Origin of the sequence: Streptomyces sp. NPDC017202 (assembly GCF_044331705.1) — a bacterium.
In the GTDB taxonomy this organism is placed as follows: Bacteria; Actinomycetota; Actinomycetes; order Streptomycetales; family Streptomycetaceae; genus Streptomyces.
In genome coordinates this window covers 158,095-215,119 of sequence record NZ_JBIRNP010000002.1, presented here as the reverse complement: position 1 = coordinate 215,119, position 57,025 = coordinate 158,095, and the positions used below count along the sequence as shown (strand labels likewise).

Genomic DNA, 57,025 nt, shown 5'->3' with positions numbered 1-57,025 from the left:
GTGTTCTGGAGTCCGCGCAGAACGCCTGTTGCGGCGAGGACGACCAGCATGGCGGGGATACCCAGTGCGGAGATGCGCAGGTAGGTGATCGCGTACGGGGCGGCCGTCTCCGAGGCGCCGAACAATTCCACGAGGGAGGGTGCGGAGGGGAGGACGAAGGCGATCACGGCTGCGCCGAGCAGCAGCGCCAGCCAGATCCCGTCCATACCCTGGCGGATGGCTGCCGGGAGATCACCAGCGCCCACGCGACGGGCGACGGCCGCCGTGGTGGCGTAGGCGAGGAAGACGAAGATGCTGACGGCTGTGGTCAGCAGGGCGGAGGCCACGCCGAGGCCGGCGAGCTGCGCGGTGCCGAGGTGGCCCACGATGGCGCTGTCGGCCAGGACGAAGAGGGGCTCGGCGACGAGCGCGCCGAAGGCCGGGACGGCCAGTGCGACGATCTCCCGATCGTGCTGTCGCCGGGTGGCCTTGGGGATCGTGGGAGCCGGTGTCATGGCCACCAATCTAATCGTCCACAGGTAAGAGATGCAATTGGCTAACGACCCTTACTTGGTGACTCACTGTGCGTGCTTACCTGCACCCTTCGCTGTGAACGTGATCCGACTGGGGAAGTTTTTCTTCTGCACAGCCAGTGGATGGTAAAGATGCTGGTCAGCGAGGTCGCACGGGACAAGAAGAGGGCTTGTTCACAGGCCTGTCCACCGGGTCGTGCACAGGTTTTGAGCAGTTCTCCACAGCATCGGGGGCGTCGTCCACATGGCCTGTGGATAACCAGATTGGCTGAGGTCGCCGTCGGGCCTACCGTGGTCCGGCGCCCGCTCCGTTCCTCGGCTGTGAAAGTCCCGCAAAACCGACGCGCTCGGACCGGAGTTGGGCCTCTTAGTTGTCAGTGCCGTGCCGTAGAAATGAGGGGCGCGGCGAGGTCCGCTCCGCGGACGGGAGGAGGTGGCTCGGTTGAGCATTTCCGAGCCCTTGGACGATCCGTGGGCCGACAGCGGTCCCAGTGATCGTCTGCCTTCCTCCCGTCGGCGTGACGGAGGCCGCGGACGCGACGAACAGCACGACCGGGGCCGGGACAGCGGCGATTGGGACGGCGGCGGAACGCCTTTCGAGCGGGTGCCACCGCAGGACCTCGACGCCGAGCAGTCCGTGCTCGGTGGCATGCTCCTGTCGAAGGACGCCATCGCCGACGTCGTCGAGATCCTGAAGGGCCACGACTTCTACAAGCCGGCGCACGAGACGATCTACCAGGCCGTCCTCGACGTCTATGCCAAGGGCGAACCGGCCGACCCCATCACGATCGCCGCCGAACTCACCAAGCGCGGCGAGATCAACAAGGTCGGCGGTGCCTCCTATCTGCACACACTCGTCCAGACCGTGCCGACGGCGGCGAACGCCGAGTACTACGCGGAGATCGTGCACGAGCGCGCGGTCCTGCGCCGCCTGGTCGAGGCCGGCACCCGCATCACCCAGATGGGATACGCGGGCGACGACGACGTCGACGAGATCGTCAACCGTGCCCAGGCCGAGATCTACGCCGTCACCGAGCAGCGCACCAGCGAGGACTACCTCCCCCTCGGCGACATCATGGAGGGCGCCCTCGACGAGATCGAGGCGATCGGCTCGCGCAGTGGCGAGATGACCGGTGTGCCCACGGGCTTCACCGACCTCGACTCGCTCACCAACGGGCTGCATCCCGGCCAGATGATCGTCATCGCCGCCCGGCCCGCCATGGGCAAGTCCACGCTCGCTCTCGACTTCGCCCGCGCGGCCTCGATCAAGCACAACCTGCCCAGCGTCATCTTCTCCCTGGAAATGGGGCGCAACGAGATCGCGATGCGCCTGCTGTCCGCCGAGGCCCGCGTCGCCCTGCACCACATGCGCTCCGGCACGATGACGGACGAGGACTGGACCCGTCTGGCCCGCCGGATGCCCGAGGTGTCGTCCGCGCCGCTCTACATCGACGACTCGCCGAACCTGTCGATGATGGAGATCCGCGCGAAGTGCCGACGGCTCAAGCAGCGCAACGACATCAAGCTCGTGATCATCGACTACCTCCAGCTGATGCAGGCCGGCGGCTCCAAACGCTCCGAGAGCCGCCAGCAGGAGGTCTCGGACATGTCCCGTAACCTCAAGCTCCTGGCCAAGGAGCTCGAGGTCCCGGTGATCGCGCTCTCCCAGCTCAACCGTGGTCCCGAGCAGCGCACGGACAAGAAGCCGATGGTGTCCGACCTGCGTGAGTCCGGCTCCATCGAGCAGGACGCCGACATGGTGATCCTGCTGCACCGCGAGGACGCGTACGAGAAGGAGTCGCCGCGCGCGGGCGAGGCGGACATCATCGTGGGCAAGCACCGTAACGGCCCGACGGCCACGATCACGGTGGCCTTCCAGGGCCACTACTCGCGCTTCGTGGACATGGCGCAGACCTGATCACGTGCCGGTGGCGTCCCGGACTCCGTCAGGCTGGAAGAACGCCAGCATTTTCCGGCTGGCATCCGGTGACATCAGGATTTTCTGAATGTGTGCGGACTGCCGGCCGGCGGCGCCGGTGCGTTCGAACATCTCGCGTTCATATTCTTTGACGGCGGTGGCGAAGTCGTCCGGGTGCGCGGCCAGCGCGAGGCCGAGCAGTGCGCCGTCGAGCAGGGCCATGTTGGCGCCCTGGCCCACCGGCGGCATCAGGTGGGCGGCGTCGCCGAGCAGCGTGACGCCTGGTGTCGACTGCCAGGTCAGGCCGACCGGGAGAGTAGTGATCGACCGTGGCAGGATCGTGTCGTCGCAGGCGGCGATCAGTGCGGTGAACCGTGAGTCCCAGCCGGTGAACAGGTCGATCAGCCGCATCCGGGCGGCGGCCGGCTCGTCGAACGGGATCCCGCTGGTTGCGAACCAGTCCTCGGCGGAGTTGTAGAAGCTGAGGTAGACGCGTACGCGGCCGTCACCGTTGCGCTGCGCCGCCAAGGACTGTCCGTCGCCGAGCACCCAGTAGTTGCCGCGCCCGACCATCGTCGCGAGGTCGGGGTGGGTGCGGTCGATGTCGGGAATGCCGAGCTCGACGATGTTTTGACCTATGTGCGTCGGCTGGGCGTCGGTGAGTCGCGCGCGGACGCGGGAGTTTGCACCGTCGGCGCCGACCAGCAGGTCATACGTCGCGCTGCTGCCGTCGGCGAAGTGCAGCAGCCCGTTGTCGGCGGATCGGAACGCGTGCCCCCAATGCATCACGTGTTCGGGGAGAGAGTCCAGCAGCAGGTCACGTAGATCGGCACGGTCGACCTCGGGCCGCTCGAGCGGGGCGTCGTCGGGCGTGTCCTCCTGGAGCAGCAGGGTGCCGTCCGGCTCGAGAAGACGCATGTCCTGCCCTGCGCGACGGGCAATCGCGTGGAACTGGTCGATCAGGCCGGCCTCGCGCAGCGCCCGCTGCCCGGTCCCGGAGTGCAGATCGAGCATGCCGCCCTGACCGCGCGCGTCGCGTGACGGTTCGCGTTCGTACACGACGGCGTCGATACCGTTCGTGTGCAGTACACGCGCGAGAACCAGGCCGCCGAGGCCGGCTCCGACGATGGCGATGGTCATGACTGCCTCCCTTTCGATACACCGTATTGGCCGATACACTGTATCGCCTGATGCGATGTACTGTTGGCGGCATGTTGGTGTGGGAGAGGCCGGAGCCACCGAATCGACCCGTGCCGGCCCCGTTGAGCCGGGAGCGGATCGTGCGGGCGGCGATCCAGCTGGCCGACGCGGGCGGCCTGGACGCGGTGTCGCTGCGCAAGGTCGCCACCGCGCTGGACGTCCGTCCGATGCGGCTGTACGGCTACATCGCCGGCAAGGAGGAATTGCTCGACCTGATGGTCGACGCCGTCCACGCCGAGATCCGGCCGCTCGGAGGCGGCTGGCGGGAGGTGCTCCGGTCTCTCGCCGAAGCCACTCGGAACGCCGCTCACGAGCACGAATGGCTCGCCGATCTACTGGGTGGCCGACCCCAGCTCGGGCCGCACGCGCTGGCCGGTGGGGAGGCCGTGGTGGCCGCACTGGACGGCGTCGACGTGGACGCCGTCATGCCGGTGGTCGCCGCAGTCAACGCGTACGTGATCGGCGCGGTGCGTCGGGAGATCGCCGAGCGGCGTGCCGAGCGGGCCACCGGAATGGACGAGAAGCGTTGGCAGGCCTCACTCGGGCCCTATCTGGAGCGGACCTTCGCCACCGGCCGATTCCCCGCGCTGGCCACGGTGGTGCGCGATGCCGCCCATCTGGACGCCGACCACACCTTCCGGATCGGCCTGGACTTCCTGCTCGACGGCATCGAGGCCCGCATCTCCAGGTGACGTGCGGCGAAGGCCCGGGTCGTTACCGCCCATAGCGCCAGGCCGACGCTGGTGCGTGGAGACGACGCAACCTCACCAAAGCGCGTGAAAACTGAAGAGATGTCACGAGGCTGAGATTCGAGCCGCATCACAGCCCGTGAGACGCCCCAGGGATCCGCTGGTCGGCTGAGAACGACATGTCACGTGATGCGAGGTCCTGCCGTGCTCTCGGCGAAATGGGCTCGACGCGGGCGGCGCCGCCGGGTGGACTGGGCCCATGACGACACCTCTGGAAGAGCTGCTTCCCGGCACCCGGCGGGCGCTGCTGCACCGGATCGCCGTGGCCCAGTCCGAGGGGCGGGCGCCCTCACTCGTCGCCGCGGTGGTGCGGAACGGGCGGGCCGTGTGGCACGGGGCGCGGACCTCGGTCGACGGGCACGCTCCGGATGAGACGGTGCAGTACCGGATCGGCTCGATCACCAAGACCTTCACCGCCGTTCTCGTGCTGCGGCTGCGCGACGAAGGAGTGCTCGACCTCGAGGACCCGGTCGAGAAGTACCTTCCGGGCTCGGGCGCCGGGGAGGCGACCGTCCTCCAGCTTCTCGCGCACACGGGCGGCTTGGCGGCCGAGTCGCCCGGCCCATGGTGGGAGCGAACTCCCGGCTCGCTGCGTCCCCGCCTCTCCGACGTTCTTGGTGACCAGGCAGCCCTGCACCCGCCGGGGCGTCGTTTCCACTACTCCAACCCTGGCTACAGCGTCCTCGGCGCTCTCGTCGAACAACTCCGCGGTGCTCCGTGGGACGAGGTGCTACGGCGAGAAGTGCTCGAACCCTTGGGCCTTGAGCGTACGAGCGTCCGGCCGAACGCTCCCCACGCGGGTGGCTGGGCGGTGCATCCGTGGGCCGACGTGATGCTCCCCGAACCCACCGAGGACTTCGGCCGGATGGCCGCGGCCGGTCAGCTCTGGTCCACGAGCGGTGATCTCGCGCGGTTCGCCGCCTTCCTGGTCCGGGGGGATGACAGGGTGCTGAGCGCGGAGACCCTCAAGGAGATGCGAACGCCCGCGGCGCCGGCCGAAGTCACCGACCCCGCGGACGGTGGCACGTACGGGCTCGGGATGCGGATCGAGAACCTGGGCGGAAGGGTGCTCGTGGGGCACTCGGGGTCGGTGCCAGGGTTCCTGGCCGGTCTCACGATCAGTGTGGCCGACGACGTCGCCGCTGTGGTCCTGGCCAACTGCACGTCGGGCCCGATGGTGACTCAGGTGGCCGCCGACCTCGTACGCATCGTGGCCGAGGCCGAGCCGCGGACCCCCGAGCCCTGGCGGCCGCTGCGGGACATCGATCGGTCCGTTCTGGAGCTGGCGGGCCAGTGGTACTGGGGGACCAGTCCGTTCGCCCTGCGGGTCACCGCTGACGGTCACGTCTCGCTCGGGCCGCTTTCCGGCGGTGGGCGACGCTCGCGGTTCCGTCCGAACGGTGACGGGACGTGGTCGGGCCTGGAGGGGTACTTCGCCGGCGAGACTCTGCGGCCCGTACGGCGACCGGACGACACCGTGGACCATCTCGACCTCGGATCGTTCGTGTTCACCCGCCGACCGTACGACGATGAGGCCGAGGTGCCCGGCGGCGTGGACGCGGAGGGGTGGCGGGGGATCGGCTAGGGCCTCCCGTTCGGATCATGCCGGGCTCGCGCGGTCCGGCCTGATCCGAACGGAAGACCGCAACGCTCTACGGAGGGAGACAAGGTGTCGTGTTTCACGTGAAACACGACACCTTGTCCGTGTGAGATCCGGTCCCTGACCTGCGCCGTTCAGAGCTGGAGCTTGAAACCGACGTGCGAGGCCTCGAAACCCAACCGCTCGTAGAAGCGGTGGGCGTCGGTGCGCGCACTGTCGGAGGTCAGCTGGACCAGCCGGCAGTCCTCCCGCCGGGATTCCTCGATCGCCCACTCGATGAACCGGGTACCAAGGCCGCCGCCGCGCTCGTCGGCGTGGACACGTACGCCCTCGATGATCGACCTGGTCGCCCCGCGCCGGGAGAGACCGGGCACGATCGTCAGTTGGAGGGTGCCCACGACACGTCCCTCGCGCACGGCCACCACCAGGCGCTGGTTCGCATCGGCGCTGATTCGCTCCAGCGCGCTCAGGTAAGGGATGAGGTCGTCCGGCGACTCACGCCGCGCACCCAGAGGGTCGTCCGCGAGCATGTCGACGATCGCGGGAATGTCCTCGGCCACGGCAGTGCGTATTTCAAGATCTCCCATGGCCGCACCCTATGCAGCTGCGGGCGCCTTCAGGGACTCCACGACCCGGACCAGCGGAGCCAGTTCCGGGTTCTTCGCCGCCTCGTCGAGGGCCTTGCGAAGGGCTGCGTCATTGGTGGGGCGGGCCTCGTCCAGCAGCTTCATACCTGCCTCGGTGACGTTCGTGTAGATGCCGCGGCGGTCGGTGGGGCACAGGTACCGCTCGAGCAGGCCACGGTCCTCGAGGCGGGTGACCAGTCGGGTGGTGGCGCTCTGGCTGAGGACGACAGCGTCGGCGACCTGCTTCATCTGCAGGTGTCCCCCGTCGCCGTCGTGCTGGCGGCTGAGCACGTCGAGGAGGGAGTACTCGCGCACGCTCAGGTCGTGCCGGGCCTGGAGAGCGCGCTCGATGTGGGCCTCGATCCTGCCGTGAAGCAGGGAGAGGGCGCACCAGCCCTGAGCGAGAGCGGTGAGTGCGGGGTCCGTCGCAGTCATGGGTGTTCTCCTCCGTCCCGGTGCGGCTGAATCCCAGGATAGAGCAATGCCGCAATAGACTGCGGTTGCGTGTAGCCCGCGTCTGCAACTATTGTTGATGCACGCTAAGAGCTCCCGCAATCGTCTGGAAGGTTTCCCCACCATGCCTCTCGCGCTACTGGCCCTCGCGATCGGGGCCTTCGGCATCGGCACGACCGAGTTCGTGATCATGGGCTTGCTGCCCGAGGTCGCAGGCGACTTCGGTGTCTCCATTCCCACGGCCGGCTTCCTGGTGACCGGTTACGCGCTCGGCGTCGTGCTCGGTGCCCCGCTGATGACCGTCCTCGGCACCAAGGTGTCCCGCAAACGGATGCTGATGCTGCTGATGGGCTTGTTCGTCGTCGGCAACCTCCTGTCGGCCGTCGCCCCGGCTTTCGCCGTCATGCTGATCGGCCGGGTCGTCGCCTCGCTCGCCCACGGCGCGTTCTTCGGCATCGGCTCGGTCGTCGCGGCGGACCTGGTCGCCCCGGACAAGAAGGCCGGCGCCATCGCGATGATGTTCACGGGTCTCACCGTCGCCAACGTCGTCGGCGTACCGTCGGGCACGCTCGTCGGGCAGACCGTCGGCTGGCGCGTGACCTTCGGGATCGTTGCCCTTCTCGGCGTCCTCGGACTGGCGGGCATCGCCAGGCTGGTGCCCGAACTGCCCCGCGCGGAGGGCGTGCGCCTGCGACACGAACTGGCCGCGTTCAGGAACACACAGGTCCTGCTCGCCATGGCGATGACCGTCCTGGGCTTCGGCGGTGTCTTCGCGGCCATCACCTACATCGCGCCGATGATGACCCACGTCGCGGGCTTCGCCGAGGGCTCTGTCACCTGGCTGCTCGTCCTCTTCGGGCTCGGCATGGTCGGCGGCAACCTCGTCGGCGGCAAGTACGCCGACCGCGCTGTGATGCCGATGCTGTACGTCTCCCTCGGCAGCCTGGCGGTCGTCCTGGCCCTCTTCACCCTCACCGCGCACAACAAGGTCCTCGCGGCCGTCACGATCGTCCTGATCGGTGCCCTTGGCTTCGCCACGGTCCCGCCGCTCCAGAAGCGCGTCCTCGACCAGGCGCACGGTGCTCCGACGCTCGCCTCGGCGGTGAACATCGGTGCCTTCAACCTGGGGAACGCCCTCTCCGCCTGGCTCGGCGGCCTTGTCATCGCCGCGGGTCTCGGTTACACCGCCCCGAACTGGGTCGGCGCTGCCCTTGCCGCGGCGGCTCTTGCTCTCGCCCTCGTGTCGGCCGCGCTGGAGCGCCGCGACAGCACCGCCAGTGTCGTCGTCACCGGACGGACCCCGGCCGAACAGCCGACAGCCGTTCGTCACTGAGCCGCTCCACGGTGCGGAGCCAGGGCCGTTCCCACACCTCTCGATTCACCGCCTTCCTGAGAAATGCCCGCGCGGAATGCCCTTCGGGAATTCCGCGGGAGATACACCCCCGAGGAGAAAGTCCCCCATGACCACCAGCACCGCCTTCGCGCCCCTGACCGTCCAGGATGCCGACGTCCTCCTCACGGCCGCCCGCCGCGCGGCTGAAGCCGCCGGGGTCACGGTCAGCGTCACCGTCCTGGACGCGGGTGGTCACCTGCTGGCCTTCCGCCGGGACGACCGCGCGGTGCTGGTCTCCGGCGAGACGAGCACACGCAAGGCCTACACGGCGCTCCAGTTGAACGCCCCCACCGCCGACCTCGTCGACGCGGTCCAGCCCGGCGGTCTGTTCCACACCCTGCCCACCGCGCTCGACAGGCCGCTGCTGTTCATCGCGGGCGGCGTGCCGGTCCACCGCGACGGACGCCTGATCGGGGCTGTGGGTGTAGGTGGTGGTGCGCCGGAGCAAGACCACGGCTTCGCCACCGCGGCCGTGGAGGCGCTGGCCTGACCTCTGCCTCTTCATGAAGGGGGCCTGCGCCCTTCCGGAATGTGGATGCACGCCGGTGTCCGAGGCATCTCGGACACCGGCTTTCGCGTCCCCCCGCCTCAGCCGGCTGCCACCGTGAGTGGAGCGAACCGCCGTCTCCAGTCGCCGGGCAGTTCGTTGAAGCCGCAAGTCATGACGGTGTTGAAGGTGACCGATGACAGGCCCCGCTCCTTGACCCAGGCCAGCAGCTCCTCGTGCCGGACGTCGATGTCGGTGCGCAGCGGCCGGTCGGAATGCTCGGCCAGGGACGCCAGGAGCGCTTTCGCCGTTTCGGTGTCGCGGGCGATCAGCGGTCCCACGACATGGGTGTCCATGTTGGGCCAGGCAGCCGCGTAGCCGACGATCCGGCCGCCGTCCTCGGCGACCCGTACCTGGTCGGCGAAGGCGGGCAGCCGGGCGATCACGGGGGTGCGGTCGGCGCCGAACACCTCCTCGTCCAGGCGGAGGATCGTGGTGAGGTCCTCCGCCGTGGCCGCACGCGTCATGACGCCGGGTCCCGGCCCGCCGGGCGTGAAGCGGCCGGCCACCATCTCGGCGTGGCCCGTGGCCTTGAACCCCAGCTCCTCGTACAGCGGACGGCCGTTCGGCGTCGCGTGCAGCGTCAGCGGCGTCGTGCCCATCACGGAGGCGATGTGCCGCATGAGCCGGCGACCGACACCTTGCCGGGCATACCGTTCAGCGACCAGCACCATGCCGACGGCACCGAAGGCCGGTTGGCCATGAGGGCCGTACTCGGTGACCACGCAGGCGCTGACGAGGCCCCCGTCCGGGTCGTCGATTCCATAACCCTTTCCGGCGGTGAGGAGGAAGCCCCACTTGTGTTCCTCGCGGGGCCACCCCCTGTCCTCGGACAAGTCGGCGCAGGCGATGAGGTCACGGTGCGTCAGACGGCGGATGGGGAGAGCGGCGAGGGAAGGAGTCGGCACGCAGGTCAGGCTGTCCGACCGGCACCTCTGACGTCCACCTGTTTCCCGCAGTCGTATGCGCTTTTGGCCAACCCGTGGCCCACTGCACAACGTGTGGACAGCCAGGCGTCGTTTCACGTGAAACACCTGGGGCGTAGGCAACCTGTCGGCAGTCCGGGCGGCCGGCGGAAGCTGACCTGGAACCCAGGTCCTCACCCCAGGTCGGGCGCGTGCATGGCGCGTACTCCCTCGATGTTGCCGTCGAGGTAGTGCCGCAGAGACAGTGGGACGAGGTGGACGGAGGCGATGCCGACCCGGGTGAACGGCACGTGGACGATCTCGTACTCCCCGACGGGTTCGTCGATCTCGGGGCCGTGCCGCAGGGCGGGGTCCATGGACTCCAGCCGGCAGACGAAGAAGTGCTGTACCTTCACGCCGGTCGCGCCGCCGTCCTCACCGATGTGCTCGACGGTGTCGACGAAGCAGGGGACGACGTCGGTGATCTTGGCGCCGAGTTCCTCGTACACCTCACGGTGCAGGGCGTCGACGACGGTCGTGTCCTCGGGCTCGACTCCGCCACCCGGTGTGACCCAGTACGGATCAAGGCCGGGCTTGCTGCGTTTGATCAGGATCAGGTCGTCGCCGTCCAGCAGAACGGCACGTGCGGTGCGCTTGACCACAGGTCGGACGGTCATGGGAGGAATGTGGCCCGGCTGGTTCCACGTGAAACATCCCGCATCGTCACCACGTGAGCCCGTTCCGTCATGCCTGGACGAGTGGGTTCAGCACCAGTCGGTCGCCGCCCTCAGGAGCCAGTCGTGTGCCCGTGCGATCAGCGGTATCGCCAGCGTGCCGGTGCGCACCACCAGAACGTAGGTCCGCAACGGCGGCACCGGTGGACGGTGCAGTTCGACGACGTCCCTGCGGTCCAGAGCGGCCGCGCACAGATAGCGGGGCAGTACCCCCAGACCCGCGCCCGCGGTCACACAGGCCAGGACGGCGCGCAGGTCGGGGACGATGACAGCGCCGGTGGCCGCGGGCCGGGAGTCGAAGACGGACGCCCAGTAGCGGGAGACGAAGGGCAGCGACTCATGGACCTCGACCACGGGAAGACCTTCCAGGGTGGCAGCCTCCGCCCTGTACGGCTTCTCGGTGCCGACCAGCCCGACTCTGCCCGGCGCGGCGATCAGGACGTGCTCCTCGTCGCACAGCGGGGTGGCGCTGAGCAGGGCGCCGCGCGGCCGGGACGTGGTGATGGCGAGGTCGTGGTGACCGGCTGCCAGTCCGTCCAGAACCTCCTCGGCGGTTCCGAAGGAGGCACGCAGGGTGAGCCCCTGTCCGCCCTCGCCGGTCAGCCCGGCGAGGGCGGGAAGGGCCCGTTCGGCGGTGAACTCGGGTGGCCCGGCGAGGTGCAGGGTCCGTAGGGAGGACTCGTCGTCCAGGCCGGTCTCGGTGATCTCCACGAGGGCGTCGAGGTGCGGGGCGGCCTTGTGGGCGAGCTCGTCCCCGATGCTCGTCGGCGTCACACCGCGGGCCTGGCGCAGGAACAGGGGTCGGCCGAGCTGTCTCTCCAGGGTGCGGATCTGGGAGGTGACGGCCGGCTGGGACAGGCCCAGCAGGGCGGCGGCGCGGGTGAAGGAACCGGCCCGGTGCACGGTCACGAAGGTGCGCAGCAAGCCCAGATCCATGGTGCGCGCTCCCCTCCCTGCCTTTCTTCCAGGCTTGAGGCAGGACCCAACTATAAATAAGTCGATAGGTCTCTGTCGCTACGGTGATTGGACACTGACACTGAGTCAACTAGCCTGTTTCGCACGGTTCTTCGCACGGTTCTTCGCGCGCGGAACCGCTGACGGTCCGAGCCACGAGGGGGGAGGCTCGGACCGTCCTCTGTACGGTGCGGGGCGCACGGCGGTCATCCGTCAGCCGGTCATCGCGACGACTCCTCCAGCGCGCGCAGCACGTCCGCCACCAGATCCTCCGGGTCCTCGGCGCCGACCGACAGCCGGATGAAGCCCTCGGGCACCGCGTCCCCTCCCCAGCGCCCACGGCGCTCGGCGGTGGAGCGCACCCCGCCGAAGCTCGTCGCGTCGTCCACGAGCCGCAGCCTGTCGAGGAAACGCTCGGCACGCGCACGCGTGGGCAGCGTGAAGGAGACGACGCACCCGTAGCGCCGCATCTGCCGCGAGGCCACCTGGTGCGACGGATCGTCCGGCAGCCCCGGGTACCGCAGGCCGGTCACCTCGGGCCTCCCCCGCAGTACCCGGGCCACGGCCAGCGCGGTGGAACTCTGCCGGTCCACCCGCATCTGCAGCGTGGCGATCGACCGGTGCGCGAGCCAGGCCTCCATGGGTCCCGGAATCGCCCCGACGATCTTGCGCCAGCGCCGCACGGCGGTCATCGGCTCACCGGAGCGTCCGGTGACGTAGCCGAGAAGGACGTCGCCGTGACCGGTGAGCTGCTTGGTGCCGCTCGCCACCGAGAAGTCGGCGCCCAGCTCCAGCGGGCGCTGTCCGAGCGGTGTCGCCAGTGTGTTGTCGACGGCCACCAGGACGCCGCGCGCGTGTGCCGCCTCCACGAGACGCCGGATGTCGCACACGTCCAGACCCGGGTTCGACGGGGACTCGATCCACAGCAGCTTCGCCCCGTCGAGGGCGCCGAGCTGGGCGTCGCCACCGGTCGGCGCGGTGCGCACCTCGATGCCGTACGCCTCAAGCTGGGCGCGGACCAGGGGGAGCGCCTGATAGCCGTCGCTGGGCAGGACCACGGTGTCCCCGGTGCGCAGCTGGGAGAAGAGCACGGACGAGATCGCCGCCATGCCGGAGGCGAACACGAGCGTCTCCACGCCCTCCCGCCCCGGCATCTCCAGCTCGCCGACGGCGCGCTCCAGATGCGTCCAGGTGGGGTTCTCGTCACGGCCGTAGGTGTACGGCCCCGTGGGCTCGCCGGGCAGGTGGAAGTGCGCGGCGAACACCGGTCCCGGCAGGGTCGGTTCGTGCTTGACCGGCTCCGGAAGACCCGCCCGCACCGCGCGCGTGCCCTCACCGGAGCCTGCGACGACACCCCCGGCCGCGATGGAGTCACTCATGCCGTTCGTCCTTCCACGTCCGCGCGAACCGCGGCGAGCAGGCCCACGCTCGCCCCCTCCACCATCTGCAGGCACTCCTCGAAGCCGCCCCGGTCGCCGTAGTACGGGTCGGGAACGTCCAGGTCGGCGGCGGCGGGGTCGTACGCGCGCAGCAGCCGGACCTTCCGGGCGTCCTCGTCGGTCGGGGCGAGGCGGCGCAGGGCCCTGAGGTGTCCGGCGTCCAGAGCGATCACGAGGTCCAGACGGGCGAACCAGGACCGTTCGAACACGCGGGCCGTGTGCTCGACGGCGTAGCCGTTCTCCTCCAGGACGGAGACGGCGCGAGGGTCGGCCTCCTCGCCCACGTGCCAGTCGCCCGTGCCGGCGCTGTCGACCTCGACCAGGTCATCGAGGCCGGCCTCCGCGACACGTGCGCGGAAGACGGCCTCGGCCATCGGGGAGCGGCAGATGTTGCCGGTGCAGACGAAGCAGACGCGATACCCCATCGTGTGCTCAGTCCTCGTCGGGCAGGACGACGTTGAGCGCCCAGGAGACGACGGAGATGATCAGACCGCCCAGGACCGCGGTCCAGAAACCCTCCACGTGGAAGCTGACGTCGAGTTGGTCGGCCAGCCACGAGGTGAGCAGCAGCATCAGAGCGTTCACGACCAGGGTTATCAGGCCGAGCGTGAGGATGAAGAGGGGGAAGGTCAGCACCTTCACGACGGGCTTGACCAAGAAGTTGACCAGGCCGAACAGCAGCGCCACCACGATCAGGGTGCCGACCTTCTCGCCCGTGCCGGCACCGGTCAGTGTGATCTTGTCGAGCAGCCAGACGGCGACCGCCAGGGCGCCTGCGTTGGCGATCGTCTTGACTACGAAATTCTTCATGTGTCTGATCGTGGCAGAACTGATCGACCAGGAGGGCGGACGAGGGCGATGAAGGCATTCCGGTTGGATGAACTGGAGGCGGAGAGAGCCGCCAACGACGGCGCCTACCTGCAATTCCTGCGCGAACGGAACATGTCGGTCGGCCTCTACGCACTCGATGCCGGAGCCCACGACCCACAGAACCCGCACAACCAGGACGAGGTCTACTTCGTCGTGAGCGGACGCGCCTCCCTCACGGTCGGTCTGGAGACCACCCAGGTCGCGCGCGGAAGCGTCGTGTACGTGCCGGCCGGAGTGGCCCACAAGTTCCACCACATCAGCGAGGACCTGCGGGTCCTGGTGGTGTTCTCGCCGCCGGAGGGCTGAGTGTCTCCGCCCGGCAGGGGAGGCGCCGCCTCGGGGTTCTCTCAGGGATCGGTCAGGGGAGGACCGGGGGTGCACGGCCCCCGCGGGCACCCCTCGGGACCTAGCATCGACGACAGGACATCGAAAGATCCGGGCCGTCGGTGGCACCGGACACCGCACAGACGAGGACGAGGACGATGCGAGAGATCTTCGCGGGACTGCCCTGGTGGGTGAAGTGGGTGGCGGTGCCCGTCATCGCGCTGGTCGTGTTCGGCGGCCTGATAGCGAGCGTCGTCGGCTTCGTGATCGGCCTGCTCTTCAAGCTGCTGGTCTTCGTGGCACTGGTCGGCGGGCTGATCTACGTGGTCCGGAAGTTCACGGCGGGTTCCTCCTCACGCGGCGACTGGTGAGCGGTGCGGGGAGCGGGCACCGGTGACAGCGATCGCCGGTTCCCTCGGCCGGGGGAAGTTTTCCGGACAGCGGGACCGTCGGCGGTGGCGGGTCGTTAAGGTCCGGAACCCTTCGCGGGGTCACATCCCGCGAGCGGCGCCCCCTCCCTCCCGTGCTCCCCGCACGGACCGCCCTCTCGAACTTCGGGAGTGACCCTTGGCCACGGTTGACACCGCAGCATTCGCGGCACCTCACCCACCCCCCGTCCACACGCGTCCCACCACACCCCTGCTCCAGCGGCCCGCGGGCAGAGGCGTTCCCGAACAGCCGCAACCCGCGGCGACGCTCATCGGGTCCGTGCAGCGCGCCATGCGGCTACTGGAATCCGTGGCCCGGCACCACGGCGGGGCTCCGGCGAAGCAACTCGCCCGCGAGGCCGGCCTGGCGCTGCCCACCGCCTACCATCTGCTGCGCACCCTCGTGCACGAGGGCTATCTGCGGCGCGACAAGGGGATGTTCTTCCTCGGCGAGGCGGCCGAGCGCCTGGGCGGCAGCGGAGCCGCGCAGAAACGTCGCAGCACCGTGGTCGCCACCCTCGCGCACTGGCGTGATTCAATCGGCGTTCCGGTGTACTACGCCCGCTACCAGGACGGCGAGATCGAGGTCATGTGCGTCTCCGACACCCCGGGCAATCCGGCGGTCGAGGAATGGGCCGACTTCCGCGAGACCGGACACGCGCACGCCATCGGCCAGTGTCTGCTGGCCCAGTTGGACGAGACGTCCCGCCGCGAGCACCTGGACCGTTACCCCGTGCGGTCGATCACGCCGTACACCGTGCGGGACGAGCACACCCTGTTGCGGCGGCTGGCCCGCATGCGGCGGATGGAGACGGTCGTCGAGCGGCAGGAGTACGCGCTGGGCACGGTGTGTGCCGCGATCCCGATCACCGTGGGCACGACCGCCGCCACGATGGCCATTTCCCTCTCCGCCCATCAGGCCGACCGGCTGCCGACGGCGGTACAGCAGTTGCAGAGCGAAATCGGGCGGATGCTGGGGGCACTCGCTGTCTCTATCAGCATCTGAAAACTTACTCCTTGTGATCTGTTGTGCACTTTCAGCAAGATGCCAGCAGTGTCAAGGGTTGATTCCCAGCCAGTCGACGGCGATGACGGGATAGGGCGATGCGCGAGTCCGTGCAGGCAGTAGAGGCAGAGGTCATGATGAGCTTTCTCGTCTCCGAGGAGCTCTCTTTCCGCATCCCGGTGGAACTGGGCTACGAGACCTGCGATCCGTATGCCGTACGGCTCACGTTTCATCTGCCCGGTGATGCCCCGGTGACCTGGGCGTTCGGGCGTGAGCTGCTCATCGACGGGGTGGGCAGACCGTGCGGTGAGGGAGACGTGCGGGTCTCGCCGGCCGACCGGGATCTCCTGGGTGACGTGCTGATCCGGCTTCAGGTGGGCTGTGACCAGGCGGTGTTCCGCTCGTCGGCGGCTCCGCTCGTGGCCTTCCTCGACCGCACCGACAAGCTGGTGCCGTTGGGGCAGGAGGGCGCGTTCGCCGACTTCGACGCCCATCTCGACGAGGCCTTGGACCGGATCCTGGCGGAGGAGCAGAGCGCCGGGTGAGGTCTGGTGAGGGGCTGGTGGCAGGCCGGTGAAGTAACGCTTCTGCTGGAACGGTGGCGAGGCGCCCGGCAATCGGCCCGTCCCGATCGGCGAAGTGGCGTGCACGAGGAGGATGACGTCCCGGGTGCGCGAAGGGCGCCGTGCCCGATGCCCCCTTCGCACACCCGGGAACGTCAGCGTTTGCGGCGCCTGCCCCGGCCGCCCCGAGCGCTCTGCGCGGCCGGACCCGCCGTACCGGCCGACGGCGCCCCCGGAGCTGCCGCGGCGACGGCGCCCGTGCCCGACCGGTCCGCCGACACCACGAGCGCGGCGAGTGCCGTGGTCACCGGAACCGACGCGACCAGGCCGATCGAACCGACCAGCGTGCGCACGATCTCCTCGGCGACCAGCTCGCTGTTGGCTACCATGCCGACGCTGCTCTGCGCGATGGAGAACAGCAGCAGCAGCGGCAGGGCTGCGCCGGCGTAGGCCAGGACGAGCGTGTTGACCACGGACGCGATGTGGTCGCGACCGATCCGGATGCCCGCCCGGTACAGCCCCCGCCAGCCCATCGTGGGGTTGGCCTCGTGCAGTTCCCAGACCGCCGACGTCTGGGTGACCGTCACGTCGTCGAGGACACCGAGCGATCCGATGATGATCCCGGCGAGGAGCAGACCGCTCATGTCGATCGTCGGGTACAGGCCGTGGATCAGACCGGTGTTGTCGTCCGTGTTGCCGGTGAGCGCCGCCCAGTCGACGAACCAGGAGCCGAGGACGCCGATCAGCAACAGGGAGATGAGGGTGCCCAGAACCGCCACGGAGGTGCGGGCCGACAGACCGTGACACAGGTAGAGGGCGATGAGCATGATGGCGCTCGCCCCCACGACCGCCACCGCGAGCGGGTTCGAGCCTTGCAGGATCGCGGGCAGGACGAAGAAGTTCAGCACCATGAAGCTGATGGCCAGCGAGACCAGCGCCATGACGCCCTTCAGCCGCCCGACGACCACGACGGCGACGGCGAAGATGAGGGCGAGCACGGTCAGCGGGACGCGGCGGTCCACGTCGGTCACCGAGTACTGAAGGTCCTTCGGCGCGGAGGGCTCGTAGGCGACCACGACCTTCTGCCCCTCGTGCAGCTGCCGTGACTGGTCCGGCTGGACGATCTCCGTGAAAGTACGGCCCTTGTCCGCGCCGGTGTCCACACGGATCGTGGCCTTCTTGCAGGTGCCGTTCGCCTGCTGGGCCGCGGAGGAGCCTTCAGCGGTGGAGGTGTCGCCGGTGGGGGTGCCGCCCGAGGCGTTCGCCGACGAGCAACTGATGCTCTCGACGTCGGAGACCGTCGCCCGCTGCGTCTGCCGGTCGAAGCCGACGCCGGTGCGCTCGTGTGCCGGGGCACCACCGGGCCACAGCACGACCAGACCGGCGAGCACGGCCACGCCGAAGGGGATGAGGACGGCCGCGATGACCTTGCGCAGATGCTGGGAGACGGGAGCGGCCGGGCCATGACTGTGGCTGTGCCCGTGGCCGCCACCCGGACCGGGGACGTGGCCACCGTGCCCACCGCTGTGCCCGTCGCCGGAGCCATGTCCGTGGCCCTGGCCGTCATCTGCACCGCGCCCGGGGCCGGGGCGGAAGGCGTGTCCGTCGCCCCCGCCGGCGCTTCCGTTTCTCTCACCGGCACCGCGTCCATGACCTGCACGGGGAGCACCGCCCTGACCGGTCCCGGGTGCGTGCGCACCCTCGCCGGGCAGGTGCCCGTGGCCCCCGCCGGAGCCCTGTCCGCCCTCGCGGCTGAAGCCGTAACAGCCGTCGGGACCCGGACCGCCGTCGGGACCCGGATCGGCACCCGGACCTGGACCGGCACCCGGACGAGGGCCCGATCCGGGAACGGAACTGCCCCTGGGGCCGTACCCCTGCCCTCGCCCGGGGTGTCCGGGGGGAGGAATGCCCGGACCGCGGGGCTGTTCGGGTGGTGGGAACGGAGGCTGGGGTGTCGTGGTCACCGCCCGATCATCGCAAGAACGACCGAGGCCCACTGTTCACCGCGCCACAAAGGACGCTAGCGTGGAGGCACCTTTGCACACGCGGGAGCTCGGAGCACCGGGCTGAGAGGGCGCTGACCTCCGTCTTCGCGATGTTTCACGTGGAACGTCACCTTCACCGAGTGATGTTTCACATGAATCGTCGGCAGACGGAAGCCGCTGCGTCGACCGCTGAACCTGTTACCGGGTAATGCCGGCGTAGGGAGTAGGTCTCATGACCAACAAGGATGCACGCACGCCTGCCTCCGCGCAGACCTCCGACGAGGCCTCCGTCGACGGGGAGGCCGGGAAGCCCATCGGCGGGAAGTCCATCGGATGGCACAAGGCGTATGTCGAGGGTCAGCGCTCCGACCTGCGCGTGCCGGTCCGTCAGGTGCACCTCACCAACGGGCAGTCGGTCACTCTGTACGACACCTCCGGCCCGTACACCGATCCGCTCGTCGAGACGGACGTACGCAGGGGGTTGCCGCCTCTGCGGGAGAACTGGGTCATCGCCCGTGGCGACACGGAGGAGTACGCGGGCCGCCCCGTCCGTCCGGAGGACGACGGGGTCAAACACACCTCGCCGCGCGGCGGACTGCGCAACCTCGACGCGGTCTTCCCCGGACGGCCCCGCCTGCCGCGCCGCGGCCGGGAGGGGCAGGCGGTCACTCAACTCGCTTACGCACGCCGGGGCGAGATCACACCGGAGATGGAGTACGTGGCCATCCGGGAGAACGTGGAGCCCGAGATCGTCCGCGAGGAGATCGCGGCCGGACGTGCGGTGCTGCCCGCCAACGTCAATCACCCGGAGATCGAGCCGATGATCATCGGCAAACGGTTCCTGGTGAAGGTCAACGCCAACATCGGCAACTCGGCGGTGACCTCCTCCATCGAGGAGGAGGTCGAGAAGATGACCTGGGCCACCCGATGGGGCGCCGACACGGTCATGGACCTGTCCACCGGCCGCAACATCCACACCACCCGCGAGTGGGTGCTCCGCAATTCGCCGGTCCCCATCGGCACGGTGCCGCTCTATCAGGCGCTGGAGAAGGTCGACGGCCGGGCCGAGGAGCTGACCTGGGAGATCTACAAGGACACGGTGATCGAGCAGGCCGAGCAGGGCGTGGACTACATGACCGTCCACGCGGGCGTGCGCCTGCCGTACGTCCCGCTGACGGCGAACCGCAAGACCGGCATCGTCTCCCGTGGCGGCTCGATCATGGCCGCGTGGTGCCTGGCCCACCACAAGGAGTCCTTCCTCTACGAGAACTTCGAGGAACTCTGCGAGATCCTCGCGGCCTATGACGTCACGTACTCGCTGGGCGACGGGCTGCGGCCCGGCTCGATCGCGGACGCCAACGACGAGGCCCAGTTCGCTGAGTTGCGCACCCTCGGGGAACTCAACCGCATCGCGAAGCGTTTCCATGTTCAGACCATGATCGAAGGCCCGGGACACGTTCCGATGCACAAGATCAAGGAGAACATCGACCTTCAGCAGGAGATCTGCGATGAAGCTCCGTTCTATACGCTCGGCCCGCTGACGACGGACGTCGCCCCGGCGTACGACCACATCACCTCCGGCATCGGTGCCGCGATGATCGCCTGGTGGGGCACGGCGATGCTCTGCTACGTCACACCCAAGGAACACCTGGGTCTGCCCAACCGTGACGACGTCAAGACCGGCGTCATCACCTACAAGATCGCCGCCCACGCGGCCGACCTCGCCAAGGGGCACCCCGGTGCGCAGGAATGGGACGACGCACTGTCCGACGCCCGCTTCGAGTTCCGGTGGGAGGACCAGTTCAACCTGGCTCTCGACCCGGACACCGCACGGGAGTTCCACGACGAGACCCTGCCGGCCGAACCGGCGAAAACGGCCCACTTCTGCTCGATGTGCGGGCCGAAGTTCTGCTCGATGAAGATCTCCCAAGACATCCGTCGTGAGCACGGAGGCAGTCGGGAGGAGGCCGAGGAGGGTATGGCGCAGAAGTCCAAGGAGTTCGCGGCCGCGGGCAATCGGGTGTACTTGCCGATCGCGGACTGACGCGAGGCAACGGCGCCGCTGCCGTGCCGGTTGGGGCACGGCAGCCGGGCCGCCGTGTTGAGGGCCGGGGCGGCGTCGGCGGTGGTCGCGAGGGTGGGACGCGGGTGGGCGGCCGTTGGTTTCCGTTGGGGAGGTACTTCTGGCGTGTGGCTCGGCAGACTGGTGTCATGACAGCGCAATCCATGAGCAAGGGCGCCAATCTGCCGGTCGATGTGCCGTCCGTACGCGTCGAGATCAGCTGGTCCGAACAGGGCGGCGGACCGGACGTGGACGTGTCGGCCCTCCTGCTGACGGTCGCCGGCAAGGTGCGTGACGACGCGGACTTCGTCTTCTACAACCAGCCGCGGCACGCCTCCGGCGCCGTGCGGCATCTGGGGAAGCGGAGCGCCGACGGTGTCACCACCGACACGGTCGAGGTGGACCTGCGTTCGCTGGAGAGTGCCGTCGCCCGTGTGGAACTGTGCGCGTCCGCCGACGGCGGCACCTTCGGTCAGGTGGCCGGTCTGACGCTCAGGCTGCTCGACGTCGGGGGCCCGGCGGAGCTGGCGCGGTTCGACATGCGGGGGGAGACCGAGACCGCGTTCATCGGCGGTGAGCTGTACCTGAGGGAGGGGCGCTGGAAGTTCCGTGCGGTCGGGCAGGGGTATGCCTCCGGGCTCGCGGGCCTGGCCACCGATTTCGGGATCAGCGTCGATGAGGAGCCCGCCGCTACGGCAGCCGGCCCCGGGGTGCCGTCCGTACGCACGCCTCCGCCGCCTCCACCCGTCGTGCCCATGTCGCCCCCGCCCCCGCCCCCGCCCCCGCCTCCGTCGGCCGCGCCTCGGCCCTCTCCGGTCGTGCCCACGTCACCGCCTCCCGCTCCGGCTCCCTCCACCGCCGTGTCCGCGTCGTCCTCCGGGGGCGCCCGGCTGACCAAAGGGGAGGAACGCCTTCCCGTCGAGATGCGCAAGCGGCTGTCCCTGCGCAAGCAACAGGTGGCCGTCAGCCTGAGCAAGCGTGGTGCGGCCGGGGTCAGCGCGCGGGTCGTTCTGGTGCTCGACGCATCGGGGTCCATGTCGTTCCTGTACTCCCGCGGTGTGGTGGCGGACGTGGTCGAGCGCATGGCCGCGGTGGCGGCACAGCTCGACGACGACGGCGAGATGCAGGCCTGGACGTTCGCCTCGAACCCGGCCCGGCTGCCGGATCTGCGCCTGGGGGAACTTCCCGAGTGGCTGCGGCTGCATGTGCGGGTGGGGGAGATCAGCCTGTTCCGGCGGAGCAAGAAGCCGCAGAAGGGGCTGCAACCGGGCCAGGTCGACATGCGCTCGGTCGGCATCCAGAACGAGGAACAGAAGGTCATCGCCCAGGTCAGAGACTTCGTCCGGGCGAATCCGGCGGCAGCCCCGACGCTGGTGCTGTTCTTCTCCGACGGAGGCGTCCACCGCGACGCCGCGATCGAGAAGGAACTGCGGGCCGCGGCGGAAGAGCCGATCTTCTGGCAGTTCGTCGGACTCGGCCGCTCCCACTACGGCGTCCTCGAGCGGTTCGACACGCTGCCCGACCGACGCGTGGACAACGTGGGCTTCTTCGCCGTCGACGACATCAGCACGGTCCCGGACCCCGAGCTCTACGACCGGCTCCTGTCCGAGTTCCCGCAGTGGCTCACGGCCGCGGGGCAGGCGGGCATCCTCTGACCGGCAGACCGGCAGACCGGCAGACCGGCAGACCGGCAGACCGGCAGACCGGCAGGGGCCTCGCTTCTGCTCCGTACGGCTTGCGCTCCCCGGGGCGGGGGCGCAAGCCGAGGGCCTATTCCGGCTGGTGCTCGGGGCCTCCGAAGTCCGGGCTGGTGTAGTCCGGGCTGCTGAAGCTCGGGCGGGAGCTGCCCGACGTCCCTTCGTCGGGGCTGCTGAAACCCGGACGGCCGTAGCCGATCTTCGGTAGACGGCCGGTGGGCGCCGGCGGGGCCGGTGCGGGGTCGAGCGCGACGCTCGTGCCCGTGTCGGCGAGGACCTCGCGCAGGAAGGGCAGGATGCCCCGCTCCAGCAGGGCTTCCTGCCAGGCATCCTTGGCGCGGTCCACCTCCTCGCTCAGTTCGCCGTACGGGCCGGCCTCCAGGGAGGGACGGTTGCGCAGGGCGGTGAGCAGGAGGCCCACGGTCGCGACGAGGATCGCGGCCGCGGCCACCGCCCCGAACGTCCATCCGGTGGTGAGCATCGTCGTGGCGAACGCCGGCTCGGGATCGAGCATCCGCAGGATGTAGCCGACGAGCAGGAAGATCACCGCGGCGGTGCCGGCGAGGACGGGGGTGAGGACGGCGGCGACGGCGACGGCGCCCGCTCCGGCGGCCTCGGCGGCCTGGGCCGCCTCCCCCACGGTGGTGGCGAATCCCATTCCGGCGCCGCCCGGCTCACCGGAGCCGGACGCATGGCCGGCCGAGGAGGGGCTGGACGGCGCCGGATGGCGCAGTTCCTCGCGGACCTTCACGTAGTGCTGGTACTCGGTCGCCGCGGCCGCCGTGATGAGCGCGGAGGCGTTGAGCGCCATGGTGCGCAGTTGTTCGGGGTTGAGCCGCTGTCCCGCAGCGGTCGCTTCCGGGCGGTGTGGTGCGGAGCGCAGCGCCTCGTCGAGGAGCCGCTCGTACTCCTGGCGGTCCTCGCTGTGCAGGTGCTGCGGAACGCTGTTCATGTGCATCCCCCGATGCTCCGTAGGGCTTGGGGCTCGCATGCCAACGAGCCGTCGGGCAGAAACGGAGGGGAGCCTGCTACGGATGAACCGATGGTAGAGCGGCGACGGCCCGGGGTAACAGGGGGTTCGCCGAAATTGACCCCTGGCCCACGGTGCCGCCGGGCGGGTCCGACGCGGGCGGCGACGGACCCGGGAACGGTCAGACGGGCAACGGAAGTTGCTGGACCAGCAGTTTTCCGGCCATCGTCACGCCACCGTCCATCGCGATGGCCAGCCCGTCGGCGTAGACGTGCGGCCCTTCGACCACGGGACGGGTCGATTCCTCGTCCTCCTCGGAGCCGACTTCGCCCAGCAGATACGGAATCGGGCTGTGGCCGTGAACGATGCGGGTGCCGCCGTACGTATCGAGCAGGGAGCGAACGGCGTCGGAGCCGCCCTCGTCGCGGAAGGAGAAGCGCTTGGTGAACTTGCGGAACAGGTCCCACACCTCGTCCGCGTCGTTACGCGTGATCGTCTCGCGGACGGTGTCGTTGACCGCCTCGATCGAGTCGCCGTAGTCGAGGTAGGCGGTGGTGTCGGAGTGCACGAGCAGATGACCGTCGACCTCCTCCATGGCGTCGAGGCGGGCCATCCACTGGAGGTGGTGGTCCTGGAGTCGGTCCATGTCGGACTTCTGGCCGCCGTTGAGCAGCCAGGCCGCCTGGAAGGTGGCGGTGCCCGCACCGGAGTTGACGGGTGTGTCGCCGAACCGCTTGGCCCCGAGCAGGAGCAGCTCGTGGTTGCCCATGAGGGCCTTGCAGTAGCCGCCGGCCGCGGCGGCCTCGGCGGACAGCCGCATCACGAGGTCGATCACCCCGATACCGTCGGGACCGCGGTCGGTGAAGTCGCCGAGAAACCACAGCCGGGCGGTGCCCGCGCACCAGTTGCCCGCCGCGTCGACCAGGCCCTTCTCCCGGAGGGCGGCGACCAGTTCGTCGAGATAGCCGTGCACGTCGCCCACGACGAACAGCGGACCGGGACCGGTGGCGGCCTGCGGAGCCTGCGCGGCAGCCGGGTCGACGGTCACCTGAAGGGTGTCGCCCCGGTTGATGACGGGCAGGTCGCGCTGGGTGGGCGTGTAGCCCTCGGGGGGCTCGAGGGGGTCGTCGAGGGGCGGTACCACGTTCCCTGGATGCGCGCTGTGAGCGTACGGACCGGTCTCGTGGACGTACGCGGGCACTCGGAAGTCGCGCACCGTCGCCGTACGCTCCACCTCGGGTCCCTGACCGGCCCCCTGAGTCATCAGACCCCTCCACCATCGCGCCGCATCTGCACCGCTTCGGACTGCATGGTCGCAACGGCCCGCGGTGCCGTGCGCCCATCATAGGAATGCGGATCGTGCCGTGTGATGACCCAGGGGTGGTGAATCGGAGCAAGGCTCCTGTTCACCGCGGCTTTCGCCCCGATTGGGCCGGGCTTCGGCAGTGCTCGCTCACCCAGTGCACACCGTGCTTACACCCTCGGCCCACGTGGCGTCGGCGTCGCCGCGCCGTCCGGGGGCGTGTTGCGTGGTGGACGGGGTGGGGCGCGAGCCCGGTGCGATCACCCGTCCGAAGGATTCCGGGTGGCGCCGATCGACCTCATCCCGGCTGCCGCCCGCCGGTTCCGGGGCCGGCGAGCCGGGAAGCCGCCACCGGCGGAACAAACTCCTTCGGCGGACTCGCCCCCGGCGGCCTCCGCAAGGCCCCGGTCGGCCGCCGTCGACCCCGTCCGCCCCTGCCTTCGCGGTCGTGCGACCCGCGGATCCTCCGCGGCCGCCCGACCGGCGGGGCCACGGAGGGATCACCCCTACGCGCCCCGCCCAGTACCGGAATCGGGTTACGTCCCCCGCTCAGGACCGGAATCAGGTCGTCCGACCTGTCCTGGCTCCCGGGCCCACGCACCCCGCTGATCGCTCGCATGTTCCTACTTCTCGTCCGGCACCCGGGGCGGGCTGACCGTCGTGCGCGGCGAACGCCGCTGGGACGAGGTACGCACGATCAGTTCCGTCGGTATCACCTGCTCGACCGGCCGGTCGGTCTCGACGCCCTCGATCGCGTCGATGAGGAGCTGCACCACCGCGGTGCCGATGCGCCGGGGCTTCAGCGACAGCGTGGTGATGGGCGGTTCGGTGTTGGCGTAGACGGTGGACTCGCTGCAGCACACCAGCAGCAGGTCCTCCGGTACGCGCAGGCCGTAGCGGCGCGCGGCGGCGAGCAGATCGGTGCCGTTGGGGTCGAACAGGCCGTAGACGGCGTCGGGGCGGTCCGGCCGGGCCAGCAGCCGGTCGGCGGCGACGGCGCCCGCGCACGGATCGTGGGCGGGGTAGGCCTCGTAGACCGGGTCCTGTCCGACGCGCTCGCACCAGTGCAGATACGCGCTGGTCGACAGGTGGGTGTAGGTGTCGGTGGTGGTGCCGGTGAGGAGACCGATGCGGCGGGCGCCGGCGGCGGCCAGATGGTCGAGGATGTCGAGGACGGCCGCCTCGTGGTCGTTGTCCACCCACGCGGTGACCGGGAGCGGGCCGGCCGGGCGGCCGTCGGAGACGACGGGTAACCCCTGCCGGACGAGTTCGCCGACCACCGGATCCTGGTCGGACGGGTCGATGACGACCGTGCCGTCCAGGGCGACGTTCGACCACACGTCGTGGCGCGAGGTGGCGGGGAGGATGACGAGGGCGTAGCCGCGGGCGAGCGCGGCGGAGGTGGCGGCCCGCGCCATCTCGGCGAAGTACGCGAACTCGGTGAAGGTGAAAGGTTCATCCCCATAGGTGGTCACGGTCAGACCGATGAGGCCCGACTTGCCGGTACGGAGGGTTCGGGCCGCGGCCGAGGGGCGGTAGCCCAGTCGTTCGGCGACCTCGCGGACGTGGCGTCGGGTGGCGTCCGGGAGCCTGCCCTTGCCGTTGAGGGCATCGGAGACGGTCGTGATGGAGACTCCGGCGGCGGCGGCCACATCCCTGATGCCCGCTCGGCCCGGCCGGTTGCCTCGACGTGAGGTTTCCGCGCGGCTCACCTGGTGCTTCCCTGCTGCTGTCATAGCGAGCCGATAGTAGGGCTCATCCGGTGGGGTAGGGCGGACGCATATGCACGCATTGACAGGCACGTTTCTGCATGGCGAGAATAGGTCAACTGCCTTGGAAAGAAAGGTAGTTGACCCCATCCACGCCAGGACGTGGCGCGTGGGAAGGGATGAACCTGCCAAGGCGCCGATGTTTCGAAGAGGTCTCAACTCACCTGCACGGGGGATGCGCGCCACGGCGCGAGCCACCGGCGCGTAGATATATGTACGGCGCGCCCCCAGCGTGCACGCCTTCGTCCGTCTTCGTGCGGGGATGCCGCTGATGTGGAGGAGCGCGTGATGGCTCCGCACGGTTTTGGCCGAGGGAGGTCCGTCTCCAGCTGTACGCATGCGGGCCGAATCCTCATAAGGTGAGCAGTATTGAGCCGGTGGTGGTCACGAGGAGGACTGCGGTGAGCGAGACAAGCCCCAAGCTGCGCGCCGAGCTGGAGGGGATCCCCACCTACAAGCCGGGCAAGCCGGCTGCGGCGGGCGGTCCCGTGGCCTACAAGCTGTCCTCCAACGAGAACCCCTACCCGCCGCTGCCGGGCGTGCTGGAGCGCGTCACGGCCCTCGCCGGGTCGTTCAACCGCTACCCGGACATGGCGTGCTCGGGTCTGGTGGAGGAGTTGTCCGAGCGCTTCGGCGTGCCGGCCTCGCACATCGCCACGGGCACCGGCTCGGTCGGCGTCGCCCAGCAGCTGATCCAGTCGACGGCGGGGCCGGGCGACGAGGTGATCTACGCGTGGCGGTCCTTCGAGGCGTACCCGATCATCACGCAGATCAGCGGTGCGACCTCGGTGCGGGTGCCGCTGACGGCCGGCGATGTGCACGATCTGGACGCGATGGCCGACGCCATCACCGAGCGGACCCGGCTGATCTTCGTCTGCAACCCCAACAACCCCACGGGGACCGTGGTGCGGCGGGCCGAGCTGGAGCGGTTCCTGGACCGGGTGCCGAGTGATGTCCTGGTGGTGCTCGACGAGGCCTACCGGGAGTTCGTCCGCGACGCAGAGGTGCCGGACGGTGTCGTGCTGTACCGGGAGCGGCCGAACGTCTGTGTCCTGCGGACGTTCTCGAAAGCGTACGGGCTTGCCGGGCTGCGGGTCGGTTTCGCGATCGCCCATGAGCCGGTGGCGGCGGCGCTGCGCAAGACGGCGGTGCCGTTCGGGGTGAGCCAGATCGCGCAGGAGGCGGCGATCGCCTCGCTGCAGGCCGAGGACGAGCTGCTTGGCCGGGTCGGTTCCCTGGTCTGCGAGCGCAACCGGGTGGTCGAGGGGCTGCGCGCCCAGGGCTGGACGGTGCCGGAGACGCAGGCCAACTTCGTGTGGCTGAGGCTGGGTGAGCGCACGGCCGCCTTCGCGTCGGCGTGCGAGCAGGCGGGGGTCGTGATCCGGCCGTTCGTGGGCGAGGGTGTTCGGGTCACGATCGGGGAGACCGAGGCCAACGACATCTTCCTCAAGGCGGCCGAGGCGTTCCGTGAGGATCACTTTTAGGACCGAACGCTGAGGCGTACGGGGAGGCACGAAGGATCACCTGGAGACGCGGAGGAAGGCCCCGGCCCAGGTCGCAGCGTTTGGCGTCCCGGTTTCACGTGAAACCGGGACGCCTTTTTTGCGCCAGGGGCCGAGTGGTCCACCTCTGGCGGGTCCGCCGGTCCAGGTGAGGGACCCCCCGCCCATCCAAGATCGAACGGGCATGCGGCATAATTGCTTGTGAATGTGAACGCGTTCACAAGCGTGTCCGGTTGCTCCGACGGTGTGTGTGACACAAGGGGCAAATCGCCGCTCGCGCGGCTACGTAAGGAGACTGACGACGTGGACCTGGCTCTGGCGCCGGAGACGCTGGCGCGCTGGCAGTTCGGCATCACCACCGTCTACCACTTCCTTTTCGTCCCCCTGACGATCTCGCTCGCGGCGCTCACCGCCGGGTTGCAGACCGCCTGGGTGCGTACCGACAAGGAGAAGTACCTCAGGGCGACGAAGTTCTGGGGCAAGCTCTTTCTGATCAACATCGCGATGGGTGTCGTCACCGGCATCGTGCAGGAGTTCCAGTTCGGCATGAACTGGTCGGACTACTCCCGCTTCGTCGGCGACGTCTTCGGCGCTCCCCTGGCGTTCGAGGCCCTCATAGCCTTCTTCTTCGAGTCCACCTTCATCGGCCTGTGGATCTTCGGCTGGGACAAGCTGCCCAAGAAGATCCACCTGGCCTGCATCTGGATGGTCTCGATCGGCACGCTGCTGTCGGCCTACTTCATCCTCGCGGCCAACTCCTGGATGCAGCACCCCGTCGGTTACCGCATCAACGAGGCGAAGGGCCGCGCGGAACTCACCGACTTCTGGCGCGTCCTCACGCAGAACACCGCTCTCAACCAGGTCTTCCACAGCTTCTCGGCGGCCTTCCTGACCGGTGGCGCCTTCATGGTGGGCATTGCAGCCTTCCACCTGATGCGCAAGAAGCACATCCCCGAGATGCGGACCTCCCTGCGGCTCGGCCTGGTCACCCTGGCGGTCGGCGGACTGCTCACCGCGGTCAGCGGCGACACCCTCGGCAAGGTCATGTACGAACAGCAGCCGATGAAGATGGCCGCGGCCGAGGCGCTGTGGGACGGGGAGGAGCCCGCGCCCTTCTCCGTGTTCGCGTACGGGGACGTCGACGAGGGCCACAACAAGGTGGCCCTGGAGATCCCCGGCCTGCTGTCCTTCCTGGCCCACAGCGACTTCGAGTCGTACGTGCCGGGTATCAACGACACCAACGAAGCGCTTCAGCAGCAGTTCGGACCCGGCGACTACAAGCCCATCGTCCCGGTGGCCTACTGGGGCTTCCGCTGGATGATCGGTTTCGGCATGGCGTCGTTCTCCCTCGGCCTGGCCGGTCTGTGGCTCACCCGCAAGCGGTTCCTGCTGCCGGCCGCCCTGCGGACCGGGGAAGACGAGGTGCCGCATCTGGTCCTGCTGAAGAAGCCCCTCGGCTCGAGGCTCACCCGGCTCTACTGGCTCCTGGCGCTGTGGACCATGGCGTTCCCGCTGATCGCCAACTCCTGGGGCTGGATCTTCACCGAGATGGGCCGCCAGCCCTGGGTCGTGTACGGCGTGATGCAGACCCGGGACGCCGTCTCCCCCGGTGTCTCCCAGGCCGAGGTCCTCACTTCGATGATCACCTTCACCGTGCTCTACGCAGTCCTCGCCGTCGTCGAGGTCAAGCTGCTCGTGAAGTACGTGAAGGCCGGCCCGCCCGAGCTGACCGAGGCCGACCTCAACCCGCCCACGAAGATCGGCGGCGACTCCCGTGACGCCGACAAGCCGATGGCCTTCTCCTACTAGGCCGAGGGAGCTGCACAGTCATGGAACTGCACGACGTCTGGTTCGTCCTCATCGCCGTCCTGTGGATCGGCTACTTCTTCCTGGAAGGCTTCGACTTCGGGGTCGGTATCCTCACCAAGCTGCTCGCCCGCGACCGCCCCGAGCGGCGGGTGCTCATCAACACCGTCGGACCCGTCTGGGACGGTAACGAGGTGTGGCTTCTCACTGCGGGCGGCGCGACCTTCGCCGCCTTCCCCGAGTGGTACGCCACGCTCTTCTCCGGCTTCTACCTGCCGCTTCTGCTCATCCTGGTCTGTCTCATCGTGCGGGGCGTCGCCTTCGAGTACCGGGCCAAGCGGCCCGAGGAGAACTGGCAGCGCAACTGGGAGCACGCCATTTTCTGGACCTCGCTCCTTCCCGCGTTCCTGTGGGGCGTGGCCTTCGGCAACATCGTGCGCGGCGTGAAGATCGACCAGGACTTCGAGTACGTCGGTGGCGTCGGAGACCTGCTCAACCCGTACGCGCTGCTCGGCGGTCTGGTGACCCTGACGCTGTTCACCTTCCACGGCGCGGTGTTCACGGCCCTCAAGACCGTCGGTGACATCCGGGAGCGGGCGCGGCAGCTCGCGACCAAGGTCGGTCTGGCGACCGCCGTGTCCGCGCTGGTCTTCCTGCTGTGGACGCAGATCGAGAGTGGTGACGGCAAGAGCCTCGTGGCCCTGGTGGTGGCTGTCGCCGCCCTGGTCGCGGCACTCGTGGCGAACCAGGCGGGTCGTGAGGGCTGGTCGTTCGCCCTCTCCGGCCTCACCATCGTGGCCGCCGTCGCGATGCTCTTCCTGACGCTCTTCCCGAACGTCATGCCGTCCTCGCTCGATTCGGACTGGAGCCTCACGGTGACCAACGCCTCGTCGAGCCCGTACACCCTGAAGATCATGACCTGGTGTGCGGGACTCGCCACGCCGGTCGTCCTGGTGTACCAGGGGTGGACCTACTGGGTGTTCCGCAAGCGGATCGGTACGCAGCACATCGCTGAGGCCGTGCACTGAGATCGAGGTGAGGCATGTTTCACGTGAAAAGCGCGTTTCACGTGAAACATGCTTCTTGACGAAAAAGGTGTGTTCCACGTGAAACCGATCGACCCGCGTCTTCTCCGATACGCCCGCGCCACCCGCCTCTTCCTGATGGCGGTCGTCGGCCTGGGCGCCGTCGGAGCGGTGCTGGTGATCGCTCAGGCGATGCTCATCGCCGAGGTGGTGGTCGGCGCGTTCGAGCAGGGCCGGCCGATCGGGGACCTTCGCACGCCACTGATGTGGCTGGTGGCGGTGGCGGTCGGCCGGGCGCTGGTCTCCTGGCTCACCGAACTCTCCGCACACCGTGCGAGCGCCGCGGTGAAGTCGGAGTTGCGAGGTCGGCTGCTGGAGCGGGCGGCCCTGCTGGGTCCGGAGTGGCTGGGCGGGCAGCGGACCGGGTCACTGGTCGCGCTCGCCACCCGGGGCGTGGACGCCCTCGACGACTACTTCTCGCGGTATCTGCCGCAGTTGGGTCTCGCGGTGGTGGTGCCGGTGGCGGTACTGGCGCGGATCGTGACCGAGGACTGGGTGTCGGCCGCGATCATCGCCGGTACCCTGCCGCTGATTCCCGTCTTCATGGTGCTGATCGGCTGGGCCACGCAGTCACGGATGGACCGCCAGTGGCGACTACTGTCCCGGCTGTCCGGGCACTTCCTGGACGTCGTCGCGGGACTGCCCACGCTCAAGGTGTTCGGGCGGGCCAAGGCGCAGGCCGAGTCGATCCGTCGGATCACCGGCGAGTACCGGCAGGCGACCATGCGGACGTTGCGGATCGCCTTCCTCTCGTCGTTCGCGCTGGAGTTGCTGGCGACGCTCTCGGTGGCCCTCGTCGCCGTGACGATCGGCATGCGGCTCGTGCACGGCGAGATGGACCTGTACACCGGCCTGGTCATTCTGGTGCTCGCGCCCGAGGCGTATCTTCCGCTGCGGCAGGTCGGGGCCCAGTTCCACGCGGCCGCCGAAGGGCTCGCCGCGGCAGAGGAGATCTTCGAGGTCCTGGAAACCCCGGTGCCGGTGTCGGGCACGGGCGTGGTGCCGACGGGCGGCGTGTCCTTCGAGAACGTGACGGTCCGCTACCCCGGACGCTCCGTCGATGCCCTCTCGGACGTGTCCTTCACCGTCGCCCCCGGAGAGACGGTGGCACTCGTCGGGCCTAGCGGCGCGGGCAAGTCGACCTTGCTGAACGCCTTCCTGGGATTCGTCCGTCCGGCCGAGGGCCGGGTGAGCGTCGGGGGAGCCGACCTCGCGGACATCGACCTGGAGCAGTGGCGGTCCCGGATCGCCTGGGTGCCCCAGCACCCGCACCTCTGCGCCGGAACGATCGCCGAGAACGTACGGCTGGCGCGTCCCGACGCCGATGACGCCGCCGTACGCCGGGCGCTCGGGGACGCGGGCGCGCTGGAGTTCGTGGACGGGCTGCCGGACGGCGTCGAGACGGTGCTGGGCGAGGACGGGGCCGGGCTGTCCGCCGGCCAGCGTCAGCGGCTCGCGCTGGCACGGGCGTTCCTCGCGGACCGGCCCGTGCTGCTGCTGGACGAGCCCACGGCCGCGCTCGACGGGGAGACCGAGGCGGAGGTCGTGGCGGCCGTACGACGGCTGGCGATCGGCCGGACGGTCCTGTTGGTGGTGCACCGCCCGGCGCTGCTCGCGGTGGCGGACCGGGTGGTGCGGCTCGAGGCGAAGGGTACGGCAACACGAGGACCCGTGACGGTCCCACGTCAGGGCTCCCGAGCCGTCCGGGAAGACGCCGTGCCCGCCGTCCAGGCGCCGGAGGAGACGCGGACCGGCCCGGCCGAGAGCGGGGTCCTCGCCCGGGTCCGGGGCATGGCGGGCGCCCGGCGTGGACGCCTCGGTCTCGCGCTGCTCCTCGGCAGCCTGGCCCTCGGCAGCGCCGTCGGCCTCATGGCCACCTCCGGTTGGCTCATCTCACGTGCCTCGCAACAGCCGCCGGTTCTCTACCTGATGGTGGCCGTGACCGCGACCAGGGCCTTCGGCATCGGACGGGCAGTCTTCCGGTACGCCGAGCGGCTGGTGTCGCACGACGCCGTACTGCGGATGCTCGCCGACACCCGGGTCGCCGTCTACCGGCGGCTGGAGCGGCTCGCCCCCGCCGGGCTGCGCACCACGCGTCGCGGCGACCTGCTGACGCGGCTCGTCGCCGACGTGGACGCCCTCCAGGACTACTGGCTGCGCTGGCTGCTGCCCGCCGCGTCCGCAGTCGTCGTCTGCGCGGGGTCCGTCGCGTTCACGGCGTGGCTGCTGCCGGCGGCGGGGGCCGTACTCGCTGCGGGGTTGCTCGCGGCCGGGGTGGGCGTCCCGCTGGTCACCGGTGCCGTGGCACGCCGGGCCGAGCACCGGCTCGCCCCGGCACGAGGAGCGCTCGCCGTCCGCGCCGCAGACCTGCTCACCGGCACCGCCGAACTGACCGTTGCGGGCGCCCTGCCCGCCCGTACGGCCGCGGTCCGGGCGGCGGACTCCGCGCTCACCCGGATCGCCTCGCGCGCCGCGACCGCCACCGCGCTCGGCGGCGGGCTGACCGCGCTCGTCTCCGGACTGACCGTGGCCGGCGCCGCCCTCGTGGGTGCGCAGGCCGTCGATGCGGGACGGCTGAGCGGAGTGACCATGGCCGTGGTCGTCCTCACTCCGCTCGCCGCCTTCGAGGCGGTCATGGGTCTGCCGCTCGCGGTCCAGTACCGCCAGCGGGTGCGCAGAAGCGCGGAGCGCGTGTACGAGGTCCTGGACCTTCCCGAGCCGGTGCGGGAGCCGGAGCTGCCCCGGCGGGCGCCCGCGTCGCCGTTCCCGCTCGTCCTCAAGGGCCTCTCCGCCCGCCACGCGGGGCAGGATCGGGACGCCCTCGCCGGCCTCGACCTCACCGTGGAGCAGGGTCGGAGGATCGCCGTCGTCGGAGCCTCCGGGGCCGGCAAGACGACGCTCGCACAGGTGCTGCTGCGCTTCCTGGACTCCGGAGCGGGCTCGTACACGCTCGGCGGGGTGGACGCGTACGCCCTGGACGGGGACGACGTACGGCGGCTGGTCGGGCTGTGCGCGCAGGACGCCCACCTCTTCGACAGCTCGGTCCGCGAGAACCTGCTGCTGGCGAAGAAGGACGCCACCGAGGACGACCTGCGCGACGCGCTGGCGCGAGCCCGGCTGCTGGAGTGGGCTGACGAACTGCCCGACGGGCTCGACACGCTCGTCGGCGAGCACGGTGCCCGGCTCTCCGGTGGGCAGCGCCAGCGGCTCGCCCTCGCCCGCGCGCTCCTCGCCGACTTCCCCGTCCTGGTGCTCGACGAACCCGCCGAGCACCTCGACCTGCCGACCGCCGACGCGCTCACGACGGACCTGCTGGCTGCCACCGAAGGCCGCACCACGCTCCTCATCACCCACCGGCTCGCCGGACTCGAAGCGGTGGACGAGGTGGTCGTCCTGGGCGAGGGACGGATCGTGCAACGGGGCGCGTATGCGGAACTGGCCTCCGCGGAGGGACCGCTGCGCGAGATGGCCGAGCGTGAGGAGGCGGCGGAGCTGCTGGTGCGGGCGGGGTGACCCCCGCTCCTTTCCGCGCCGGCGCGGCGGCCGCGGGCTGTCCGTCCTGAACGAGCGCCCGGCGCGGCCCGCACTCGGCCATTCGGAGTCGCTGGTCCCCCAGGCGTATGACCAGAACAGGACCTGGGGCGGTCGGCCGGGACAGGATCGCTGGCATGCGCTCATCTCGTCGTCGTCCGCTGCTGGTTCCTGCCCTGCTGTGCGCGGCCCTGGTGCTGGTGGCGCGGCCCACGACCGCCGACGGGGAGCCGGGCGGTGACGGCCCCGGCGGACCCGGCTCCGGACTCAGCGCGCAGGTGGCGCGGCTGTACGAGGAGGCGGCCGTGGCCACCCAGCGGTACCAGGAGGGGCGCGTCGAGGCCGGGAAACAGCGGACGAAGGCCCAGCGCCTGGAGCAACTCCTCGTCCTCGAGCGGCAGGAGATCACCGTCCTGCACGAGGACCTGGGCCGGATCGCGCGCGCCCAGTACCGCGGCAGCGGCGGGCTGCCCGTCGCCGCGCAGCTCGTCCTGTCGAGCAGCCCCGACGCGTTGATGCGGGGCCAGCACATCCTCTCGCGGACGAACCTGGTGGTGGACAACGCGATCGGCAAGAGCCGGCGGGCCGAGACCCGGCTGGCCGCCGACGAGGCGAGGGCGGTGCGGGTGCGGCAGGCGTTGGAACGGCGCAACACCGAACTCGCCGCTCTGAAGACGGGCATCGAGCAGAAGCTGGAACAGGCGCGGTGGCAGTTGCAGGGGCAGGCGGACGCCTCGGTCGCCGCCGGTGCCTGTCGTGGCGCCGAGCGGTTCGACCGGCCGCCGACCCCTGACCCGCGGGAGTGGGTCGTGCCGGTCGACGGCTACACCCTGTCCGCGAGTTTCGGCAGTGGCGGCGCCCGATGGGCCAGCCGGCACACAGGTCAGGACTTCGCGGTGCCGATCGGCACGCCGGTGAAGGCGGCCGGCGCGGGCCGTGTGGTGCGGGTGTCGTGCGGTGGGGCCTTCGGCATCGAGGTCGTGCTCCGGCACCCAGGCGGCTACTACACGCAGTACGCCCACCTGGCGTCGGTGGCCGTCGACCAGGGCGAGAGCGTGTCGGCCGGACAGTGGATCGGTCAGTCGGGCACCAGCGGCAACTCCTCCGGCCCGCATCTGCATTTCGAGGTGCGGGTCACTCCGGACATGGGGTCGGCCGTCGACCCGGTGCCGTGGCTGGCGGCACGCGGGGCGCCCGTGAGGTAGCGCCGCGGCACCTGGTTCAGCCGGAGGCCTGGAGCCGCTCGGCGATCAGGCGCTCGATGACGACGGCGACCCCGTCGTCGTTGTTGGCCACCGTCTGTCCGGAGGCTGCCGCGATCACCTCCGGGTGCGCGTTGCCCATGGCGTACGAACGGCCCGCCCAGGTGAGCATCTCGACGTCGTTCGGCATGTCCCCGAACGCGACGACCTCCTCGTGCGAGATGCCCCGCTCAGCGCAGCACAGGGCGAGCGTGCTGGCCTTGGAGACGCCGGGACCGCTGATCTCCAGCAGCGCGCTGGGGCTGGAGCGGGTGACGTTGGCGCGGTCGCCGACGGCCAGCCGGGCCAGTGTGAGGAAGGCGTCGGGGTCGAGCGTGGGATGGAACGCCAGGATCTTCAGGACCGGCTCATCTGCTCCCGGGGCGTCCGGTGCCAGCAGTTGCTCGGCGGTCGCGAGGGAGTCGGGGATCTCCAGATGCATCTTGGGATACTCCGGCTCCTGGTAGAAGCCGTACGTCTGCTCGATCGCGTACATGGTCCCGGGCGCCGCCTCGCGCAGCAGCCGTACCGCGTCCAGGGCGTTCTCGCGGGCCAGCTCGCGCACCTTCACGAACTGGTGGGTGCCGGGACCGCCGTGCAGATCGACCACGGCGGCGCCGTTACCGCAGATCGCCAGGCCGTGCCCGTGGACGTGGTCGCTGACGACGTCCATCCAGCGGGCGGGGCGGCCGGTGACGAAGAAGACCTCGATGCCCGCCTCCTCGGCGGCGGCGAGGGCCGCGACGGTGCGTGGGGACACCGACTTGTCGTCGCGCAGCAGGGTCCCGTCGAGATCGGTGGCGATCAGCCGCGGCGGGGTTGCGGCGGCCGGGTTCTCGGGCTGTCGAGTCGCTGAGGTCACCCGGTCATTCTCCCGTATCGATGCGCACGGCCGTGCGGGAGCCCGCACAGATGAGTCATGCCGGCCGACACCGCAGGTCGGCCGGGGTGACCAGTACCGAGGTCAGCGCAGCTGTGTCGGGGCCTCCATGGCGATCCGCTCGAAGACCTTCTGGTCCGCGGCGAAGTCGGACTCCGGGATGGGCCAGTGGATGACGATCTCCGTGAAGCCGAGCGCCTGGTGGCGGCCCGCGAAGTCCACGAAGGCGTCCAGGGACTCCAGCGGCCGGCCGCGGTCCGGGGTGAATCCGGTGAGCAGGATCTTGTCCAGGGTGGTCACGTCCCGGCCGAGTGCCACGCAGGCGTCCGTGAGCTTCTCGACCTGTCCGCGGATGGCCTCGACCGACTGCTCGGGGGTGCCGTTCTCGTACAGCTTGGGGTCACCGGTGGTCACCCAGGCCTGGCCGTGGCGTGCGGCGAGCCTCAGTCCGCGCGGGCCGGTCGCGGCGACGGCGAAGGGCAGTCGGGGGCGCTGCACGCAGCCGGGGATGTTGCGCGCCTCGTGCGCCGAGTAGAAGTTGCCCTCGTAGGAGACCGAGTCCTCGGTGAGCAGCCGGTCCAGGAGAGGCACGAACTCGCCGAACCGGTCGGCCCGCTCGCGGGGCGTCCACGGCTCCTGGCCGAGGGCGGTGGCGTCGAAGCCCGTGCCGCCCGCGCCGATCCCGAGGGTGACCCGGCCGCCGGAGATGTCGTCCAGGGAGATCAGGTCCTTGGCGAGGGTCACCGGATGCCGGAAGTTCGGCGAGGTCACCAGGGTGCCCAGACGCAGTCGCTCGGTGGCGGACGCGGCGGCGGTCAGTGTCGGGATCGCGCCGAACCAGGGGCCGTCCCGGAAACTGCGCCAGGACAGATGGTCGTAGGTGTACCCGGTGTGGAAGCCGAGCTGCTCGGCGCGCGTCCAGGCCGAGCGGCCGCCCTCGTGCCAACGGCGGTACGGGAGGATCACGGTGCTCAGTCGCAGACTCATGTCGTCGAGCGTATGCGGCCGACGGTGTTTCACGTGAAACCGTCACCGTGCGTGCCGGGCGAGCCACGGCGTGAGTCCTTGGCCGGCCATGTGCACGTGACCGTGCGGCAGCGGCATGATCAGGGGCCGGCGAAGCTCAGTGCGGGCTGGGAAAACGCAGGTAACGCGGCGGTACGGCCTTCGTCAGCCAGACCCCGTTCGCGCTCACGTGAAAGACATGTCCGTCGTGGTGCATGGCTGTCGCATCCACGGCGAGCACCACCGGCCGCCCTCGGCGCGCGCCCACCAGGGTCGCGGTCTCACGGTCGGCGGAGAGGTGCACGTCGTGCCGGTTCATGGGCCGCAGTCCCTCGGCCCGGATCGCCTCCAGATACCGGGCCACGGTGCCGTGGTAGAGGTACGGGGGTGGGATCGCCGCCGGGAGAGCGAGGTCCACGTCGATGCTGTGGCCCTGGCTGGCACGAATCCGTGTGCCCTCGACCGCGAAGCGCTTCTTGTCGTTCGTGGCGACGACGTGGTCCAGTTCGTCCCGCGTGAAGGGGAAACCGTGGGCCGCGGCTGCCGCGATGAGCGCTTCGATCTCGACCCAGCCGGCCTCGTCGAGGGTGAGGCCGATGCGCTCGGGCTGGTGGCGCAGGTGCTTGGAGAGGTACTTCGACACCTTTACGGTGCGTCTTTCGTCCATCCGATCAGCATGACGGGAGAGACGGGGATCACGCACGGAGTTTTGCGCCCGATGTTTGATCCACAAGCAACTGCGTTTATCCACAGGAGACTTGGCGAATCTGTGGACAACCACCATGACGGTGAGGGTATTTCGTCAACATCCCCGGACAGCAAAGAACTCGATACGTCGAGCCCGAACGAGGCGACGTCCTCATCGACTTCGGCGCCCTCACGATGACCGGCCGCCAAGTTCCTTACAGTCGAGGCTCCACGCGTGCGAGTCGCCTCAATACCCCTGGTGAGAGACGCGACAGGGCGTGAGAGATTCTCGCCTCCGGTGTCACCGGGACCACCGCCTCGTTGCGGGCCACCGCACGCAGGATCGTCCCGGCGACCTTCTCCGGAGGGTAGTTGCGCAGCGCGTACCAGCGGGTCGAGCGCTTCTGCCGACGCTTCTCCTCCTCCGCGTCGACACCGACGAACGTCGCCGTCGCGGTGATGTTGGTGTTGACCAGGCCGGGGCAGACCGCCGTCACTCCGATGTCCTGTCGGGCGAGTTCGGCACGCAGGCATTCGCTCAGCATCAGCACCGCGGCTTTCGACGCGCTGTACGCGGGAAGCGATCCGAAGGGCTGGAAGGCCGCCGCGGAGGCGGTGTTGACGATGTGACCACCCTGACCACGCTCCGCCATCTGCCTGCCGAACAGGCGGCAACCGTGAATGACTCCCCACAGGTTGACGTCCAGGACCCTGCGCCAGTCCTCCGGAGCGGTGTCGAAGAACGAACCCGCCAGCCCTACGCCCGCATTGTTCACCAGGACGTCCACCACGCCCTGTTCGGCGAGCACCTTCGCCGCCAGCTTCTCCATGGCCTGTTCGTCGGAGACGTCCACCGTCTCCGCCCAGGCACCCGCGGCCCCCATGAGACGGGCCGTCTCCGCGGTACGGAGGGCACTTTCGGCATCACGGTCGACCGCGATCACCCGGGCGCCCGCCTCGGCGAACGCGAGTGCCGTCGCCCGTCCGATGCCGCTTCCCGCACCGGTGACCAGCACCAACTGCCCACCGAAACGCTCGGCGTACGGACCGGCCGCCCTCGACCGCGGTCCCCCCTCCCGCGTGTTCCTGCCGCTCTCCGCCGAGTCCACGAACTCCGTGATCCAGGAGGCCAGCTGATCGGGGCGGGTGCGCGGCACCCAGTGCTTCGCCGGAAGCGTCCGGCGCGTCAACCGGGGAACCCACATCTCCAGTTCGTCGTACAGCCGCTCGGACAGGAAGGCGTCCCCCAGGGGCGTGATGAGCTGCACGGGCACGTGCGCGTGGGCGTCCGGGCGCGGACGGCGCAGCCGGGAGCGGACGTTGTCGCGGTACAGCCAGGCGCCGCGGGCGGCGTCGGAGGGCAGCGACGGCGTGGGGTACTCGCCACCGGGCACCTTCTCCAGCCGCCGCAGGATTCCCGGCCAGCGCTTGCCGAGAGGTCCCCGCCAGGCGAGTTCGGGCAGCGCGGGGGTGTGGAGCAGATACACGTACCAGGACTTCGCGCCCTGGCCCAGGAGTTGGCCGACACGGCGTGGAGTGGGGCGGGTGAGACGCTTGTTGATCCAGTGACCGAAGTGGTCGAGGGACGGGCCGGACATCGACGTGAAGGACGCGATCCTGCCCTTGGCGCGCTCGACCGTGACGAACTCCCAGGACTGCACCGAGCCCCAGTCGTGCCCGACCAGATGCACCGGACGGTCCGGGCTGACCGCGTCCGCCACCGCCAGGAAGTCGTCCGTCAGCTTCTCCAGGGTGAAACCGCCCCGCAGCGGGCGCGGCGTGCTGGACCGGCCATGGCCCCGGACGTCGTAGAGGACGACGTGGAAGCGGTCGGCCAGCCGGGACGCGACCTCGGACCACACCTCCTTGCTGTCCGGGTAGCCGTGCACCAGGACGACCGTCGGCCGTCCGGGATCCCCCAGTTCGGCCACGCACAGTTCGATCCCGCCGGTCCGCACCCGGCGCTCGCGCGCGCCCTCCAGCATCGTCACTCCGCCTCCGCCTTCCCCTGTGTCCGGCGCCGCATCTGCGGCAGATCGTTCCGGTGCCCGCTCCACTTCCGCGGCTCGTCCTGGAGCGGCCCCGCGAGCGGTCGCCCATGCTGTGTCCGCGCGGCCTCACGCTCCGTGACTCCCGGTTCGACCTGGCCGTCACGGCCGGGACGCACCGGTCCGCCGGGCGCCGCACCCGTCGGGATCCCGGCAGGTCACGGTAGGGCCCACGGGCCCGTGCCGTCGCCGTGCCACCTCGTCCCGCCGGTCCGCGTCGGCTGCGGTACGCGTCCGTGGCGAGACCCCGCCGAATCTGGCACTTGTTAGAGAAAGCGTCAATAGGGCGGCCGGGACGCCCGGGTCCCGTGTCGTCTAGACCTCAGGGTGGGGAACCCCTACGGGCCCGTACATCTCGAGTCTGAGACGAGGACAGCTCTGCGGTCTGACGACTGGCGTGGCCCGCGTCACTATCGTCGAAGACGTGACTGTGATCGCGACCGAAAGCCTGAGCAAGCGGTTCCCCCGGGTGACCGCTCTTGACCGGCTCTCCGTGGACGTCGGGCCCGGTGTGACCGGACTCGTCGGTGCCAACGGGGCCGGCAAGTCCACACTGATCAAGATCCTGCTGGGGCTGTCCCCCGCTTCCGAGGGCCGCGCCGAAGTGCTCGGACTCGACGTCGCGACCAGGGGCGCCGCCATCCGGGAGCGCGTCGGGTACATGCCCGAGCACGACTGCCTGCCGCCCGACGTCTCGGCCACCGAGTTCGTCGTGCACATGGCCCGCATGTCCGGCCTGCCGCCGACCGCCGCGCGTGAGCGCACCGCCGACACCCTGCGCCACGTCGGGCTGTACGAGGAGCGCTACCGTCCCATCGGCGGCTACTCCACGGGCATGAAGCAGCGCGTCAAACTCGCCCAGGCCCTGGTCCACGACCCGCAGCTGGTCTTCCTCGACGAGCCGACCAACGGCCTCGACCCGGTCGGCCGCGACGAGATGCTCGGCCTCATCCGCCGCATCCACACCGACTTCGGCATCTCGGTCCTGGTCACCTCCCACCTGCTGGGCGAACTCGAGCGCACCTGCGACCACGTGGTCGTCGTCGACGGCGGCAAGCTGCTGCGCTCCAGCTCCACCACCGACTTCACCCAGACCACCACCACCCTCGCGATCGAGGTCACCGACACCGACGAGCATCCGGACGGCACCCGCGCGGTCCGCCAGGCGCTGCACGCGCGCGGGGTCGACGTCCTCGACGCCGAGAGCGGACTGCCCGGCGCGGGACACATCCTGCTGCTGACCGCGCAGGGCGAGGACACCTACGACGTCGTACGGGACGTGGTCGCCGACCTGGGCCTCGGCCTGGTGCGTATGGAACAGCGCCGGCACCACATCTCCGAGGTCTTCCACGACAGTGACGAGCAGCGGAAGGAGGCCGTCGGCCATGGCAGTTGAGCACCCGGTGACCACCCCCTCGGGCGACCAGACCCGCATCCACAACATCGGCTACCGCAGTTACGACGGCCCCCGCCTGGGCCGCGCCTACGCCCGCCGTTCCCTCTACTCGCAGTCCCTGCGGGGCGCCTACGGCCTCGGCCGTTCGGTGAAGTCCAAGGTGCTGCCGATGCTGCTGTTCGTGGTGATGTGCGTGCCCGCGGCCATCATGGTCGCCGTCGCCGTCGCCACGAAGGCCAAGGAACTCCCGCTGGACTACACCCGCTACGCGATCGTCATGCAGGCCGTCATCAGCCTCTACGTCGCCTCGCAGGCACCCCAGTCCGTCTCGCGCGACCTGCGCTTCAAGACCGTGCCGCTGTACTTCTCCCGGCCGATCGAAACCGCCGACTACGTCCGCGCCAAGTTCGCCGCGCTCGCCTCGGCCCTGTTCGTCCTCACCGCCGCACCCCTGCTGGTGCTCTACGCGGGCGCCCTGCTGGCCAAGCTCGACTTCGCCGACCAGACCGAGGGATTCGCCCAGGGACTCGTCTCCGTGGCACTGCTCTCGCTGCTCTTCGCCGGACTGGGACTGGTGATCGCGGCGGTCACCCCGCGCCGCGGCTTCGGCATCGCGGCCGTCATCGCCGTCCTGACCATCTCCTACGGCGCCGTCTCCACGCTCCAGGCCATCGCCGACGCCCAGGGCAGCACGGGCGCCATCCCCTGGATCGGCCTGTTCTCGCCGGTCACCCTCATCGACGGCGTGCAGTCGGCGTTCCTCGGCGCCGCTTCCGCCGCTCCGGGCGGGATCGGCCCCTCCCACGGGGAGGGCGTGGTCTACGTCCTCGTCTGCCTGGGCCTGATCGCCGCGTGCTACGGCCTCCTGATGCGCCGCTACAAGAAGGTGGGACTGTGACCACGCTCTCCCTCGACCACGTCTCCCGCTGGTTCGGCAACGTGGTCGCCGTCAACGACATCACCATGACCGTCGGCCCCGGAGTCACCGGTCTGCTCGGCCCCAACGGCGCCGGAAAGTCCACCCTGATCAACATGATGGGCGGCTTCCTCGCGCCCTCCACCGGCACCGTCACCCTCGACGGCCGGCAGGTCTGGCGCAACGAGGACATCTACCGGCACATCGGCATCGTCCCCGAGCGGGAGGCGATGTACGACTTCCTCACCGGCCGCGAGTTCGTCGTCGCCAACGCCGAGCTGCACGGCCTCGGCGCCAAGGCCGCCCAGAAGGCCCTGGCCACGGTCGAGATGGAGTACGCGCAGGACCGCAAGATCGAGACGTACTCCAAGGGCATGCGCCAGCGCGTGAAGATGGCCAGCGCCCTCGTCCACGACCCGTCGCTGCTGCTGCTGGACGAACCCTTCAACGGCATGGACCCGCGCCAGCGCATGCAGCTCATGGACCTGCTGCGGCGCATGGGCGACGAGGGCCGCACCGTGCTGTTCTCCTCGCACATCCTCGAAGAGGTCGAGCAACTGGCCTGGCACATCGAGGTCGTCGTCGCCGGACGCCACGCGGCCAGCGGCGACTTCCGCAAGATCCGCCGGCTGATGACCGACCGCCCGCACCGCTACCTCGTGCGTTCCAGCGACGACCGCGCGCTCGCGGCCGCACTGATCGCCGACCCGTCGACCTCCGGCATCGAGGTCGATCTCGCCGAGGGGGCGTTGCGCATCCAGGCCGTCGACTTCGGCCGCTTCACCTCGCTGCTGCCGCGCGTCGCCAGGGACCACGGCATCAGGCTGCTCACGGTCTCGCCGTCCGACGAGTCCCTCGAGTCCGTGTTCTCGTACCTGGTCGCGGCGTAGGAGGCCGAAGATGTACGACCCCACAGTCGCCCGACTCACGTACCGGGCCCTGCTCGGCCGGCGCCGGGCCCTCATTCTGGGCGCGCTGCCCCTGCTGCTGATCGCGATCTCGGTGGTGGTGCGCGGTCTCGCCGGCGCCGACGACCAGACCGCGTCCGACCTGCTCGGCGGGCTCGCGCTCGCCACCATGGTGCCGATCATCGGCGTCATCGCCGGCACGGGCGCGATCGGGCCCGAGATCGACGACGGTTCCGTGGTGTACCTCCTGTCCAAGCCGCTGAAGCGGCCGACGATCATCTTCACCAAGCTCATCGTCGCCATCGCGGTGACGATGGTGTTCTCGGCACTGCCCACTCTGATCGCCGGGTTCATCCTCAACGGCAACGGACAGCAGATCGCCGTCGCCTACACGGTCGCCGCACTGGTGTCCTCCATCGCCTACGCGGCGCTGTTCCTGCTGCTGGGCACGGTGTCCCGGCACGCGGTGGTCTTCGGCCTCGTCTACGCCCTGGTGTGGGAGGCGCTGTTCGGTTCGCTGGTGCCGGGCGCGCGCACGCTCAGCGTCCAGCAGTGGTCGCTGGCCGTCGCCGACAAGGTCGCCGGCGGTGACCTGATCACCTCGGACGTCGGACTGACCACGGCGACCGTCCTGTTGGTGGCGGTGACGGTGCTGGCCACCTGGTACGCGGGACAGAAGCTGCGGGCGCTGACGCTGGCGGGGGAGGAGTAGGCGGCGAGTCCCCTCGCAGGGCCCAGCCCCCTCGCAGGGCTCGTGAAGGGACTCTGACGGGGGCTTGACCTGTGCCCGGGCACACTGGGCGGACGGATACGGCCGTGAGGACGGCAGGAGGTCGGAATGGCGGACGAGTCGGCGCGGTTCGGCGGTCGTGAGCACGGGGACGACCGCGGGCGGTCGGAGGACGGGACGCCCGACCGGGCTGCGCACCAGCCCCCGGAGCGGCCCTCGTCGGACGGGCACCCCCGGGACGGGCACCCCCGGGACCGGGCCTCGGACCCGGCTGTGCGGCAGGGGCCGGACGGAGGCTGGGGCGATGCCGTCCTCGACGGGGACTTCATACGGGCCGCCGAGACCTCCGAGCCGTCCGCCCGTGCCCGGATGCTTGCCGCGCGCTGGCGTGCGGAGGAGCCCGAGCCCCAACCGTGGCGCTCGGACGAGCCTCCGGCGGGGTGGTTCTTCAGCAAGGCACGTCGGCGCAGGTGGCGCCGCCGCTAGTGCGGCACCCGGACGAGACGGCTCGGCCTGGTGCCGGACATGCCGCATCCCGTCACTCGCACAGCTGTTTTATTCGGTGGTGTCCAACTCGGCGTGCGGGCAGGATGGTTGTCGTCCGCAGCGCCGGGGGGAACGGCGCCATACGCTGGGAGAGGAGCAGGGCGATGTCCATGCACGGCAGTACGTCCAGCTCCCGACAGGGCAGCCGACGGCGGTCTCCGGAGTAGTTATCCCTTCATGGAGTCCGCCCCACACGGGGAGCTGCCCGGGGCGGCCGCTTCGAGCACGCGATGTCGCTCTCGCGTGGGCCGCCCACCCGGAGGATTGGCCGAGTGGTAAGGCACCGGCTTGCTAAGCCGTGGTCGGGGGGAACCCCGCGCACGTTCGATCCGTGCATCCTCCGCAGGACGTTGTCACTTCGACTGGGCCGAGGGCTCGGGCCTGGGGTGTGCCGGGAAGCTCGTTGGGTTGCCGCCCCGCAGCCCGCAGCCCGCAGCCCACAGCCCCGTCAGTCCGTAACCGCCGCTGCCAGGCGGGTGGTCCGGGCGGCTGCGGGTAGAGGGCGGCCGGTCGCGCAGTTCCCCGCGCCCCTGATCGCCTGCGGCGATCCCCCTCGCGGCCTCCGTGTGACGGAGCCTTGCCGTCGGCCCGTCGGCCCGTCAGATCTGCCGGTCGGTCGGGTGCTCTGTCGTGTCTACGCCAGGAGCCTTTCCAGCACCACCGCGATGCCGTCCTCCTCGTTGGAGGTGGTCAGTTCGTCGGCCACCGCTTTCAGGTCCGGGTGGGCGTTGGCCATGGCCACGCTCCTGGCGGACCAGGCGAACATGGGGATGTCGTTGGGCATGTCGCCGAAGGCGATCGTGTCAGCGGCCTTCAGGCCCAGGCGGCGGGCCGCCAGGGAGAGGCCGGTGGCCTTGGACAGGCCGAGGGGGAGCAGTTCCACGATCCCCGCGCCGGCCATCGCGACCGAGACGAAGCCGCCCGCGGCCTGACGGGCCGCCTCGGCCAGTTCGTCGTCCGACAGCTCGGGATGCTGTATGTAGATCTTGTTCAGCGGGGCGGACCAAAGGTCCGACGCGTCGGTGAACGGCGTCGAGGGGAGCGCTTCGGTGACCGCGTAACCGGGGCCGACCAGCACCTCCCCGTCCAGTCCGTCCCGGCTCGCCGCCAGGTACAGCGGGCCGACCTCGGCCTCGATCTTGGCCAGTGCCACCCCGGCCAGCTGCCGGTCCAGGGTCACCGAGGTCAGCAGGCGGTGCGCGCCGGCGTCGTAGACCTGGGCGCCCTGGCCGCAGACCGCGAGGCCGTCGTAGCCGAGGTCGTCGAGGATGTGCCGGGTCCACGGGACGCCGCGACCGGTCACCACGATGTGGGACGCGCCCGCCGCGGTGGCCGCGGCGAGGGCGTCACGGGTGCGGAGGGAGATCGACTCGTCGGAGCGCAGCAGCGTCCCGTCGAGGTCGGTCGCGATCAGCCGGTACGGGAACCCCGGGGCGGCGTCGCTCACTTGGCCACCGGCTCCAGGACTTCCCGGCCGCCGAGGTAGGGCCGCAGCACCTCGGGCACGCGCACGGAGCCGTCGGCCTGCTGGTGGTTCTCCAGGATCGCCACGATCGTGCGAGGGACGGCGCACAGGGTGCCGTTGAGCGTAGCCAGCGGGCGGACCTGCTTCCCCTCGCGGACGCGGATCGACAGGCGGCGGGACTGGAACTCGGTGCAGTCCGACGTCGAAGTCAGCTCGCGGTACTTGCCCTGGGTCGGGATCCAGGCCTCGCAGTCGAACTTGCGGGCGGCCGAGGAGCCGAGGTCACCGGAGGCGACGTCGATCACCCGGAACGGCAGCTCCAGCGAGGTCAGCCACTGCTTCTCCCACTCCAGCAGGCGCTGGTGCTCGGCCTGCGAGTCCTCCGGAGTGACGTAGGTGAACATCTCCACCTTGTCGAACTGGTGGACGCGGAAGATGCCCTTGGTGTCCTTGCCGTGCGAGCCGGCCTCGCGGCGGAAGCACGGGGAGAAGCCGGCGTAGCGCAGCGGCAGCCGCTCGGCGTCGATGATCTCGTCCATGTGGTACGCGGCGAGGGCGACCTCGGAGGTGCCGACGAGGTAGAGATCGTCCTTGTCGAGGTGGTAGACGTCCTGGGCCGCCTGGCCGAGGAAGCCGGTGCCCGCCATGGACTGCGGGCGGACCAGGGCCGGGGTCAGCATCGGCGTGAAGCCTGCCGCCGTGGCCTGGGCGATCGCCGCGTTGACCAGGGCCAGCTCCAGCAGCGCGCCGATGCCGGTGAGGAAGTAGAACCGCGAACCGGAGACCTTGGCGCCGCGCTCGACGTCGATGGCGCCCAGCAGCTGGCCCAGCTCCAGGTGGTCCTTGGGCTCGAAGCCCTCGGCGCCGAAGTCGCGGATCGTGCCGTGCGTCTCCAGCTCGACGAAGTCCTCCTCGCCGCCCACGGGCACCTCGGGGTGCACGAGGTTGCTGAGCTGGAGGACGAGCTCCTGGGTCTCGGTGTCGGCCGCGTCGCGCTCGGCGTCGGCGGCCTTGACGTCGGCGGCGAGCTGGCTCGCCTTCTTCAGGAGCTCGGCCTTCTCGTCCGGGGAGGCCTTGGGGATGAGCTTGCCGAGCGCCTTCTGCTCGGCACGCAGCTCGTCGAAGCGGACGCCGGACGACCTGCGCCGCTCGTCGGCAGACAGGAGAGCGTCGACGAGCGCGACGTCCTCTCCACGGGCGCGCTGGGACGCGCGCACACGGTCGGGGTCCTCACGGAGCAGGCGAAGGTCAATCACGTGGTCAAGGCTACCGGTGTGGGGTGACGGCTCACGACTCACTATTGCGGAACACGCCTCATGGTCCGCTATGAGGCGAATGCCCTGTGTATTTCCGCGTATCGGCCGGACGGGCCGGTGCCGCGGCGTCGTGGCTGGGGATGACTCGACTTCCTTCTGCGGAGAGGCACTTGAGGGCGGTTGTCCACAGGGGTGTGCGCTCTCGGAAAGTTATCCACAGGCTGTGCGAAAGATCTGTGGACATCGGAATCGATCATTCCGAGGAAGCGTCGCGGCAGGGAGAATTCCTTGGTCAAACCCCTTCCGCACTCACTTTCGGGTGGAAAAAGGTCGCCCCAAAGGGTTGATCGAAGGAAACGGGTGGACGAAGAGTGATGTGATGCGCGAGGAGCGCGCCGGGAGACCCCAGGGTGATTTGTCGACCGAATGCCGCTTCCGTGTCGACTTGTCCCCAGGTCGAGATGACTCCCTGTGGATAACCCCTGTGGATAACGACGATATGCAGGTAGGACCGGTCCGACCTGATTCAGAACCGGCCGTCCTGGCAGCGCGTGACCCATTCCGCCGCCGCCATGAACTCGCCCTCCGAGGTCCCCGGCAGCGGTGCCCGCACCTGCGCCGCGGTCACGTCCGCACGCGGGTACGAGCCGAGGAAACGCACATCTCGGCAGATGCGCTTCAGGCCCATGAGCGCCTCCGCCATCCTGCGCTCGGAGATGTGACCGGCCGCGTCGATGCAGAAGCAGTAGTTGCCGATTCCGGCGCCGGTCGGCCGCGACTGGAGCACCATGAGGTTGATGCCACGGGTGGCGAACTCGCCCAGCAGGTCGCGCAGCCCGCCCGGATGGTCGTCACGCTGCCACAGCACGACGGACGTCTTGTCGGCACCGGTCGGTGCGGCGGGCCGGGCCGGACGGCCCACCAGCACGAAACGCGTCTGCGCGTTCTCCGCGTCGTGGATCTCCGTCTCCAGTGCCTCGAGCCCGTACCGGGCGGCCGCGAACTCACCCGCGAAGGCGGCGTCGTAACGGCCCTCGCGGACCAGACGAGCGGCGTCCGCGTTCGAGGCGGCCGACTCCCACACGGCGTCGGGGAGATGGGCCTTGAGCCAGTTGCGCACCTGCGGCTGTGCGGCGGGGTGGGCCGAGACCGTCTTGATCTCGGTCAGCTTCGTGCCCGGCCTGACCAGCAGCGCGAAGGTGATCGACAGCAGTACCTCGCGGTAGATCATCAACGGCGTACCCGCGACCAGCTCGTCGAGGGTCGTGGTGATGCCGCCCTCGACCGAGTTCTCGATCGGCACGAACGCGGCCTCGGCCTCGCCGGTCCGGACCGCGTCGAGGGCGGACTGCACGGACACGTACGGAATCAACTGCCGGGTGGCTGCCTCCGGAAGCGTGCGCAGGGCGACCTCCGTGAAGGTGCCCTCGGGGCCGAGATATGCATAGCTCGCTGGCATGACCTCACCCTAATGGGCCTTGCGGAACGAGGAGCCGACGTCCCACGGGCGCCCCTCACGCGAGTGAACCGGCGTGCCCCCCCCCCGCGTGACCAGCCCTCGGCGTGTCTCACCCCTCCAGCAACCGCTGCCCCACGTACTCGCCCTCCGGCGCTCCGCCCGGCACCGCGAACAGGCCGCTCGACTCATGGCGGATGTACGGGGACAGCGCGTCCCCGCGGTCCAGCTTGCGCTGCACGGTGACGAATCCGCGCGACGGATCGGCCTGCCAGCAGACGAACAGCAGCCCCGCGTCCGGCACCCCGCCGGCATCGATGCCGTCGTGGTACGAGAACGGCCGGCGCAGCATCGCCGCGCCCCCGTTCTGGTCGGGGCGGGTGATCCGGGCGTGGGCGTTGATCGGGACGACCAGATCGCCGTTGGCGTCCGTCTTCTCCAGGTCCATCTCGGTCGTCTCGGTCCCGCCGGACAGTGGTGCCCCGTCGGACTTGCGGCGCCCGATGACCTGCTCCTGCGCCGTGACCGACAACTGCTCCCAGTCGTCGAGGAGCATGCGGATCCGGCGTACGACGGCGTAGGAGCCGTTGGCCATCCATGCCGGGTCGTTCGACCCCGACTCCGGCACGAAGATCCGCCGGTCGAAGTCGGTGTCCGCCGGCTTCGGATTGCGGGTGCCGTCCATCTGGCCCATCAGGTTCCTGGCCGTCATGGGGTGGGTGGTCGCGCCCGGCGTGCGGTTGAAGCCGTTCATCTGCCAGCGCACCTTCGCCGCCCTGCCCGCGTCCTTCTGGATCGCGCGCAGGGCGTGGAAGGCCACCAGGGCGTCGTTCGCGCCGATCTGCACCCACAGGTCGCCGTCGCTGCGGGACTTGTCGATCTGGTCGGAGGAGAAGGCGGGCAGGGGGTCCAGAGCGACCGGACGCTGCTTCTCCAGGCCGGTGCGCGCGAAGAAGCTGTGGCCGAAGCCGAAGGTGATCGTCAGCGAGGACGGGCCCGCGTCCCGCGCGATGTCCGTGTCGTCGTGGGCCGCGGCCTCGCCTGCCATCAGCCGTCGGGCCGTCTCCGACCAGCGGCGCAGCAGGGCCGCGGCTTCCTTGCGGCCTGCGCCCGCCGCGAGGTCGAAGGCGACCAGATGGCCGCGGGCCTGGAGTCCCTGGGTGATGCCGGGCTGATGTTTCACGTGGAACATCGCCTGGCCCGAGCCGATCGAGGACAGCGGGGTGGCCTGCGCGGGCGCCGCGGCATAACCGGCTGCCCCGCCCGCGGCGCCCACCACGAGTCCGGTGGCCCCGGCGGTGCCGAGCAGCTTGCGCCGGGTCAGGCCCGCCCGGGGTGCGTCGGGGGACAGGGACTTCTCCGGGGCCTTCGGAAGGGTCTGGTCAGACATGGGTCGTTCAGCCGATCTGCGCGTTCTTGGAGACGGTCACCTGGTCGATGTCGGAGGTCCGAACGGTCACGGCGACCTGCCACTCGCCGGCCATGGGAATCTGGACCGCGTTCGCCGACCAGTGGCCGGTGGTGATGTGGTCGGGGGTGACGGGCAGCGGCCCGATCTTCTTGCTCTCGAGGGTGAAGGCGACCTTCACCTCGGGCACGTCGAAGGCGCGCCCGTTGGGCCGGGTCACATAGACGTGCATCTCGTTGGCGCCGGTTCGCGCGGGGTCGATGTCGACGCTGACGACGCCCTTGCCGTCGGTGCCGCCGGTGTCGAAGGACATGTCGAGGGTCACGGCTCCCGAGGTGTCCGACGAGGAAGACGACGCGGCCGCCGTGGCCGCCTTGGCGGCCTGTTCCGTACGGCCGGGTTCGGTGGAGGTCAGCGCCGTGGTGACGACGAGCAGGACGACGGCGACGCCCGCCTCGGCGAGCACCGAACGGCGCAGGCCGAGCCGGAGGGGATCGGCGTCACGCAGCCGCTTCTGCCGCGTCGCGTCCACGGCGGCCCGCTGTCGCGCGAGCTGGACGGCCCGCTCGGCGTCCTCGGTCCCGTCCCCCGGCACGGATCCGGCCACGGAGCCGGACCCCGACCCGGCCGCGGACCCGGACGCCTTTTCGGCACCCGGCTTCGCCGCAGCCCCTGCCGCCCCGGCTCCCGCCGTTTCCACGGACGCCGTTTCCGCAGATGCCGTCTCCGCGGTCGCCGCTCCCGTGTCTCCCGTCTCCGTAGCGGTCGTTTCCGCAGATGCCGTCTCCGCGTTCCCCGCCCCGGCCCCCGCCGTCTCCTCCAGCCGGCTGGTCCACCGTCGCGAGATCCAGGCGACGCCGACGAGCAGTGCCACCAGCCCGATCTTGACGAGCAGGAGCTGCCCGTAGCGGGTCTCGGCGAAGGCGGACCAGGAGCCGAGCTGGCGCCACGACTGGTAGACGCCGGTCGCGACGAGGGTGACGACACTGCCGAAGGCGACCCGTGAGAACCGGCGGACGACCGACGCCTCCACCGGGGTGTCGCCCCGGTACAGCGCCACGAGGAGCGCGCACAGTCCGCCGAGCCAGCCGGCGACGGCCAGCAGGTGGACGACGTCCACCGGCATCGCGATGCCCGGCTGGAGCCCGGTGGAGGCGTGCTCGGCCATCGCCCAGCTCGCCGCGAGCCCGGCCGCCACGACGGTTCCGCCGATGGCGAGTCCGAAGGTCAGGTCCCGCTTCTCCTCGCCCTCCCGCTTGTCGTACGCGCCGAAGAGCACCGCGATGAACAGGGCGGCCGCGGCGAGCAGCAGCAGCCGGGAGACGAGCGCGGCGCCCGGCTTGGTCTGCAGGACCTGCCCGAGCAGGTCGAGGTCGAAGACGTCGCCGATCCCGCCGGAGCCGGTGTAGGAGCCGCGCAGGAGCAGCAGGAGGAGCGTGGCGGAGGTGAGCGCGAGCCAGCCGGAGACGACGAGCCGCTGCACGGCCCGCACGCCCGCACCGCCCGGCCAGCAGCCCAGGACGAAGGCGGCCCCGCCGGCCAGGACGATGAATCCGGCGTACGACAGGTACCGCCCGAAGCCGTACAGCCTGCCGACGACGCCTCCGCCGGCCTCCCGCGCGGTCGCCGAGACGCTGGTCGCGGAGGGAGCGCCGATGGAGAAGGTGTAGGCGCCGGCGACGGGATGGCTGTCCGCGGACACCACCTGGTAGGTCACCGTGTACGTGCCGTCGGGCAGCCCCGCGTGCAGCCGGACGGCGTAGGTGGTGCCGCCGAGGGCGGACGGCTCGCCGGTGTCGACGCGCCTGCCCTTCGGGTCGAGCACGCGCACGGAGTCGGCGCCCGTGGAGACCTGCTCGGAGAAGGTCAGCGAGACCTGTGCGGGCGCCTTCTCGACCACCGTCCCCTGTGCGGGGTCGCTGCCGGTCAGCGCGGCGTGCGCGAAGGCCTGTCCGGCGCCGGCGAGGAGCGCGCCGGTGACGGCCAGCAACAGCAGCACCAGCGTCCGGATCCTGGGGGCGATGGTCGTGGGCAAGGCGGTCCTTCCCTCAGCTTCCGGTGTTCGGGGTGTAGGTGGCGGATTCCACCGGCATCTCGACCTCGACGGTCCCGGAGTCGGCGAAGTGCAGTTCCACGGTCACCTTCTCGCCCTGCAGCGGCTTCCGCTTCAGCTTTTCGAACATCAGGTGGTTCCCGCCGCTGGCCAGCTGGAGCCGGCCGCCCGCCGGCACCTCCAGGGAGTCGACCTCCCGCATGGCTCCACCGACGGTCTCGTGGACGGTCACGCTGCCAGCGGCATCGCTGGTGACGGAGGTCAGCTCGTCCTTCGTGCCGCCCTTGTTGGTGATGGTCAGGAAGCCCGCGGCCATGGAGGCGGAGACCGGCTGCGGCATGTAGGCGGCGCTGACGGACAGCTCGGCCGCAGTGCCGCCGGAGCCGGAACCGCAGCCCGCGAGGACCAGGGCGGCGGTCAGGGCGCCGGCCAGCGCCGCGCCGCGGGCGCCGGGCCGCCTCACGGGTTCTGTCCCTTGACGATCCTGGGCAGGTCCTTGATGTAGTCGTCGACCTTGGCGTCCTCGCCGTACAGGAGGTACCCGCCGTCGGTTTTCGGGGAGAAGGCGATGACCTGGGTGCCGTGGGTGGAGACGACCTTGCCGTTCTTGTCCTTGTGCGGCGGCTCGATGGAGATGCCGAGGGCGCGTGCGGCGGTCTGGATGGTGGTGAAGTCGCCGGTCAGGCCGATCACCTGGGAGTCGATGCCCTTGAGCCAGGCGCCGAGCGCGGCCGGGGTGTCGCGGTCCGGGTCGGTGGTGACGAACACGACCCGCAGGGCGTCCTGGTCCGCCTTGGGCAGCTGCTTCTTCGCGACGGCGATGTTGTTCATCGTCAGCGGGCAGACGTCCGGGCAGTGGGTGTAGCCGAAGTACACCAGCGTCGGGCGGCCCGCGGTCTCCTCGCGGAGGTCGTAGGGCTTGCCCTGGGTGTCGGTCAGGACCAGGTCCGGCTTGGTGAAGGGCTGGTCGAGCACGGTCGCGGCCTGCTGCGAGGAGTCCTCGGAGACGACCGCGACAGGGCTGGAACCGCCGTCGTCACCGCCGCAGGCGGAGAGGGTGAGGGTGGCCGCGGCGAGCAGCGCGGCCGCGGCGAACGTCTTCTTGCGCATGGAGATGTCCCAGTGGTGTGAACTCCGGCGCGCGCCGGGGGCGTGGATGCCCCCGGCGCGCACCGCGGACGAGCGGGCCTCAGGAGGCGTCGGCGGCCCGGCGGCGGCCGGCGAGCACGCCGTACGCCACACCGGCGGCACCGACGACGATGCCGACGACGCCCAGGACCCGGGCGGTGGTGTCGGTGCCGTCGGAGGAGTCGGCGGCCTCGGTGGTGTCGGCGGCCGGCTCGGCGTCACCGGACTTGTCGGACGACTCCTCGGCGGACGAACCGTGGGAGTGGTCGTCCTCGGCGGCGGACAGGGCGAGCACCGGTGCCGGGTTCGCCGGCTCCTCGGCGCCCTCCTCCTGCACCTCGATCCAGCGCACGACCTCCTTGTTGGAGTACGTCTGGATCGCCTTGAAGACCAACTGGTCGGCGTTCTCGGGCAGCGCGCCGATCGAGACCGGGAACTGCTGGATGAAGCCGGGCTCGATGCCCTTGCCGTCGGCGGTCCAGGTCACCTTGGAGACGGCCTCGGAGATCTGCCGTCCGTGCACCTCCAGCGGCTTGGCGAGCTTGCTCTTGGTGACCGTGATCTTCCAGCCGTCGATCTTCTGCGGCATCACCGAGGAGAGGGGGGTGTCGGCCGGGAAGTTGACCTCCAGCCCGGTGGTCGAGGCGTTGTCGCGCTCGTTGGGGACGCGGAAGTTCACGACGGCGTAGCCGCCCTTCGCGGCCGTGCCCTCCGGCTGCACGCTGACGTGCGCGAGGGCGGGCGAGGACAGGACGAGAACGGCTGACCCGGCGACGGCAGCGGCGGCGACGAGACGAGAAACCTTCAGGGCAGGCTTCATGACAGTGAGCACTCCACTTCGAGTGAGGTACGACGGTGGGAAACGGTGAGGTCCGACCGTGAGGGGTCGGGCGTGGACACGCGGAAGCGTGCGCACGCGCGCGTGCCGCACGACGGCGGCCGCGCCTCCCCGTGAAGTGGAGTGCTGGTCGCGTCGTGTCAGGCAGCGAGGACGAGGGCGGCGGCCGGCGGACCGCGCCTGATCACCGTGTGCTGGAGCGCCTCGGCGGGCGGCCTGGGGGAGGGGAGCAGCGCGGTGCGCGGAACGCGCGGACCGGCCTCCGGCAGAGCGGGCAGTCCGGCGAGCAGGGCGCGCACCAGGGTGAGCGCCCCGCGCAGGGACCGTACGCACGCGGCTTCGGCGACGCCGTGCGCGGACAGGTCCATGAGCCGCAGCAGGGCCGCGTCGCCGTGCCGCAGCAGCCATCCGGCGGCGACGGCCGCGAGGACGTGGGCGAGCAGCATCGGCAGGGACGGCAGCAGCGCCGTCGACGGGCCCGCTGCGCCGGCCAGGGCGTCCGCCGCATGGTGCATGGATCCCGTACCGGCCCCGGTACCCGCGCCGTCACCGGCCGGCTGGAGGCGGGCCTCGACGAGGATCCTCTGGGCCTGCGCCGGGCTCAGCGCGGCGGCCGTGGCCCCGCACACGAGCCGTGCGGCCCGCTCGATCAGTGCGGCGTCGGAGGCGGCGGCGGTCGTCGTGGTCGACGCGACGGCCGTCGACGTGTGCTGGCCGAGGCCGAACAGGGTGTGCAGGACGGTCTGCCCGACGGCGAGCAGGGCCGCGATGCCCGGCAGCGACCGCTCGCGCCCGGCGAGCGGCACCACGACCGCGAGGGCTCCCAGGAACCCTGCGCCCAGCGTCCACAGCGGGACGGCGGCGCAGGAGGCGAGCGTGTGACCGGCCCCGGCCAGCACGACGCAGACCGCGGCGAACACCGCGGCCCGCAGCAGCCGGAGAGCGACTCCGGAGCGCGCCGTGCGCTGGTGGGGGTCAGTCATGGCGGGCTCATCATCGCACTGGCCCCGCGGCGGCCGTACCCCAGGTCCGCGGGATTCCCCCGAACCGGAAGATCACCTTCTGATGCGACGGGTGGAGGTGGTTCCCGTGGGACGCGCATACACCGTTCTCCGCGGCTCCCACACCCGCCATATGGGCGGCATCACGCGGAAATCGCGCTTACTCACGGTTCAGGGCGGCAATACGTATCGGTATGTCGAGCCGCGGCCTGGAGGCTGGAGCATGAGCATCTGGTGGTCACTCCATCTGCGGCGCGAGGCCGCGAGCGTGCCGCTGGCCCGGCGTCTGCTGCTCGGCACGATGGAGACGGCGGGTGTCGACCCCGACGTCTCGTACGACCTCTCCGTCGCCCTGAGCGAGGCCTGCGCCAACGCTGTCGAGCACGGCGGGAAGAGCGCGGCGCAAGGGGGCTGTTCGGAGGCCTACCGGGTCACCGCCTACCTCGACGGCGAGAAGTGCCGCATCGAGGTCGCCGACTCGGGCCCCGGCTTCACGGCCGAACGCCCCGTCCCCACCCCCACCCCCGCGCACGCGGATGCCGAGGCGGGCCGTGGCCTGTACCTCATCCGGGAACTCGCCGACCACGTCCACATCGGCAACGAACCGGGTCTCGGCGGTGCCGTGGTCAGCTTCGACAAGATCCTCAAGTGGCGCAAGGACGCACCGCTCATGGCCGTCTGACCTCCCGTCGGCAGGGCGGAACCGGATCCGACGGCACTCACAGCCGCTTGCCAGCTTCCGCCCACGTCCCTGACGGGTCGCGTTCCTAGGTTTCGTGTCCATGACGGGAAACCACAAGGACACCTCCATCACCCGGCGCCGCGCCCTCGCGGTGACCGGCGGCACGGTCGCGGCCGGCGGCCTCGCCGTCGCCGGCTACCGGTCGGCGTTCGCCGGCACGGCGACGGAAACGGAAGCCACGACGACGGCCACGGCCACGGCCACGGCCACGGCTTCGGCGACCTCGGCCGACGGCGCCTGCATGACGCTGATGCCGAGCGTCACCGAGGGGCCGTACTACCTCGACGGTGCCTTGGTGCGCAAGGACATCACCGAGGGCAAGAGCGGCGTCCCGCTGACCCTGCGCCTGACCGTGGTGGACGCCACCGACGGCTGCACCCCGGTGCCCGGCGCGGCGGTGGAGATCTGGCACTGCGACGCGTGGGGCTACTACTCCGGCTACACCACCGCCAACCCCGGCGGCTCGGCCCCGGCCGAGAGCGAGGACGGTTCGACCGCCGACGACGGCACCTACCTGCGCGGCTACCAGATCGCCAACGCAGGCGGGGTCGTCAAGTTCGAGACGATCTTCCCCGGCTGGTACACGCCCCGCACCTGCCACATCCACCTCAAGGTCCACACCGGCGGCGCGAAGGAGGACGGCACCTACGAGGGCGGCAAGGTCAATTACACCGGCCAGCTGTTCTTCGCCGACGACATCGCCGAGGAGATCTTCACGCTGGAGCCCTACGCCCGGCACTCCGGCACCTACACCAGGCTCGACGACGACATGGTCTACGACGGCGGCGGCGCCGCCGGCGGCCTGCTCACCCTCAAGCCCGTCAAGAAGGCCGACCCGTCCAAGGGCTACAAGGGCTCCCTGACCCTGGGCGTCGACCCCGACGCGGAGAACACCGGCGCGGGCGGCGGCGGTGGCGGCACCCCTCCGGGCGACGCACCGACCGGCACCCCGCCGAGCGGAGCCCCGACCGGCACTCCGCCGAGCGACGCCCCGACGGCCTCCGCGTCCTCGTAGGGCACCGCGATGACCAGCCGCGAGGACGAGACGCTCGCGCAGGCCGCCGTGGCCGCGCTGACCGGACAACTGGCCCTGGCCCCCAAGCCCGGGCTGCCCGACCCGCGCGACCTCGCCGCCCGCGTCACCCGCCGCGACCACCGCGGACTGCGCTGGTCGGCGAAGGCGCTCGCGCCCGGCCTCGCGGCGATGGCCGCCGCCGCCCGCCGCACCGGCGAACCCACCCCGCGGCTGCGTGTCGAACTGGGCGCGATCGGGCGGTGCGCCGAGCACGCGGTGGGGCTGGCCGGCGGCGGCCACCGGGGCGCGCTGTGGACCCTCGGCCTGCTGGTGTCGGCGGCCGCCCTGGACCCCCGAGCGCGGGGGTCCGAGGTC

Annotated in this window: 51 protein-coding genes, 1 tRNA gene and 1 riboswitch (2 of these 53 running past the window's edge); of the genes, 25 read left to right on the top strand and 27 right to left on the bottom strand. The window is 70.3% G+C overall.

Going from position 1 to position 57,025, the window contains the following annotated elements:
• Positions 1-494, bottom strand: partial view of an MATE family efflux transporter gene (locus ACH4N1_RS05195; protein WP_398094618.1) — the 5' portion only. Its footprint begins 844 nt before the window's first position; 494 of the gene's 1,338 nt are visible here — the first part of the coding sequence; its start codon is at positions 492-494; the stop codon falls past the left edge of the window.
• Positions 495-954: 460 nt separating this feature from the next.
• Here ACH4N1_RS05195 and dnaB point away from each other — a divergent pair, with 460 nt between their 5' ends.
• The gene (dnaB, locus tag ACH4N1_RS05190) at positions 955-2,430 is read left to right on the top strand and encodes a replicative DNA helicase (RefSeq protein WP_366058256.1); all 1,476 of its coding nucleotides are present in this window, start codon (positions 955-957) and stop codon (positions 2,428-2,430) included.
• Here dnaB and ACH4N1_RS05185 read toward each other — a convergent pair whose 3' ends face one another.
• Positions 2,431-3,570, bottom strand: a complete 1,140-nt coding sequence (locus ACH4N1_RS05185; protein ID WP_398094616.1) for an FAD-dependent oxidoreductase — start codon at positions 3,568-3,570, stop codon at positions 2,431-2,433.
• Between the two features lie 71 nt (positions 3,571-3,641).
• On the opposite strand from ACH4N1_RS05185, the gene ACH4N1_RS05180 reads away from it, so the two are divergent.
• Positions 3,642-4,322: a TetR/AcrR family transcriptional regulator gene (locus ACH4N1_RS05180; RefSeq protein ID WP_398094615.1), complete on the top strand. Its 681-nt coding sequence runs from the start codon at positions 3,642-3,644 to the stop codon at positions 4,320-4,322.
• A gap of 256 nt (positions 4,323-4,578) precedes the next feature.
• On the top strand, positions 4,579-5,964 hold the full coding sequence (locus tag ACH4N1_RS05175) for a serine hydrolase domain-containing protein (RefSeq protein WP_398094614.1): 1,386 nt from the start codon (positions 4,579-4,581) through the stop codon (positions 5,962-5,964).
• Positions 5,965-6,113: 149 nt separating this feature from the next.
• On the opposite strand, the gene ACH4N1_RS05170 is transcribed toward ACH4N1_RS05175, so the two are convergent.
• Both ACH4N1_RS05170 and ACH4N1_RS05165 read right to left on the bottom strand, forming a co-directional pair.
• On the bottom strand, positions 6,114-6,566 hold the full coding sequence (locus ACH4N1_RS05170) for a GNAT family N-acetyltransferase (RefSeq protein WP_398094613.1): 453 nt from the start codon (positions 6,564-6,566) through the stop codon (positions 6,114-6,116).
• Between the two features lie 9 nt (positions 6,567-6,575).
• Entirely contained in the window at positions 6,576-7,040 is a 465-nt protein-coding gene (locus tag ACH4N1_RS05165) for a MarR family winged helix-turn-helix transcriptional regulator (protein WP_398094612.1), read from the bottom strand.
• A 142-nt stretch (positions 7,041-7,182) separates the two neighbouring features.
• Between ACH4N1_RS05165 and ACH4N1_RS05160 the strand changes: the two genes are divergently transcribed.
• A complete protein-coding gene (locus tag ACH4N1_RS05160; protein WP_398094610.1) occupies positions 7,183-8,391 on the top strand; it encodes an MFS transporter in 1,209 nt (402 codons plus the stop codon).
• A gap of 127 nt (positions 8,392-8,518) precedes the next feature.
• A complete protein-coding gene (locus tag ACH4N1_RS05155) occupies positions 8,519-8,941 on the top strand; it encodes a heme-binding protein (RefSeq protein WP_398094608.1) in 423 nt (140 codons plus the stop codon).
• A 98-nt stretch (positions 8,942-9,039) separates the two neighbouring features.
• Here the strand turns inward: ACH4N1_RS05155 and ACH4N1_RS05150 are convergent, their stop codons facing one another.
• From ACH4N1_RS05150 to ACH4N1_RS05125, 6 genes are all read right to left on the bottom strand, one after another.
• Entirely contained in the window at positions 9,040-9,906 is an 867-nt protein-coding gene (locus ACH4N1_RS05150; RefSeq protein WP_398094607.1) for a GNAT family N-acetyltransferase, read from the bottom strand.
• A gap of 191 nt (positions 9,907-10,097) precedes the next feature.
• On the bottom strand, positions 10,098-10,580 hold the full coding sequence (locus ACH4N1_RS05145; protein WP_363092333.1) for an NUDIX hydrolase: 483 nt from the start codon (positions 10,578-10,580) through the stop codon (positions 10,098-10,100).
• An 87-nt stretch (positions 10,581-10,667) separates the two neighbouring features.
• Entirely contained in the window at positions 10,668-11,573 is a 906-nt protein-coding gene (locus ACH4N1_RS05140) for a LysR family transcriptional regulator (protein ID WP_398094604.1), read from the bottom strand.
• Positions 11,574-11,812: 239 nt separating this feature from the next.
• Positions 11,813-12,970 (bottom strand): cystathionine gamma-lyase, encoded by a 1,158-nt coding sequence (locus ACH4N1_RS05135; RefSeq protein ID WP_398094603.1) that lies wholly within the window; start codon positions 12,968-12,970, stop codon positions 11,813-11,815.
• On the bottom strand, positions 12,967-13,455 hold the full coding sequence (locus ACH4N1_RS05130; protein ID WP_398094602.1) for a low molecular weight protein-tyrosine-phosphatase: 489 nt from the start codon (positions 13,453-13,455) through the stop codon (positions 12,967-12,969). Before ACH4N1_RS05130 ends, ACH4N1_RS05135 begins: the two co-directional genes overlap by 4 nt.
• Positions 13,456-13,462: 7 nt before the next feature.
• Positions 13,463-13,840 (bottom strand): phage holin family protein, encoded by a 378-nt coding sequence (locus ACH4N1_RS05125; RefSeq protein WP_392242220.1) that lies wholly within the window; start codon positions 13,838-13,840, stop codon positions 13,463-13,465.
• Positions 13,841-13,888: 48 nt separating this feature from the next.
• Between ACH4N1_RS05125 and ACH4N1_RS05120 the strand changes: the two genes are divergently transcribed.
• The 4 genes from ACH4N1_RS05120 to ACH4N1_RS05105 all read left to right on the top strand — a co-directional run bounded on the left by ACH4N1_RS05120 (position 13,889) and on the right by ACH4N1_RS05105 (position 16,203).
• On the top strand, positions 13,889-14,206 hold the full coding sequence (locus ACH4N1_RS05120) for a cupin domain-containing protein (RefSeq protein ID WP_382781857.1): 318 nt from the start codon (positions 13,889-13,891) through the stop codon (positions 14,204-14,206).
• A gap of 176 nt (positions 14,207-14,382) precedes the next feature.
• Positions 14,383-14,595: a DUF5326 family protein gene (locus ACH4N1_RS05115; RefSeq protein WP_366058244.1), complete on the top strand. Its 213-nt coding sequence runs from the start codon at positions 14,383-14,385 to the stop codon at positions 14,593-14,595.
• Between the two features lie 196 nt (positions 14,596-14,791).
• Positions 14,792-15,658 carry an IclR family transcriptional regulator gene (locus ACH4N1_RS05110; protein WP_398094600.1) on the top strand — a complete coding sequence of 289 codons (867 nt, stop codon included), beginning with the start codon at positions 14,792-14,794 and terminating at the stop codon, positions 15,656-15,658.
• Between the two features lie 98 nt (positions 15,659-15,756).
• Positions 15,757-16,203 carry an SsgA family sporulation/cell division regulator gene (locus tag ACH4N1_RS05105; RefSeq protein WP_398094598.1) on the top strand — a complete coding sequence of 149 codons (447 nt, stop codon included), beginning with the start codon at positions 15,757-15,759 and terminating at the stop codon, positions 16,201-16,203.
• A 173-nt stretch (positions 16,204-16,376) separates the two neighbouring features.
• Here the strand turns inward: ACH4N1_RS05105 and ACH4N1_RS05100 are convergent, their stop codons facing one another.
• Positions 16,377-17,933 (bottom strand): YibE/F family protein, encoded by a 1,557-nt coding sequence (locus tag ACH4N1_RS05100; protein ID WP_398095243.1) that lies wholly within the window; start codon positions 17,931-17,933, stop codon positions 16,377-16,379.
• A gap of 323 nt (positions 17,934-18,256) precedes the next feature.
• Positions 18,257-18,446, top strand: a riboswitch (TPP riboswitch).
• On the opposite strand from ACH4N1_RS05100, the gene thiC reads away from it, so the two are divergent.
• Positions 18,439-20,250 carry a phosphomethylpyrimidine synthase ThiC gene (gene thiC, locus ACH4N1_RS05095; protein WP_398094597.1) on the top strand — a complete coding sequence of 604 codons (1,812 nt, stop codon included), beginning with the start codon at positions 18,439-18,441 and terminating at the stop codon, positions 20,248-20,250. It overlaps the preceding riboswitch by 8 nt.
• Before the next feature lie 167 nt (positions 20,251-20,417).
• Positions 20,418-21,923, top strand: a complete 1,506-nt coding sequence (locus ACH4N1_RS05090; RefSeq protein ID WP_398094595.1) for a VWA domain-containing protein — start codon at positions 20,418-20,420, stop codon at positions 21,921-21,923.
• 115 nt (positions 21,924-22,038) lie between these two features.
• Here ACH4N1_RS05090 and ACH4N1_RS05085 read toward each other — a convergent pair whose 3' ends face one another.
• The 3 genes from ACH4N1_RS05085 to ACH4N1_RS05075 all read right to left on the bottom strand — a co-directional run bounded on the left by ACH4N1_RS05085 (position 22,039) and on the right by ACH4N1_RS05075 (position 25,974).
• Positions 22,039-22,923, bottom strand: coding sequence for a hypothetical protein (locus ACH4N1_RS05085; RefSeq protein WP_398094594.1), 885 nt, complete (start codon positions 22,921-22,923; stop codon positions 22,039-22,041).
• A gap of 193 nt (positions 22,924-23,116) precedes the next feature.
• Positions 23,117-24,199 carry a metallophosphoesterase gene (locus ACH4N1_RS05080; protein WP_398094592.1) on the bottom strand — a complete coding sequence of 361 codons (1,083 nt, stop codon included), beginning with the start codon at positions 24,197-24,199 and terminating at the stop codon, positions 23,117-23,119.
• A gap of 662 nt (positions 24,200-24,861) precedes the next feature.
• Positions 24,862-25,974: a LacI family DNA-binding transcriptional regulator gene (locus tag ACH4N1_RS05075; RefSeq protein ID WP_398094590.1), complete on the bottom strand. Its 1,113-nt coding sequence runs from the start codon at positions 25,972-25,974 to the stop codon at positions 24,862-24,864.
• A 434-nt stretch (positions 25,975-26,408) separates the two neighbouring features.
• Here ACH4N1_RS05075 and hisC point away from each other — a divergent pair, with 434 nt between their 5' ends.
• From hisC to ACH4N1_RS05050, 5 genes are all read left to right on the top strand, one after another.
• A complete protein-coding gene (gene hisC, locus ACH4N1_RS05070) occupies positions 26,409-27,491 on the top strand; it encodes a histidinol-phosphate transaminase (protein WP_398094588.1) in 1,083 nt (360 codons plus the stop codon).
• Between the two features lie 321 nt (positions 27,492-27,812).
• Positions 27,813-29,318, top strand: coding sequence for a cytochrome ubiquinol oxidase subunit I (locus ACH4N1_RS05065; RefSeq protein ID WP_398094587.1), 1,506 nt, complete (start codon positions 27,813-27,815; stop codon positions 29,316-29,318).
• Positions 29,319-29,338: 20 nt separating this feature from the next.
• Complete coding sequence (gene cydB / locus ACH4N1_RS05060; protein WP_398094586.1) at positions 29,339-30,343, top strand: cytochrome d ubiquinol oxidase subunit II; 1,005 nt, start codon at positions 29,339-29,341, stop codon at positions 30,341-30,343.
• Between the two features lie 78 nt (positions 30,344-30,421).
• Entirely contained in the window at positions 30,422-33,913 is a 3,492-nt protein-coding gene (gene cydD / locus ACH4N1_RS05055) for a thiol reductant ABC exporter subunit CydD (protein WP_398094585.1), read from the top strand.
• Between the two features lie 155 nt (positions 33,914-34,068).
• A complete protein-coding gene (locus ACH4N1_RS05050; RefSeq protein WP_398094584.1) occupies positions 34,069-35,136 on the top strand; it encodes a M23 family metallopeptidase in 1,068 nt (355 codons plus the stop codon).
• 16 nt (positions 35,137-35,152) lie between these two features.
• Here the strand turns inward: ACH4N1_RS05050 and ACH4N1_RS05045 are convergent, their stop codons facing one another.
• The 4 genes from ACH4N1_RS05045 to ACH4N1_RS05030 form a co-directional block, all read right to left on the bottom strand.
• A complete protein-coding gene (locus tag ACH4N1_RS05045) occupies positions 35,153-36,034 on the bottom strand; it encodes a Cof-type HAD-IIB family hydrolase (protein WP_398094583.1) in 882 nt (293 codons plus the stop codon).
• A gap of 102 nt (positions 36,035-36,136) precedes the next feature.
• Entirely contained in the window at positions 36,137-37,039 is a 903-nt protein-coding gene (locus ACH4N1_RS05040; protein ID WP_398094582.1) for an LLM class flavin-dependent oxidoreductase, read from the bottom strand.
• A 136-nt stretch (positions 37,040-37,175) separates the two neighbouring features.
• Positions 37,176-37,724 carry an RNA 2'-phosphotransferase gene (locus tag ACH4N1_RS05035; RefSeq protein WP_398094580.1) on the bottom strand — a complete coding sequence of 183 codons (549 nt, stop codon included), beginning with the start codon at positions 37,722-37,724 and terminating at the stop codon, positions 37,176-37,178.
• A gap of 235 nt (positions 37,725-37,959) precedes the next feature.
• Entirely contained in the window at positions 37,960-39,729 is a 1,770-nt protein-coding gene (locus ACH4N1_RS05030) for an SDR family oxidoreductase (protein WP_398095241.1), read from the bottom strand.
• Between the two features lie 493 nt (positions 39,730-40,222).
• Between ACH4N1_RS05030 and ACH4N1_RS05025 the strand changes: the two genes are divergently transcribed.
• The 6 genes from ACH4N1_RS05025 to ACH4N1_RS05000 all read left to right on the top strand — a co-directional run bounded on the left by ACH4N1_RS05025 (position 40,223) and on the right by ACH4N1_RS05000 (position 44,631).
• Positions 40,223-41,188, top strand: a complete 966-nt coding sequence (locus ACH4N1_RS05025) for an ABC transporter ATP-binding protein (protein WP_398095240.1) — start codon at positions 40,223-40,225, stop codon at positions 41,186-41,188.
• A complete protein-coding gene (locus ACH4N1_RS05020) occupies positions 41,178-42,086 on the top strand; it encodes an ABC transporter permease (protein ID WP_398094579.1) in 909 nt (302 codons plus the stop codon). Before ACH4N1_RS05025 ends, ACH4N1_RS05020 begins: the two co-directional genes overlap by 11 nt.
• The gene (locus tag ACH4N1_RS05015; RefSeq protein WP_363092356.1) at positions 42,083-42,994 is read left to right on the top strand and encodes an ABC transporter ATP-binding protein; all 912 of its coding nucleotides are present in this window, start codon (positions 42,083-42,085) and stop codon (positions 42,992-42,994) included. The genes ACH4N1_RS05020 and ACH4N1_RS05015 overlap by 4 nt, the downstream gene beginning before the upstream one ends.
• 10 nt (positions 42,995-43,004) lie before the next feature.
• Positions 43,005-43,724, top strand: coding sequence for an ABC transporter permease (locus tag ACH4N1_RS05010; RefSeq protein WP_356569963.1), 720 nt, complete (start codon positions 43,005-43,007; stop codon positions 43,722-43,724).
• Positions 43,725-44,015: 291 nt separating this feature from the next.
• Positions 44,016-44,228 (top strand): hypothetical protein, encoded by a 213-nt coding sequence (locus tag ACH4N1_RS05005; RefSeq protein WP_398095239.1) that lies wholly within the window; start codon positions 44,016-44,018, stop codon positions 44,226-44,228.
• Positions 44,229-44,546: 318 nt separating this feature from the next.
• Positions 44,547-44,631: transfer RNA gene (locus ACH4N1_RS05000), tRNA-Ser, on the top strand.
• Between the two features lie 291 nt (positions 44,632-44,922).
• Here the strand turns inward: ACH4N1_RS05000 and ACH4N1_RS04995 are convergent.
• From ACH4N1_RS04995 to ACH4N1_RS04955, 9 genes are all read right to left on the bottom strand, one after another.
• Positions 44,923-45,735: an HAD family hydrolase gene (locus tag ACH4N1_RS04995; RefSeq protein WP_398094577.1), complete on the bottom strand. Its 813-nt coding sequence runs from the start codon at positions 45,733-45,735 to the stop codon at positions 44,923-44,925.
• On the bottom strand, positions 45,732-47,009 hold the full coding sequence (gene serS, locus ACH4N1_RS04990) for a serine--tRNA ligase (RefSeq protein WP_366058226.1): 1,278 nt from the start codon (positions 47,007-47,009) through the stop codon (positions 45,732-45,734). Before serS ends, ACH4N1_RS04995 begins: the two co-directional genes overlap by 4 nt.
• Positions 47,010-47,535: 526 nt before the next feature.
• Complete coding sequence (pheA, locus tag ACH4N1_RS04985; RefSeq protein WP_398094575.1) at positions 47,536-48,468, bottom strand: prephenate dehydratase; 933 nt, start codon at positions 48,466-48,468, stop codon at positions 47,536-47,538.
• 109 nt (positions 48,469-48,577) lie between these two features.
• Entirely contained in the window at positions 48,578-49,855 is a 1,278-nt protein-coding gene (gene efeB, locus ACH4N1_RS04980; RefSeq protein ID WP_398094574.1) for an iron uptake transporter deferrochelatase/peroxidase subunit, read from the bottom strand.
• 7 nt (positions 49,856-49,862) lie between these two features.
• Positions 49,863-51,908, bottom strand: a complete 2,046-nt coding sequence (locus ACH4N1_RS04975) for a copper resistance CopC/CopD family protein (protein WP_398094572.1) — start codon at positions 51,906-51,908, stop codon at positions 49,863-49,865.
• 13 nt (positions 51,909-51,921) lie between these two features.
• Positions 51,922-52,389, bottom strand: a complete 468-nt coding sequence (locus ACH4N1_RS04970) for a copper chaperone PCu(A)C (RefSeq protein ID WP_398094570.1) — start codon at positions 52,387-52,389, stop codon at positions 51,922-51,924.
• Positions 52,386-53,036, bottom strand: a complete 651-nt coding sequence (locus ACH4N1_RS04965; protein WP_398094568.1) for an SCO family protein — start codon at positions 53,034-53,036, stop codon at positions 52,386-52,388. Before ACH4N1_RS04965 ends, ACH4N1_RS04970 begins: the two co-directional genes overlap by 4 nt.
• Positions 53,037-53,115: 79 nt before the next feature.
• Positions 53,116-53,862 carry a YcnI family protein gene (locus ACH4N1_RS04960; protein WP_398095236.1) on the bottom strand — a complete coding sequence of 249 codons (747 nt, stop codon included), beginning with the start codon at positions 53,860-53,862 and terminating at the stop codon, positions 53,116-53,118.
• 170 nt (positions 53,863-54,032) lie between these two features.
• Positions 54,033-54,875 (bottom strand): hypothetical protein, encoded by an 843-nt coding sequence (locus ACH4N1_RS04955; protein WP_398094567.1) that lies wholly within the window; start codon positions 54,873-54,875, stop codon positions 54,033-54,035.
• Positions 54,876-55,116: 241 nt separating this feature from the next.
• Between ACH4N1_RS04955 and ACH4N1_RS04950 the strand changes: the two genes are divergently transcribed.
• From ACH4N1_RS04950 to ACH4N1_RS04940, 3 genes are all read left to right on the top strand, one after another.
• A complete protein-coding gene (locus tag ACH4N1_RS04950; protein ID WP_398094566.1) occupies positions 55,117-55,575 on the top strand; it encodes an ATP-binding protein in 459 nt (152 codons plus the stop codon).
• A 100-nt stretch (positions 55,576-55,675) separates the two neighbouring features.
• The gene (locus ACH4N1_RS04945) at positions 55,676-56,650 is read left to right on the top strand and encodes an intradiol ring-cleavage dioxygenase (RefSeq protein ID WP_398094565.1); all 975 of its coding nucleotides are present in this window, start codon (positions 55,676-55,678) and stop codon (positions 56,648-56,650) included.
• A gap of 9 nt (positions 56,651-56,659) precedes the next feature.
• On the top strand, positions 56,660-57,025 hold the beginning of the coding sequence (locus ACH4N1_RS04940) for a triphosphoribosyl-dephospho-CoA synthase (protein ID WP_398094563.1). The gene runs 465 nt beyond the window's last position; only the first 366 of its 831 coding nucleotides appear in the window; the start codon lies at positions 56,660-56,662; the stop codon falls past the right edge of the window.

Excerpts from the sequence above, each read along its gene's own strand:
- ACH4N1_RS05185 (WP_398094616.1), bottom strand. The coding sequence starts at position 3,570 with ATGACCATCGCCATCGTCGGAGCCGGCCTCGGCGGCCTGGTTCTCGCG.
- ACH4N1_RS05180 (WP_398094615.1), top strand. The coding sequence starts at position 3,642 with ATGTTGGTGTGGGAGAGGCCGGAGCCACCGAATCGACCCGTGCCGGCC.
- ACH4N1_RS05175 (WP_398094614.1), top strand. The coding sequence starts at position 4,579 with ATGACGACACCTCTGGAAGAGCTGCTTCCCGGCACCCGGCGGGCGCTG.
- ACH4N1_RS05170 (WP_398094613.1), bottom strand. The coding sequence starts at position 6,566 with ATGGGAGATCTTGAAATACGCACTGCCGTGGCCGAGGACATTCCCGCG.
- ACH4N1_RS05165 (WP_398094612.1), bottom strand. The coding sequence starts at position 7,040 with ATGACTGCGACGGACCCCGCACTCACCGCTCTCGCTCAGGGCTGGTGC.
- ACH4N1_RS05160 (WP_398094610.1), top strand. The coding sequence starts at position 7,183 with ATGCCTCTCGCGCTACTGGCCCTCGCGATCGGGGCCTTCGGCATCGGC.
- ACH4N1_RS05155 (WP_398094608.1), top strand. The coding sequence starts at position 8,519 with ATGACCACCAGCACCGCCTTCGCGCCCCTGACCGTCCAGGATGCCGAC.
- ACH4N1_RS05145 (WP_363092333.1), bottom strand. The coding sequence starts at position 10,580 with ATGACCGTCCGACCTGTGGTCAAGCGCACCGCACGTGCCGTTCTGCTG.
- ACH4N1_RS05140 (WP_398094604.1), bottom strand. The coding sequence starts at position 11,573 with ATGGATCTGGGCTTGCTGCGCACCTTCGTGACCGTGCACCGGGCCGGT.
- ACH4N1_RS05135 (WP_398094603.1), bottom strand. The coding sequence starts at position 12,970 with ATGAGTGACTCCATCGCGGCCGGGGGTGTCGTCGCAGGCTCCGGTGAG.
- ACH4N1_RS05130 (WP_398094602.1), bottom strand. The coding sequence starts at position 13,455 with ATGGGGTATCGCGTCTGCTTCGTCTGCACCGGCAACATCTGCCGCTCC.
- ACH4N1_RS05125 (WP_392242220.1), bottom strand. The coding sequence starts at position 13,840 with ATGAAGAATTTCGTAGTCAAGACGATCGCCAACGCAGGCGCCCTGGCG.
- ACH4N1_RS05120 (WP_382781857.1), top strand. The coding sequence starts at position 13,889 with ATGAAGGCATTCCGGTTGGATGAACTGGAGGCGGAGAGAGCCGCCAAC.
- ACH4N1_RS05115 (WP_366058244.1), top strand. The coding sequence starts at position 14,383 with ATGCGAGAGATCTTCGCGGGACTGCCCTGGTGGGTGAAGTGGGTGGCG.
- ACH4N1_RS05105 (WP_398094598.1), top strand. The coding sequence starts at position 15,757 with ATGCGCGAGTCCGTGCAGGCAGTAGAGGCAGAGGTCATGATGAGCTTT.
- thiC (WP_398094597.1), top strand. The coding sequence starts at position 18,439 with ATGACCAACAAGGATGCACGCACGCCTGCCTCCGCGCAGACCTCCGAC.
- ACH4N1_RS05090 (WP_398094595.1), top strand. The coding sequence starts at position 20,418 with ATGACAGCGCAATCCATGAGCAAGGGCGCCAATCTGCCGGTCGATGTG.
- ACH4N1_RS05085 (WP_398094594.1), bottom strand. The coding sequence starts at position 22,923 with ATGCACATGAACAGCGTTCCGCAGCACCTGCACAGCGAGGACCGCCAG.
- ACH4N1_RS05080 (WP_398094592.1), bottom strand. The coding sequence starts at position 24,199 with ATGACTCAGGGGGCCGGTCAGGGACCCGAGGTGGAGCGTACGGCGACG.
- ACH4N1_RS05075 (WP_398094590.1), bottom strand. The coding sequence starts at position 25,974 with ATGACAGCAGCAGGGAAGCACCAGGTGAGCCGCGCGGAAACCTCACGT.
- cydB (WP_398094586.1), top strand. The coding sequence starts at position 29,339 with ATGGAACTGCACGACGTCTGGTTCGTCCTCATCGCCGTCCTGTGGATC.
- ACH4N1_RS05050 (WP_398094584.1), top strand. The coding sequence starts at position 34,069 with ATGCGCTCATCTCGTCGTCGTCCGCTGCTGGTTCCTGCCCTGCTGTGC.
- ACH4N1_RS05040 (WP_398094582.1), bottom strand. The coding sequence starts at position 37,039 with ATGAGTCTGCGACTGAGCACCGTGATCCTCCCGTACCGCCGTTGGCAC.
- ACH4N1_RS05035 (WP_398094580.1), bottom strand. The coding sequence starts at position 37,724 with ATGGACGAAAGACGCACCGTAAAGGTGTCGAAGTACCTCTCCAAGCAC.
- ACH4N1_RS05030 (WP_398095241.1), bottom strand. The coding sequence starts at position 39,729 with ATGCTGGAGGGCGCGCGCGAGCGCCGGGTGCGGACCGGCGGGATCGAA.
- ACH4N1_RS05020 (WP_398094579.1), top strand. The coding sequence starts at position 41,178 with ATGGCAGTTGAGCACCCGGTGACCACCCCCTCGGGCGACCAGACCCGC.
- ACH4N1_RS05010 (WP_356569963.1), top strand. The coding sequence starts at position 43,005 with ATGTACGACCCCACAGTCGCCCGACTCACGTACCGGGCCCTGCTCGGC.
- pheA (WP_398094575.1), bottom strand. The coding sequence starts at position 48,468 with ATGCCAGCGAGCTATGCATATCTCGGCCCCGAGGGCACCTTCACGGAG.
- efeB (WP_398094574.1), bottom strand. The coding sequence starts at position 49,855 with ATGTCTGACCAGACCCTTCCGAAGGCCCCGGAGAAGTCCCTGTCCCCC.
- ACH4N1_RS04965 (WP_398094568.1), bottom strand. The coding sequence starts at position 53,036 with ATGCGCAAGAAGACGTTCGCCGCGGCCGCGCTGCTCGCCGCGGCCACC.
- ACH4N1_RS04955 (WP_398094567.1), bottom strand. The coding sequence starts at position 54,875 with ATGACTGACCCCCACCAGCGCACGGCGCGCTCCGGAGTCGCTCTCCGG.
- ACH4N1_RS04950 (WP_398094566.1), top strand. The coding sequence starts at position 55,117 with ATGAGCATCTGGTGGTCACTCCATCTGCGGCGCGAGGCCGCGAGCGTG.
- ACH4N1_RS04945 (WP_398094565.1), top strand. The coding sequence starts at position 55,676 with ATGACGGGAAACCACAAGGACACCTCCATCACCCGGCGCCGCGCCCTC.